Annotated in this window: 45 protein-coding genes (1 of these 45 cut by a window edge); 19 read left to right on the top strand and 26 right to left on the bottom strand. The window is 59.9% G+C overall.

What is annotated here, in order from left to right:
• Positions 1 to 448 precede the first annotated feature (448 nt).
• Entirely contained in the window at positions 449 to 1,381 is a 933-nt protein-coding gene (gene rsmI / locus PHQ58_RS06865) for a 16S rRNA (cytidine(1402)-2'-O)-methyltransferase (RefSeq protein ID WP_300108862.1), read from the bottom strand.
• Positions 1,382 to 1,383: 2 nt separating this feature from the next.
• Here rsmI and PHQ58_RS06860 point away from each other — a divergent pair, with 2 nt between their 5' ends.
• From PHQ58_RS06860 to PHQ58_RS06850, 3 genes are all read left to right on the top strand, one after another.
• Positions 1,384 to 1,776, top strand: a complete 393-nt coding sequence (locus PHQ58_RS06860; protein WP_300108860.1) for a YraN family protein — start codon at positions 1,384 to 1,386, stop codon at positions 1,774 to 1,776.
• Between the two features lie 97 nt (positions 1,777 to 1,873).
• Positions 1,874 to 2,473 carry a phosphoheptose isomerase gene (locus PHQ58_RS06855; RefSeq protein ID WP_300108857.1) on the top strand — a complete coding sequence of 200 codons (600 nt, stop codon included), beginning with the start codon at positions 1,874 to 1,876 and terminating at the stop codon, positions 2,471 to 2,473.
• The gene (locus tag PHQ58_RS06850; RefSeq protein WP_300108854.1) at positions 2,470 to 3,126 is read left to right on the top strand and encodes a BON domain-containing protein; all 657 of its coding nucleotides are present in this window, start codon (positions 2,470 to 2,472) and stop codon (positions 3,124 to 3,126) included. Before PHQ58_RS06855 ends, PHQ58_RS06850 begins: the two co-directional genes overlap by 4 nt.
• An 18-nt stretch (positions 3,127 to 3,144) precedes the next feature.
• Here the strand turns inward: PHQ58_RS06850 and PHQ58_RS06845 are convergent, their stop codons facing one another.
• From PHQ58_RS06845 to PHQ58_RS06835, 3 genes are all read right to left on the bottom strand, one after another.
• On the bottom strand, positions 3,145 to 4,062 hold the full coding sequence (locus PHQ58_RS06845; protein WP_300108851.1) for an NAD(P)-dependent oxidoreductase: 918 nt from the start codon (positions 4,060 to 4,062) through the stop codon (positions 3,145 to 3,147).
• A 65-nt stretch (positions 4,063 to 4,127) separates the two neighbouring features.
• Positions 4,128 to 5,264, bottom strand: a complete 1,137-nt coding sequence (locus tag PHQ58_RS06840; RefSeq protein ID WP_300108848.1) for a PilT/PilU family type 4a pilus ATPase — start codon at positions 5,262 to 5,264, stop codon at positions 4,128 to 4,130.
• Between the two features lie 120 nt (positions 5,265 to 5,384).
• Positions 5,385 to 6,428: a type IV pilus twitching motility protein PilT gene (locus PHQ58_RS06835; protein WP_300108845.1), complete on the bottom strand. Its 1,044-nt coding sequence runs from the start codon at positions 6,426 to 6,428 to the stop codon at positions 5,385 to 5,387.
• 46 nt (positions 6,429 to 6,474) lie between these two features.
• Here PHQ58_RS06835 and PHQ58_RS06830 point away from each other — a divergent pair, with 46 nt between their 5' ends.
• Entirely contained in the window at positions 6,475 to 7,206 is a 732-nt protein-coding gene (locus PHQ58_RS06830) for a YggS family pyridoxal phosphate-dependent enzyme (protein WP_300108842.1), read from the top strand.
• A gap of 146 nt (positions 7,207 to 7,352) precedes the next feature.
• Here the strand turns inward: PHQ58_RS06830 and PHQ58_RS06825 are convergent, their stop codons facing one another.
• Together PHQ58_RS06825 and PHQ58_RS06820 are read right to left on the bottom strand one after the other, a co-directional pair.
• On the bottom strand, positions 7,353 to 7,820 hold the full coding sequence (locus tag PHQ58_RS06825; protein ID WP_300108840.1) for an Lrp/AsnC ligand binding domain-containing protein: 468 nt from the start codon (positions 7,818 to 7,820) through the stop codon (positions 7,353 to 7,355).
• A gap of 3 nt (positions 7,821 to 7,823) precedes the next feature.
• Positions 7,824 to 10,421 (bottom strand): EAL domain-containing protein, encoded by a 2,598-nt coding sequence (locus tag PHQ58_RS06820; RefSeq protein ID WP_300108837.1) that lies wholly within the window; start codon positions 10,419 to 10,421, stop codon positions 7,824 to 7,826.
• 150 nt (positions 10,422 to 10,571) lie between these two features.
• On the opposite strand from PHQ58_RS06820, the gene PHQ58_RS06815 reads away from it, so the two are divergent.
• A complete protein-coding gene (locus tag PHQ58_RS06815; RefSeq protein WP_300108834.1) occupies positions 10,572 to 13,670 on the top strand; it encodes an L-glutamate gamma-semialdehyde dehydrogenase in 3,099 nt (1,032 codons plus the stop codon).
• A gap of 107 nt (positions 13,671 to 13,777) precedes the next feature.
• Positions 13,778 to 15,430 carry a methyl-accepting chemotaxis protein gene (locus PHQ58_RS06810; protein WP_300108831.1) on the top strand — a complete coding sequence of 551 codons (1,653 nt, stop codon included), beginning with the start codon at positions 13,778 to 13,780 and terminating at the stop codon, positions 15,428 to 15,430.
• 38 nt (positions 15,431 to 15,468) lie between these two features.
• Here the strand turns inward: PHQ58_RS06810 and rocF are convergent, their stop codons facing one another.
• From rocF to PHQ58_RS06755, 11 genes are all read right to left on the bottom strand, one after another.
• On the bottom strand, positions 15,469 to 16,389 hold the full coding sequence (gene rocF / locus PHQ58_RS06805; RefSeq protein WP_300108828.1) for an arginase: 921 nt from the start codon (positions 16,387 to 16,389) through the stop codon (positions 15,469 to 15,471).
• A gap of 55 nt (positions 16,390 to 16,444) precedes the next feature.
• Positions 16,445 to 18,967, bottom strand: a complete 2,523-nt coding sequence (locus tag PHQ58_RS06800) for an EAL domain-containing protein (RefSeq protein ID WP_300108825.1) — start codon at positions 18,965 to 18,967, stop codon at positions 16,445 to 16,447.
• Between the two features lie 27 nt (positions 18,968 to 18,994).
• The gene (locus tag PHQ58_RS06795; RefSeq protein ID WP_300108823.1) at positions 18,995 to 19,189 is read right to left on the bottom strand and encodes a hypothetical protein; all 195 of its coding nucleotides are present in this window, start codon (positions 19,187 to 19,189) and stop codon (positions 18,995 to 18,997) included.
• Between the two features lie 33 nt (positions 19,190 to 19,222).
• A complete protein-coding gene (locus PHQ58_RS06790) occupies positions 19,223 to 20,770 on the bottom strand; it encodes a PAS domain-containing methyl-accepting chemotaxis protein (RefSeq protein ID WP_300108820.1) in 1,548 nt (515 codons plus the stop codon).
• Between the two features lie 99 nt (positions 20,771 to 20,869).
• The gene (locus PHQ58_RS06785) at positions 20,870 to 22,627 is read right to left on the bottom strand and encodes a methyl-accepting chemotaxis protein (RefSeq protein ID WP_300108817.1); all 1,758 of its coding nucleotides are present in this window, start codon (positions 22,625 to 22,627) and stop codon (positions 20,870 to 20,872) included.
• A 31-nt stretch (positions 22,628 to 22,658) separates the two neighbouring features.
• Positions 22,659 to 23,111, bottom strand: coding sequence for a rhodanese-like domain-containing protein (locus PHQ58_RS06780; RefSeq protein ID WP_300108814.1), 453 nt, complete (start codon positions 23,109 to 23,111; stop codon positions 22,659 to 22,661).
• A 57-nt stretch (positions 23,112 to 23,168) separates the two neighbouring features.
• Complete coding sequence (locus PHQ58_RS06775) at positions 23,169 to 24,965, bottom strand: methyl-accepting chemotaxis protein (RefSeq protein ID WP_300108812.1); 1,797 nt, start codon at positions 24,963 to 24,965, stop codon at positions 23,169 to 23,171.
• A 79-nt stretch (positions 24,966 to 25,044) separates the two neighbouring features.
• A complete protein-coding gene (locus PHQ58_RS06770; RefSeq protein ID WP_300108809.1) occupies positions 25,045 to 25,908 on the bottom strand; it encodes an HDOD domain-containing protein in 864 nt (287 codons plus the stop codon).
• Between the two features lie 167 nt (positions 25,909 to 26,075).
• On the bottom strand, positions 26,076 to 26,702 hold the full coding sequence (locus PHQ58_RS06765) for a response regulator transcription factor (RefSeq protein WP_300108807.1): 627 nt from the start codon (positions 26,700 to 26,702) through the stop codon (positions 26,076 to 26,078).
• Entirely contained in the window at positions 26,699 to 28,402 is a 1,704-nt protein-coding gene (locus tag PHQ58_RS06760; protein WP_300108804.1) for a PAS domain S-box protein, read from the bottom strand. Before PHQ58_RS06760 ends, PHQ58_RS06765 begins: the two co-directional genes overlap by 4 nt.
• A gap of 72 nt (positions 28,403 to 28,474) precedes the next feature.
• Positions 28,475 to 28,939, bottom strand: a complete 465-nt coding sequence (locus PHQ58_RS06755; RefSeq protein WP_300108801.1) for an Lrp/AsnC family transcriptional regulator — start codon at positions 28,937 to 28,939, stop codon at positions 28,475 to 28,477.
• A 142-nt stretch (positions 28,940 to 29,081) separates the two neighbouring features.
• Between PHQ58_RS06755 and PHQ58_RS06750 the strand changes: the two genes are divergently transcribed.
• Positions 29,082 to 30,176 (top strand): saccharopine dehydrogenase C-terminal domain-containing protein, encoded by a 1,095-nt coding sequence (locus PHQ58_RS06750; protein ID WP_300108798.1) that lies wholly within the window; start codon positions 29,082 to 29,084, stop codon positions 30,174 to 30,176.
• A 12-nt stretch (positions 30,177 to 30,188) separates the two neighbouring features.
• Here PHQ58_RS06750 and PHQ58_RS06745 read toward each other — a convergent pair whose 3' ends face one another.
• A complete protein-coding gene (locus PHQ58_RS06745; protein WP_300108795.1) occupies positions 30,189 to 30,416 on the bottom strand; it encodes a HypC/HybG/HupF family hydrogenase formation chaperone in 228 nt (75 codons plus the stop codon).
• A gap of 140 nt (positions 30,417 to 30,556) precedes the next feature.
• On the opposite strand from PHQ58_RS06745, the gene PHQ58_RS06740 reads away from it, so the two are divergent.
• From PHQ58_RS06740 to PHQ58_RS06700, 9 genes are all read left to right on the top strand, one after another.
• A complete protein-coding gene (locus tag PHQ58_RS06740; RefSeq protein WP_300108792.1) occupies positions 30,557 to 31,027 on the top strand; it encodes a HyaD/HybD family hydrogenase maturation endopeptidase in 471 nt (156 codons plus the stop codon).
• Positions 31,024 to 31,443, top strand: a complete 420-nt coding sequence (locus PHQ58_RS06735) for a hydrogenase expression/formation C-terminal domain-containing protein (protein WP_300108789.1) — start codon at positions 31,024 to 31,026, stop codon at positions 31,441 to 31,443. The genes PHQ58_RS06740 and PHQ58_RS06735 overlap by 4 nt, the downstream gene beginning before the upstream one ends.
• A 45-nt stretch (positions 31,444 to 31,488) precedes the next feature.
• Positions 31,489 to 32,586: a hydrogenase small subunit gene (locus PHQ58_RS06730; RefSeq protein WP_300108787.1), complete on the top strand. Its 1,098-nt coding sequence runs from the start codon at positions 31,489 to 31,491 to the stop codon at positions 32,584 to 32,586.
• Positions 32,583 to 33,242 (top strand): nitrate reductase, encoded by a 660-nt coding sequence (locus tag PHQ58_RS06725; RefSeq protein ID WP_300108784.1) that lies wholly within the window; start codon positions 32,583 to 32,585, stop codon positions 33,240 to 33,242. The genes PHQ58_RS06730 and PHQ58_RS06725 overlap by 4 nt, the downstream gene beginning before the upstream one ends.
• Positions 33,239 to 34,510 (top strand): (Fe-S)-binding protein, encoded by a 1,272-nt coding sequence (locus tag PHQ58_RS06720; protein ID WP_300108780.1) that lies wholly within the window; start codon positions 33,239 to 33,241, stop codon positions 34,508 to 34,510. The genes PHQ58_RS06725 and PHQ58_RS06720 overlap by 4 nt, the downstream gene beginning before the upstream one ends.
• Positions 34,507 to 34,953 (top strand): hypothetical protein, encoded by a 447-nt coding sequence (locus tag PHQ58_RS06715; protein WP_300108778.1) that lies wholly within the window; start codon positions 34,507 to 34,509, stop codon positions 34,951 to 34,953. The genes PHQ58_RS06720 and PHQ58_RS06715 overlap by 4 nt, the downstream gene beginning before the upstream one ends.
• Before the next feature lie 12 nt (positions 34,954 to 34,965).
• Positions 34,966 to 36,747, top strand: a complete 1,782-nt coding sequence (locus PHQ58_RS06710; protein ID WP_300108776.1) for a nickel-dependent hydrogenase large subunit — start codon at positions 34,966 to 34,968, stop codon at positions 36,745 to 36,747.
• Between the two features lie 61 nt (positions 36,748 to 36,808).
• Positions 36,809 to 37,255, top strand: a complete 447-nt coding sequence (locus tag PHQ58_RS06705; RefSeq protein WP_300108774.1) for a universal stress protein — start codon at positions 36,809 to 36,811, stop codon at positions 37,253 to 37,255.
• Between the two features lie 173 nt (positions 37,256 to 37,428).
• Positions 37,429 to 38,808: a cation:proton antiporter gene (locus PHQ58_RS06700; RefSeq protein ID WP_300108771.1), complete on the top strand. Its 1,380-nt coding sequence runs from the start codon at positions 37,429 to 37,431 to the stop codon at positions 38,806 to 38,808.
• 8 nt (positions 38,809 to 38,816) lie between these two features.
• Here the strand turns inward: PHQ58_RS06700 and PHQ58_RS06695 are convergent, their stop codons facing one another.
• The 7 genes from PHQ58_RS06695 to PHQ58_RS06665 form a co-directional block, all read right to left on the bottom strand.
• Complete coding sequence (locus PHQ58_RS06695) at positions 38,817 to 40,400, bottom strand: CHASE2 domain-containing protein (protein WP_300108769.1); 1,584 nt, start codon at positions 40,398 to 40,400, stop codon at positions 38,817 to 38,819.
• 6 nt (positions 40,401 to 40,406) lie between these two features.
• Complete coding sequence (locus PHQ58_RS06690; protein ID WP_300108766.1) at positions 40,407 to 42,152, bottom strand: M48 family metalloprotease; 1,746 nt, start codon at positions 42,150 to 42,152, stop codon at positions 40,407 to 40,409.
• A gap of 51 nt (positions 42,153 to 42,203) precedes the next feature.
• A complete protein-coding gene (locus PHQ58_RS06685) occupies positions 42,204 to 42,530 on the bottom strand; it encodes a hypothetical protein (protein WP_300108764.1) in 327 nt (108 codons plus the stop codon).
• Positions 42,531 to 42,718: 188 nt separating this feature from the next.
• Positions 42,719 to 43,360: an ABC-type transport auxiliary lipoprotein family protein gene (locus PHQ58_RS06680; RefSeq protein ID WP_300108761.1), complete on the bottom strand. Its 642-nt coding sequence runs from the start codon at positions 43,358 to 43,360 to the stop codon at positions 42,719 to 42,721.
• Positions 43,361 to 43,509: 149 nt separating this feature from the next.
• Entirely contained in the window at positions 43,510 to 44,481 is a 972-nt protein-coding gene (locus tag PHQ58_RS06675; RefSeq protein ID WP_300108758.1) for an MlaD family protein, read from the bottom strand.
• 9 nt (positions 44,482 to 44,490) lie between these two features.
• Positions 44,491 to 45,279: an ABC transporter ATP-binding protein gene (locus PHQ58_RS06670; protein WP_300108755.1), complete on the bottom strand. Its 789-nt coding sequence runs from the start codon at positions 45,277 to 45,279 to the stop codon at positions 44,491 to 44,493.
• Position 45,280: 1 nt separating this feature from the next.
• Positions 45,281 to 46,465 (bottom strand): ABC transporter permease, encoded by a 1,185-nt coding sequence (locus tag PHQ58_RS06665; protein WP_300108752.1) that lies wholly within the window; start codon positions 46,463 to 46,465, stop codon positions 45,281 to 45,283.
• Between the two features lie 96 nt (positions 46,466 to 46,561).
• Here PHQ58_RS06665 and PHQ58_RS06660 point away from each other — a divergent pair, with 96 nt between their 5' ends.
• From PHQ58_RS06660 to PHQ58_RS06650, 3 genes are all read left to right on the top strand, one after another.
• Positions 46,562 to 48,250: a GMC family oxidoreductase gene (locus tag PHQ58_RS06660; protein ID WP_300108749.1), complete on the top strand. Its 1,689-nt coding sequence runs from the start codon at positions 46,562 to 46,564 to the stop codon at positions 48,248 to 48,250.
• 326 nt (positions 48,251 to 48,576) lie between these two features.
• Positions 48,577 to 49,335 (top strand): TSUP family transporter, encoded by a 759-nt coding sequence (locus PHQ58_RS06655; RefSeq protein WP_300108747.1) that lies wholly within the window; start codon positions 48,577 to 48,579, stop codon positions 49,333 to 49,335.
• A 52-nt stretch (positions 49,336 to 49,387) separates the two neighbouring features.
• Entirely contained in the window at positions 49,388 to 50,416 is a 1,029-nt protein-coding gene (locus PHQ58_RS06650; protein WP_300108745.1) for a diguanylate cyclase, read from the top strand.
• 15 nt (positions 50,417 to 50,431) lie between these two features.
• Here PHQ58_RS06650 and mrdA read toward each other — a convergent pair whose 3' ends face one another.
• Positions 50,432 to 52,187: the 3' portion of a penicillin-binding protein 2 gene (gene mrdA, locus PHQ58_RS06645; RefSeq protein WP_300108742.1), read on the bottom strand. The gene runs 275 nt beyond the window's last position; only the last 1,756 of its 2,031 coding nucleotides appear in the window; its start codon lies off the right edge, out of view; its stop codon occupies positions 50,432 to 50,434.

Here is a 52,187-nt window from a genome sequence, read left to right as displayed (position 1 = left end):
CTGCTTTAGAACCGAGCACGGTGCCGATACGTTCTTTACCATCCGCTCCTACTTGGCAACCATGACCAAGCAGAAAAACAATCTGTTTGACTGTTTGGTCAGCGTGTTTAACCGCCAGATAATTCAGTCCAGCTTTGCTCGTTAAGCTGAGTAGTTACGATATTTTTTAATAAATAGCCTGTAGACCTTATGGATGTTGCGCAAGTAGCTATTTATTTTGAGTAGACTGGTGCTCGACCCCGATGGTTTGTGGCCTTTCTGTTGATGAGCAAGAGGCCCAAGATAAGGGGCAAAAATCAAACTGGCGGCGATTCGTAGAGTTCGAGCGGCAGGCCGTCTGGGTCTGTGAAAAAGGAAAACGCTGGCCGGTGTGCTCATCAACGCGAACGGGAAGGAGACCCACCCAATTTGCCCGCCACGTGCTTTGACACCTGGGCAGACCACGGCCTCAGCCATTTTTAAGCGCCAGCGCCAATTCATACAATGCGTTGCGCGGTTCACCCGTGATGTCAGCGGCTAATTTGACCGCGGTTTTGAGGGGCAACTCAGCCAGCAGCAGTTGCAGCACCCGTGTGTCGGGCCCGCTTGACACGGCCAATGGGGCGGGATGCACGACCAGTGCAAATTCACCACGCAGGCGGTTGGCGTCCTGCGCCAGCCAGGCGGGCAGGTCGGCGGCCGCCAGCGTGGCAATTTCTTCAAACTGCTTGGTCAGTTCGCGCCCCACCGTGAGCGTGCGCGTGCCCAGTGTGGCCAGCGCTGTGGCGAGCGCCTCCATGCGGTGTGGCGCCTCCAGCAGCACCACGGCACGTTGCTCTTTGCCAAGAGCGTCGACCGCGGTCTGGCGCTCGGTGGTCTTGTTGGGTAAAAAACCGGCAAATACAAATTGACCGTGTTGCTGGGCATCGGGCGCAATGCCAGCCACGCACAAGGCCGTGGTCACGCTGCTGGCGCCAGGCAATGGCACCACTGGGAGGGTGGCTGCACGCACCGCAGCGACCAATCGGGCGCCGGGGTCGCTGATGGCGGGCGTACCTGCATCACTCACGTAGGCCACGCGCGCACCCTGAAGCAGCCGCTCAATCACCATTTGCGCGGCTTGCGCTTCGTTGTGCTGGTGCACTGCCAGCAGTTGCCCGGCAGCTTTGTCAATGCCATAGGCGCGCAGCAGGGCCTGGGTGTGGCGCGTGTCCTCGCAGGCCACAAAGTCAGTCAGTTGCAGCACGTGCAGGGCGCGCAAGGTGATGTCGGCCAGGTTGCCAATCGGCGTGGCCACTACGTAAAGGGTGCCGGGCCGATAATTCTGGTTGCCCGCTGCCTCAGAGGCGGCGCGCAAGGCAGTGGCATAACTGGCGGCAAGAGACAAGGCAGAGTGAGTCATCAATGATTTTTCCTAAAGCAAAAGTGCCGGCAAACCAGGCCACCACCAAGCAGGTGGGTGATGCCGCAGAAGATGCGGCGCTGGCTCACCTGCAGCAAGCGGGCTTGCGCTTGCTGGCACGCAATTATCGAACCCCCGGGCGCGGCGGCGGCGAGATTGACCTGATCATGCGCGCCGCTGACGGCACCTGCGTGTTTGTCGAGGTGCGCCAGCGCAAAAGCGCCAGCCACGGTGGCGCTGCGGCCAGTGTCAGCCCCCTCAAGCAGCGGCGCATTGTGTTTGCCGCGCGCCACTACCTGATGCGTCTGAACACCTTGCCACCTTGCCGTTTTGATGTGGTGGCCGTTGAGTTCGGCGCCATCACTTGGTTGCAAGGCGCGTTTGACGCCGCTTGAGGCGTTGACGGCCGGCGTCAGCCACGGTTGAGGTTCTGCGGTGTGGGCTTTCCTGGTTTGAGCTTTGGCAAAGCCTGGCCCGGGTATCATCACCGCCATGCTGGAACAACGAATTCAACAACATTTTATTGACAGTGCCGACCTCAAATACCATGCGGCGCCACTGCTGAGCAAACCCATCGCCGATGCCGTGCAAGCGCTGCTGGCCTGTGTCACCAGCGGGGGCAAGGTGCTGAGCTGTGGCAACGGCGGCTCGGCTGCTGATGCGCAGCATTTTTCGGCCGAATTTGTCGGCCGCTTTGAGCGTGAGCGCCCCGAACTGGCAGCTATTGCGCTGACCACCGACACCTCGGCGCTTACCGCTATTGCCAACGACTATGGCTTTAATTTCATCTTTTCGCGACAAGTGCGCGCCTTGGGCCAACCCGGTGATGTGCTGCTGGCCATTTCCACCAGCGGCAATTCGGCCAACATTCTGGCCGCCATTGAGGCCGCGCATGAGCGTGAAATGGTGGTGATTGGGTTAAGCGGGCGTGGCGGCGGCAAGATGGTGCAAGCGCTGCGCGACACCGACGTGCATATTTGTGTGCCACATGAACGCACCGCACGCATTCAGGAAGTACATCTGCTCACACTGCACTGTTTGTGCGATGCGGTAGATGCTTTGTTACTCGGCGACCAGGAACCCAACCCATGACACCCATTTCATCCAAATCCGGCGTGCGACGCCTCTTGTCCACCTTGGCGCTCTTCGTGCTGCTGGGCAGCACCTTGACCGCCTGTTTTCCCGTGATTGTGGGCGGCGCCGTGGTGGGCTCGCTGGTGGCCACCGACCGGCGCACCTCGGGCACACAACTGGAAGATGAAGGCATTGAGTTGCGCGCTGCCAGCCGCATCCGCGACAACCTTGGCGACCGCGTGCACGTGAACGTGAACAGCTACAACCGCCGCGTGTTGATCACCGGCGAAGTGCCCAGTGCCCAAGACCTGCAATTGGTAGAGCAAGTGGTGTCACGCGTCGAGAACGTGCAGTCGGTGGTGAATGAACTGGCGGTATTGGGTAATGCCACCTTGACCCAGCGTTCATCTGATTCATTGGTCACGGGCAAGGTCAAGGCGGGCCTGGTGGACTCCAAAGACTTGTTCGCCAACGCTTTCAAGGTGGTCACCGAGCGCGGCACCACCTATTTGATGGGTCGCGTCACCCAGCGCGAGGCTGACCGAGCCACCGATGTGGCCCGCCGTACTGGCGGCGTGCAAAAAGTGGTGCGGGTGCTTGAGATCATCAGTGAAGACGAGCTGCGCGGCATGTTGCCCAAACCCGCAGCGGTTGAAACCAAAAAACTCTGATGTGAGCGCGGGGGGCTATTACTTCAGCCGTTTGATCAAACTTGAGGTGTCCCAGCGCTGGCCACCCATGTGCTGCACATCGCCATAAAACTGGTCAATCAGCGCAGTGGCAGGCAGGCGGGCGCCGTTGCGTTTGGCTTCGTCGAGCACCAGGCCCAGGTCTTTGCGCATCCAGTCCACGGCAAACCCAAAGTCAAATTTGTCAGCCACCATGGTTTTGCCGCGGTTGTCCATTTGCCAGCTTTGCGCCGCGCCTTTGCCAATCACGTCCAGCACCAGGTTCATGTCGAGCCCGGCTTTCTGGCCAAAGGCAATGGCCTCTGCCAGCCCTTGTACCAGGCCGGCAATGCAAATCTGGTTGACCATTTTGGCCAGTTGCCCGGAGCCGCTGTCACCCAGGTAAGTGAAGGCTTTGGAAAACGCCATGGCTACAGGTTGCGCGGCATCAAATGCGGCCTGATCGCCACCACACATCACCGTGAGCGCGCCGTTTTGTGCGCCAGCCTGGCCACCAGACACCGGGGCATCAACAAGATTCAGACCGCGTGACTTGGCCTGCGCGTGGAGCTCGCGCGCCACATTGGCCGATGCGGTGGTGTGGTCCACAAACACGGCCCCGCTGGCCATGCCAGCAAACGCGCCGTCGTCGCCCAGCACCACACTGCGCAAGTCGTCGTCATTGCCAACACAGCAAAACACCAACTCGGCATCTGCTGCGGCCTGGCGCGGTGTGGTGGCATGATTTACAGTGCCATTTTGGCCTGTAGCCGTCGTGTATTCAGCGCACCAAGCTATTGATTTAGTAGTTGTTCGGTTGTAGACGGTGACGTGGTGACCGGCGCGTGCCAAATGGCCAGCCATGGGGTAGCCCATCACGCCCAAGCCCAAAAAGGCAACGCGGCGGGCGGGGGTGGGTTCGTAAGTGCGGGTGCTCATGCTGAAAGTGCTTTCAAAGGTGGTGAAACGAATTCGGTCAAGTCTGGAAATTAATGCGGAAAAAGTTACACCAGCGTCATGTGCTCGGTGCCTGCTGCCAGGTCCTGTTTCTTGATGCGCTGGCTGTTGAGCTTGATTTGCAGCCGCAGGTCGTTGACCGAATCGGCGTTGCGCAGGGCATCTTCATAAGTGATGATGTTGGCCTCAAAGGCGTCAAACAGGGCCTGGTCAAAGGTCTGCATGCCCATCTCACGGCTCTTCTTCATGATCTCCTTGATCTCGGCCACTTCACCTTTGAAGATCAGGTCAGAGATCAGCGGCGAATTCATCATGATTTCTACCACGGCATAACGCCCCTTGCCGTCCTGTTTGGGAATCAGCCGTTGCGACACCATGGCCTTGAGGTTAAGCGACAAGTCCATCAGCAGCTGAGCGCGCCGCTCTTCGGGAAAGAAGTTGATGATGCGGTCCAGCGCCTGGTTGGCGCTATTGGCGTGCAACGTGGCCAGGCACAGGTGGCCGGTTTCAGAAAACGCCACGGCGTGCTCCATGGTTTCGCGGTCGCGTATTTCACCCATCAGAATCACGTCTGGCGCCTGGCGCAAGGTGTTTTTCAGGGCCGCGCCCCAACTGTCGGTGTCAATGCCAACCTCGCGCTGCGTCACCACGCAGTTTTTGTGGGCGTGCACAAACTCGATTGGGTCTTCTACCGTGATGATGTGGCCAAAGCTGTGCTCGTTGCGCCAGTCCACCGCCGCCGCCAGGGTGGTGGTTTTGCCGGAGCCGGTGGCGCCCACAATGATGCACAGGCCACGTTTGGCACTGACGATGTCTTTCAGCACGGGCGGCAGTTTCAGGCCGTCAATGGTCGGGATGATGTTGGGAATGGTCCGCAGCACCATGCCCACTTTGCCCTGCTGCATGAAGGCGCTGACCCGAAAACGCCCGAGCATAGGCGGGGCAATGGCAAAGTTGCACTCTTTGGTGCGCTCAAATTCGGCCACCTGTTTGTCGCTCATGATGGCGCGCGCCAGCGCCACAGTGTGACCGCCGTTCAAGGGCTGTGGCGAGACTTTGGTGACCATGCCATCGACCTTGATGGCCGGCGGAAAGTCAGCGGTGACGAACAGGTCACTGCCGCCGCGGCTCACCATGAGTTTGAGCAGGTCAGTGATGAACGATGTGGCTTGATCGCGTTCCATGAGAACCTCTTAATATGCAGTGAGACAAATTACCTTTTGGCGTCGTGCCGCCCCAAGCCGAAACCGCCCCTCGGGGGGGGGGGCAGCGGAGTACACAAAGTGACAAGCGTGGGGGCATCGTTAGCCCGGAAAGTTTTCCGGGATTTTGGCTTTGGAGCGCGCCTCTGAGGGGGCAATGATGTTGCGTCGCACCAGGTCGGTCAGGTTTTGATCGAGCGTTTGCATGCCCACGCTGTTGCCGGTCTGGATGCTGGAATACATTTGCGCCACCTTGGCCTCGCGGATCAGGTTGCGAATGGCGCTGGTGCCTAGCATGATCTCGTGCGCGGCCACGCGGCCTTGGCCGTCCTTGGTCTTGCACAGCGTTTGTGAAATCACGGCCTGCAGCGACTCGCTCAGCATGGCGCGCACCATTTCTTTTTCTTCAGCCGGAAACACGTCAATGATCCGGTCGATGGTCTTGGCGGCACTGCTGGTGTGCAGCGTGCCAAACACCAGGTGGCCGGTTTCGGCCGCCGTCATGGCTAGGCGGATGGTCTCCAGGTCGCGCATTTCACCCACCAGAATACAGTCGGGGTCTTCGCGCAGGGCTGAGCGCAGGGCGGCGGCAAAACTCATCGTGTGCGGGCCGACCTCGCGCTGGTTCACCAGGCATTTTTTCGACTCATGCACGAACTCAATCGGGTCTTCTACCGTGAGGATGTGGCCAAACTCGTTTTCGTTAAGGTAGTTAACCATGGCGGCCAGCGTGGTGGATTTGCCCGAGCCAGTGGGGCCGGTGACCAGCACCAGGCCGCGCGGCTTCATCGCCAGATCAGCAAAAATCTTGGGGGCGCCCAGCTGCTCCAGCGTCAGGATCTTGCTCGGAATGGTCCGAAACACCGCGCCCGCGCCGCGTTGCTGGTTGAAGGCGTTGACCCGAAAGCGCGCCAGCCCGTCAATCTCAAACGAGAAGTCAATCTCCAGAAACTCTTCGAAATGTTTGCGCTGCGAGTCGGTCATGATGTCGTACACCATGGCATGCACCTGCTTGTGGTCGAGTGGCTCCACGTTGAGGCGCCGCACGTCGCCGTGCACCCGGATCATGGGCGGCAGCCCGGCTGACAGATGCAGGTCAGATGCCTTGTTTTTCACGCTGAAGGCCAGCAACTGTGTAATGTCCAAAAAAGCCCCTTGGGTTGGTTGCCATATTTGTTACGCTCGTGCAATTATGACCACGATTCAGACCCAACTTGATGCCGTTCGCCATCGCATTCGTGTGGCTTGTCACGACGCTGGCCGCGCGTCCGATGCCGTTACTTTGCTAGCGGTTTCCAAGACCTTCTGCGCCGATGCCGTGCAAGCCGCCTATGCCGCCGGGCAAACCGCATTCGGTGAAAACTACATCCAGGAAGCGGTAGAAAAAATCACCGCGCTCAAGCACCTGCCGCTGCAATGGCACTGCATTGGCCCGATTCAAAGCAACAAGACCCGGCTGGTGGCCGAGCATTTTGATTGGGTGCACACGGTGGACCGGCTCAAAATTGCCCAACGCCTGAGTGAGCAGCGCCCGGAAGGTTTGCCACCGTTGCAGGTGTGCATTCAGGTCAATGTGGATGGCGGCCCAACCAAATCGGGGGTGACACCAGACGACGCACTGAGCTTGGCACGAGAGGTCGCACAACTGCCCCGCTTGCACTTGCGTGGGCTCATGTGCATTCCTGAGCCTGCTAGTGATTTTGTAGCTGCTTGCGCAATATTCAAAAGGGCTAGAGGCTTGTTTGACCTGTTAAATGTTGAAGGCTTGAAACTGGACACCTTGTCAATGGGCATGAGCGCCGATATGGAAGCCGCCATTGCCTCGGGCAGCACCATGGTGCGGGTCGGGTCGGCTGTTTTTGGTGATCGGCACTCGTCCAGTGTCGTTGGCCGTTCCGGCGGTTTGCAACCCAAAATCGTGTGAAAGATCAGGCTGCTGGGGCATTTGGCGCAGCGGCATCAAGGAGGAGCCCGCGTCAGCGGGCGGGGGACAGCCGCGGAGCCAAATGCACCTGCGGCCTGATCCACGCCACAGCTTGTCCAAGCGGCCCCCAATCCAGCCACCAAACCCTAACACCCCGGCAAGGGCAAATGCGTGGTGTTCTTGACTTCTTCCATCACCGCATAAGTTCGCGTCTCCCGCACCCCCGGCAGCTGCCACAGCACCGTCCCAGCAAAGGTCCGGTAAGCGTTCATGTCAAGCATGCGGGTCTTCAGCAGGTAGTCAAAACCGCCGGCCACCATGTGGCACTCCATGATCTCGGGGCGCACCTGCACGGCGGCCTTGAAGGCGTCAAACACATTGGGCGTGGTTTTGTCCAACAGCACCTCGACAAACACCATCAGCCCGGCGCCCAGCTTGTTGGGGTTCAGCCGCGCTTCAAAGCCCTCTATCACGCCTTCCTTGGTCAGGCGTTGCACCCGTGCCAGCACCGCAGTGGGCGACAGCGCCACGGTTTCCGCCAGCTTGAGGTTGCTGATGCGGCCGTCTTGCTGCAGCGCATGCAAAATTTTCAGGTCAATACGGTCCAGTTCCATCGCTTAGCCTTGGTGCTCAGTTGGCACCAGTGGCGCGGGCCGGCCAAACAGGTAGCCCTGGAAATGGTGGCAGCCCAGTGCCAGCAAGGCATCGCGTTGCGCGACAAGTTCAACGCCTTCGGCAATCACGTCCAGCGACAGGCTTTCGCCCATGGTGACGATGGCGCGGATGATGGCGGCGTCCTGGGGGTCAGCCAGCATGTCGCGCACAAACGCCCGGTCAATCTTGAGCTGGTTCAGGGGCAAGCGCTTGAGCATGGCCAGTGACGAGTAGCCGGTGCCAAAGTCATCCAGCGACAGGCGCACACCCAAGGCGCGCAGGGCGTCCATTTTGGCGATCACGCTGGGCACATCGTCGAGCAGCTGGCTCTCGGTCAGCTCCAGTTCAAGTCGCGTGGCGTTGGCACCGGTCTGCGCCAGCACGGCCTGCAGTTGCGCCACAAAGTCGGCCTGGCGGAATTGCCTGGCGCTCACATTGACGGCAATCGTCCATTGGCCTTGCAACGCCTGGCCAGCCCAAACCACCAATTGCTCGCAAGCCGTGTTCAAGATCCAGCGGCCCAGCGGCAGAATGACGCCGCAGGACTCCGCTGCGGCAATGAAGTCGCCGGGCAGCACCAAGCCGCGCATCGGGTGTTGCCAACGCACCAGCGCCTCGTGGCCCAAGGTCTGACCCTGGGCGTCGACTTGTGGCTGGTAAAACAGCACAAATTCTTCATGTTGCAAGGCCCAATGCAAGTCGGCCTCCAAAGAGGTTCGCGCCATCACCTGAGCCTGCATGGCGGGGTTAAAAAAGCGCAGCGTGTTGCGGCCGGCGGCCTTGGCCTGGTACATGGCCAGGTCGGCTTGCTTGAAGAGTTCCTCGCGCGAAGGGGCCTTGGCATCGACCAGCGCTACGCCAATGCTCACGCTGCCTTGGTACTGCCTGTTGCCCAGGGTGTAAGGCTCATTCAGGCAGATGAGAATTTTTTGCGCCACGCGTTGGGCCTCGTTGGCGGCCTCTTCGGGCTGTTCGGCCAGGTCAATCAGCATCACCACAAATTCATCGCCGCCCTGGCGCGCCAGCGTGTCTTGGGCACGAATGCACTCGCTCATGCGTTGCGCCATCTGGCACAACAGGGTGTCACCCATGTCATGACCCAAGGTGTCGTTGATGTCCTTGAAGTTATCGACATCAATGAACATCAGCGCCGCGCCGTGCGGTGTGCGTGCCAGTGTGCCCAGCAATTGTTGCACCCGGTCTTGTAGCAGGCGGCGGTTGGGCAGGCCGGTGAGTGGGTCGTAAAACGCCAGCTGGTGAATGGCGTCCTCGGCCTGCTTGCGTTTGCTGATGTCGGTCGAGATGCCGCACAGCGCGTAAATGCGGCCGTCGGCATCGCGCAGCGGCAGCTTCACAGACACGTAACTGTGCTCGATGTGGCCATCGGCGCTGCGGTTGATTTCCTCTTCCTCCACGCGCTCGCCATGCTCGATCACGCGCAAGTCGTTCGTGCGCAGTTTTTTGACGGTGTCGGCATTAAAGAAGGTGCTGTCGGTCAGTCCAATCACCTGGTCCAGCGGGCGGCCGAATAACTCGCAAACCTTGCTGTTGGCATATTGGTAGCGCAGTTGCGGGTCTTTGATGTAGATGTAGGCGTCCACACTGTTGAGGATGGTGCTCAGACGCTCCTCGCTGTCGCGCAGGTGGGCGGTCTTTTGCGCCACTTGTCGGCGCAACCAGAAGGCGGCCATGAGCGCCAGCGCCAGCACACCAAGCAGCCCAGCCAGCCACCACCACACGTAGTTGGGCATGATGAATTGTGTTGGTGCCTGCATCCAGCGCTGCAGTGCCGCCCGGTAGGGTGAGTCGCTTTGGGCTTGCCAAAGCTTCAGGTACTGGTCAATGGTGGCCAGAAGCTCGGGGTGGCGACCTTTGGCCGTGGCGTAGAACAACTGTGCCGGCTGGAACACAATGGCCGTGGGCTCCAGCCGGTAGGTGGGGGCCTGCAGGTCACCAAAAAAGCGGTTGGCGGCGACCGCGTCCAGGCTGCCATTGGCCACCCGCTCAAAACCCTGCTCAAACGAATCCACCTGCACCACTTGGGCTTTGACGGCAAAACTTGTCAGCAGGGTTTGCAAAAACTCCGCCTGCACCGACCCCGTCACCACGGCAATGCGTTTGCCATTGAGGTCTGGGATGGTGCTGATGGCAGCGCCCCTGTTTTTGTAAACCTGTGACCAACTCAGCAGCGCGGGCGTCTGATGAAAGTCAAAAATTTTGGCCCGTTCGTCGGTCTGGGCAACGTCGGGCATGAGGTCGATCTGGCCATTCTGTAAGGCGTGCAGGCAGGCTTGCCATTCGCACGGCACGGGCAATATCTGCCAGCGTTCGCGCTCGGCCATGGCCATCAGCAGGTCGCCAAAAATGCCACTGAGCCGCCCGTCATTGCTGAGGAAAATCTTGGGCGCGTTGGCGTATACCCCCACGCGCACCTGTTTGGGCGCGCTTTCCGCTGGAATGACCATCGTGGCGTGCAGCGCGGATGTGGCCAGCCACAGGGGTACGCAGCGCAGCAACGCGCGCCAGCGGATGTGCTTGAACAAAAAGGAAAGCGGCAGCATGGTGTTGGGATCGACTTCGATTCGCCATTGTGATGCAGCTTGATGAAGGTGTCTATTGCCGATTAATTAGCTATAAAGTAATAAAAATATGGTGAAAAATACGCGCGTTATTCTATGAACATAGCGCATTCGTTTGTTAAGGAGATTTTCATGCTGCCAACCTCGCGCCTGCCCAACCCCTATCGCACTGAAGGGCCCACCGTGTCACACAGCCTCACCTCGCTGCAAGGCGCGCTTGACTGGGTGGCAGTGATGCAGGCCGCCACGCCCTGGGTGCAAGCCGTGCGCGACAACCCGCCGCCGTTCTGGGCCATGGAAAGCCTGCTCAAGGAATACCCGATCTCTAGTGCCGAGGGCCTGGCCTTGATGCGCCTGGCCGAAGCCCTGCTGCGGGTGCCCGATGCCGAAACGGCTGTGGCCCTGACCGCAGACCAATTGGGCCGGGCTGACTTTGAGGCGGCGGGCGACAAGGTGATGTCGCGCCTGTCCAGCACGGCCATTGCCATGAGCAAGCACTTCTTGCCAAGCAACCCGAACGAAGGCCAAAACGCCAACGAACCGGGTTTGATGGTCAAGCTGGGCGCCAAAACCGTGGTGGCCGCGACCTTGCGCGCGGTGCAGCTGCTGGGCCGGCAGTTTGTGCTGGGCCAAACCATTGCCGAGGGGCTGAAGGAAGCCGCCGCCGCCCAGCGCAAACAACCCAACCTGCGCTACAGCTACGACATGCTAGGCGAAGGCGCGCGCACCGATGCCGACGCCTTGCAGCATTTGGTCAGCTACCAGAACGCTATTGAGTCAATAGCTGCTAGCGCAATTCAAGCAAGGGCGTGTGAGCAAAATGATGGCATATCCATCAAGCTCAGTGCGCTGCACCCGCGTTATGAAGACGCGCAACACCAGCGTGTCATGGCCGAGTTGGTGCCGCGCGTGTGGGGCCTGTGTGAGCAAGCCGCACTGGCCAACATCAACCTGACCATTGACGCCGAAGAGGTCGACCGGCTGGAGCTCTCGCTGGCGGTGTTTGAGGCCCTGCTGGCTAAAGTGGCTCAGCACTACCCGAACTGGCGCGGCTTTGGCCTGGCCATGCAGTCCTACCAACTGGGCGCGCTCGACCTGATTGCACATGTGACCGCGTTGGCGCGCCGCTACAAGCTGCGCCTGATGTGCCGGCTGGTCAAGGGCGCGTATTGGGACGCCGAGATCAAGCGTGCGCAAGAGCTGGGGCTGCCGCACTACCCGGTGTTCACCCACAAGCACCACACCGACGTGTCGTACCTGGCCTGTGCGCGTGCCCTGCTGGCCGTGCCCGAGGCGATTTACCCGCAATTTGCCACTCACAACGCCGCCACGGTGGCGGCCATTTTGCAGATGGCCGAGCTCAGCGCCCCCACGCTGGCGGTGTCGCCTGTTGCGCGGCCCCCGTCTGGCACGCGGTTCGAGCTGCAGCGCTTGCACGGCATGGGCGAAGGCATTTACCGCGAGGTGCTGAAGAATCCGCAGGTGGCTTGCCGCGTCTACGCCCCGGTCGGTGCGCACAAAGACTTGCTGGCTTACCTGGTGCGCCGCCTGCTGGAAAACGGCGCCAACTCGTCTTTTGTGCACCAGCTGGCGGATGCATCGGTGCCCATCCCCGAGCTGCTGACCTCACCATTGCATCAAGAGCCGCAAGCCGCCTTGCCCTTGCCGCCCGACGTGTTTGGCTGGCAACGTGCCAACAGCTGCGGGCTGGACCTGAGCGTGCCAGACATGCGTGCCCCCTTGCTGGCGGCCTACCACAGCGTGCAAGTGCCTCATGTGCCTGTTTTTGATGAAAAATTGACCTCTAGCGCTTTAAAAATAAGCGCAGATAGCTATAAAAAATGGAGCAAAATACCAGTTTCAGAACGCGCTGCCATGCTGCGCCGTGCTGCCGACGCGCTGCAAGCCGAGTTGCCCCGCTTCAGCGCCCTGCTGGTCAAGGAGGCCTTCAAAACCTGGAATGACGCGGTAGGCGAGGTGCGCGAAGCCATCGACTTCTTGCGCTACTACGCGCAGCAGGCGCAAGCCATCATGGCCCCGCAAACCATGCCGGGTATGGAAGGCAACACCGTGCTGGGCGTCACCGGCGAGAGCAATGAGCTGCGCCTGGTGGCACGCGGTCCCTGGGTCTGCATCAGCCCGTGGAACTTTCCGCTGGCCATCTTCATGGGGCAAGTGGCCGCCGCCCTGGCCACCGGCAACACCGTGCTGGCCAAGCCCGCTGAGCAAACGCCCGGCGTGGCGCTGGAAGCCGTCAAACTGTTGATTGAGGCCGGTGTGCCTGAGGGCGCACTGCAACTGCTGCACGGCCCCGGCGACACCGTGGGCGCAGCGCTGGTGGCGGCACCCGGTGTGGCCGGTGTGGTGTTTACCGGCTCCACGGCCGTTGCAAAAATCATCAACCGCGCGTTGGCCGCTAAAGACGGGCCGATCGTGCCCTTGATTGCCGAGACCGGCGGCATCAACGCCATGCTGGTCGACAGCACGGCGCTGCCCGAGCAGGTGAGCGATGCGGTGATGCAAAGCGCCTTCAGAAGCGCTGGCCAGCGCTGCTCGGCCTTGCGCTTGCTGTGCATCCATGAAGACATTGCCGACAAGGCGATTGCCATGATTGTTGGCGCGGCGCAGGAGCTTGTGGTGGGTGACCCCAGTGATTTGGCGACCGATGTCGGGCCGGTGATTGATGCAGAGGCTTTTGCCGGCATCGAACAGCATCTGGCGCGCCTGCATCGTGACGCCAAGCCCTTGCTGGCCCGCGCTGCACCTGAAAAATTTATAAAAAATCAGCCCGTAGGTCATATAAAACAAGCGCAAGTAGCTATTAAATCAATAGTAAATCTGATTCCCCCGCAAGCCTTTGAAGTGGCCCACATTGCCGACCTGCAGCAGGAAATCTTTGGCCCGGTGCTGCACATCGTGCGCTGGCGCGGTGACCCATTGGCCGTTATTGAGCAAATCAACGCGCTGGGTTATGGCCTCACCCTTGGCATCCAGACCCGCATTGACAGCCGCGCCCAGCAACTGGCCAAGGCTGCCCACATTGGCAATGTCTACATCAACCGCAACCAGATTGGCGCGGTGGTGGGGGTGCAGCCGTTTGGTGGCGAGGGCCTGAGCGGCACCGGCCCCAAGGCGGGCGGGCCGCATTACCTGTACCGTTTTTGCGCCGAGCAAACCATCACCATCAATACCACGGCAGCAGGCGGCAATGTGCAGTTGATGGCTCAGTAAGCGCTTCCTTATATTTTTTTGGGCGCGTGGCGAGGGCGCCTTGCCGTGGTTTCATAATGGCGGAAACTTGTAAAAAATATCGATCCAACCTACATCAGGAGACTCCCATGGACATGACCGAAACGCCATCAACTGCGCAGTCAGCGGCACTTTTTGGGGACCGCATTCTCTTGCTGGCCATTGCCATCAGTGCGGTCGCTGCCCTCGTGCTGGGGTTTCAGTTCATTGATACCAGTTTGGCGGTGGGCGGCACGGTGTTGTTCAGTTTGGTGGCTGGTGTCGTTTATGCCAGCGCCAAAGGCACCACGCTCAGCAAATATCTGCTGACCTTTGTGCTCATTGGCTTCGTGGTGTTGCACATCCAGCTCAGCCAGGGCACAGTTGAATTTCACTTTGGCGTGTTCGTCAGCCTGGCACTGTTGCTGGTGTACCGAGATTGGCGCGTGATTGTGTTTGGGGCGCTCGTGTATGCCGTGCACCACGTGGGGTTTGACCGGCTGCAGGCGGCCGGCTTTGGGCTGTATTGTTTGTCGGCCCCTAATTTTGCTGTGATCATGTTGCACGCCGCCTATGTGGTGGTGCAGTCGGGGGTCGAGATTGTGCTGGTGCTGGGCATGGCGCGGGCCGCGCAGGCGGGCGAAGAGCTGGCGGTGTTGGTGGCCCGGGTGAATCAGCCCGACGGTATTGCGCTGGACGTGGCGGCCGTACCGGTGACCACGCCATCTGGCGAGGCGCTTAAAACCACGCTGGCCCGCATGAATACCGCGGTGGCGGCGGTGCGCTCTGGTGCCAATGGCATCGAGACCGCGTGCGCTGAAATTGCCAGCGGCAACCAGGACTTGAGCAACCGCACCGAACAAACCGCCAGCAACCTGCAGCGCACCTCCAGCAGCATGGCGCACTTGACGCAAACCGTCACGCAGTCGGCAGAAAACGCCCGGCAAGCCAACCAGCTGGCCATGAACGCCAGCAGCGTGGCGGCACAAGGCGGTGCCGTGGTGAGCGAGGTGGTGGAAACCATGCGTGGCATCAACGAGGCCTCACGCAAGATAAGCGACATCATCAGCGTGATTGACGGCATTGCCTTTCAGACCAATATTCTGGCGCTCAACGCCGCCGTGGAAGCGGCCCGTGCCGGTGAGCAGGGCCGTGGTTTTGCCGTGGTGGCCAGCGAGGTGCGCAGCCTGGCCGGGCGCAGTGCGGAAGCGGCCAAAGAAATCAAGACCCTGATCAACACCAGTGTGGAGCGGGTTGAGCAAGGTTCGCAGCTGGTGGACCAGGCGGGCGCCACCATGGCCGAGGTGGTGGGTTCGATCCGTCGGGTGACCGACATCATGGGTGAAATCAGTGCCGCCAGCACCGAGCAGGCCAGCGGCGTGGCCAGCGTGGGCGAGGCCGTGATGCAAATGGACCAGGCCACCCAGCAAAACGCCGCGCTGGTTGAGCAAATGGCAGCCGCTGCCGCCAGCCTGAATGCGCAGGCGCAAGAGCTGGTACAGACCGTGGCGGTGTTCAAGGGGGCTGATGGCAGCCGCCGCCAGCGCATGGCTCCCGCCCCCGCGCGCCGGCCAATGCCAGTACCCATGTCGGCCGCCCGGCAGGCCTTGCCTGCCAAACCGCGCGCCAGCAGTGGCGCCAGCGCGCTGCAACTGGGCCACGCCAAGCCAGCGTTCAAGGCGCAGGTCAGCGCTGCACCGCAAGCCAAGGCGGCGCCAGTCGCACCCGCGAAGGCTGCGGACGACGAGTGGGAAACTTTCTGAAAGCACAGCGCCCGCTGTGGGTGACAGCGGGCGGCTTTTCAGCTGCTCTTGCGCATCAGCGTGCTTTTGCCAAACAGCGACTCAATCAGGTCAACCGCCACTTCCGCCGTGCGGTTGCGCACATCAAACGCCGGGTTGAGCTCCATCACATCAAGTGAGGCCAGCCGGCCGGTGTCGGCAATCATTTCCATACACAGCTGCGCCTCACGGTAAGTGGGGCCGCCGCGCACCGTGGTGCCCACGCCAGGCGCAATGTCGGGGTCGAGAAAATCCACGTCAAAGCTAACATGCAAATGGGTGTTGGCGTCTACCAGCGCCAGCGCCAGCTCCATAGCGGCGCGCATGCCCATTTCGTCGATGTAACGCATGTCAAACACTTCCAGCCCGGCTTGGTGCACCAGCCGTTTTTCGCCTTCGTCGACGCTGCGAATACCGATCTGGCGAACCCATTTGGCATCAATGGCGGGCACCTGGCCACCAATGCACGTGAGCACTTCTGGCCCATAACCACACAGGCAGGCCACCGGCATGCCGTGGATGTTGCCGCTGGGGGTGAGCGCGCTGGTATTGAAATCTGCATGGGCATCAAGCCACAAGATGCGCAGTTTTTTGCCCATGTTGCGGCAGTGGCGCGCCACCGCGCTGATCGACCCCAGCCCCAGGCAATGGTCGCCGCCCAGCAAGATGGGCAGGCGGTTTTGCTGCAGTTCGGCGTACACCGCGTCATGCACGGTCTGGTTCCAGGCGGCCACTTCGGCCAGGTGCCGGTAGCCGTCTACCGGCGCCAGCCATGGGTTGCGTGGGCCGCTCAGGTTGCCAAGGTCTTGCACGTCAAGGCCAAGGCGCTCAAGCACCGGCAAGATGTTGGCCACACGCAGGGCTTCCGGGCCCATGCTGGCACCGCGGCTACCCGCGCCAATGTCAGTGGGGGCGCCGATCAGGGAAATGTTGGGGTTCATGGTGGCTGCCTTAAAAGCCTCGGAGTTTATGGCCGATGGCAGGGCACCCGCTTGCTTAACTTGTCAGCAAGTTTTGTTCAGCATCCAGCATGGCGCTTAAATCCGCCGCTGGCATGGCCTTGGCAAACAGCCAGCCCTGGTAGGTGTCGCAGTCGTATAGACGCAAAAAGGCCAGTTGTGCATCGGTTTCCACCCCTTCGGCAATCAGCGTCATGCCCAGGCTTTTGGCCAGCCCAATGATGGCGCGCGAAATGGCCACGTCACTGGCGTCGTCCGGAATGCCGTCCATGAAACTCTTGTCGATTTTGAGGTTGTGAATCGGTAGCGCCTTGAGGTAGGCCAGAGACGAATAACCGGTGCCAAAGTCGTCCAGCGCCACGCGGCAGCCCATGGCCACCAATGCTTCAAGCTGTTTGCGAGCCTCTTCAGGGTGTGTCATGGCGATGGATTCGGTGATTTCGATGGTCAGCCACTGCGCCCGTGCTCCGGTGCGTGCCAGCACCTGGCGCACTTGTTCGGGTAAATCGCGCTGGCGAAACTGCTGCGCCGAAAAATTCACCGCCACCCGCAAAGGGGTGCCCGCTTGTGTCCATGCAGCAATCTGCTGGCAAGCCGTTTCAAGCACCCATTCAGACAGCGGCAAGATCAGGCCAGTCGCTTCTGCCACCGGAATAAAGCGCGCGGGTGAAACGTGGCCCAACACCGGGTCAAACCAGCGCAACAAGGCCTCTGCCCCCACAATGGCGCCGGTTTCAACATCCACTTGTGGCTGGTAATGCAGCGCCAGACCGTTGCACGCCATGGCCTCCTTCAGGTGGGTATGCAGTTGCAGGTTGTCACGCGCCAAACGGTCCATGCCCTTGGAGTAAAAGGCGAAGGTGCCGCGGCCATTGTCCTTGGCCTGGTACATGGCCATGTCGGCGTAGCGCAGCAGGGTTTCACTGGTTTTTGCATCAATCGGGTAAAACGCCAGCCCCACACTGGCACCTGAATACACGTCTTGGCCTTTTAGAAAATAGGCCGTCTGCAGGGCGGTCAGCAATTTGTTGACGACACCAATGGCCTCCTCAGGTGTGGCCAGGTCGGCCAGCAGCACGGCAAACTCATCGCCGCCCATGCGCGCCAGCGTGTCGTGTTCGCGCAGCACGCTGCGCATGCGCACACTGGCTTGCACCAGCAACATGTCGCCCGTGCTGTGGCCAAAACTGTCGTTGATGGTCTTGAAATAGTCCAGGTCAATGAACAACACCGCCACATGCAGGCCTGAGCGTGCAGCGCGTGCCAGCGCCTGGTCCAGTTGCAGGCGAAACAGCCAGCGGTTGGGCAGGCCGGTGAGCTCGTCGTGGGTGGCCTGGTGTTTCAGCGAGTCTTCAAACTGCTTGCGTTCAGTGAGGTCGCGAATATAGGCGATGGCATAGGGCGTGCCTTCGTCTTCCCAGTGCCCGAGAGAAATATCCACCGGCAGCATTTGGCCATTGCGGCGCATCAGCTTCAAATCCATCAAGCCCATGGCCCTGGGGTGTGGTGCCGTGAAATGCGCCCGCATCGCCTGTCCGTGGCGTGCGCGCAGATGTTCGGGCAAAAAGATGTCAACACTTTCACCCACCAGTTCTTGCGGGGTGTAGCCTGACAGGGTTTCCATGGCCGGGTTGGCCAGCAGGATTTTGCCGTGGCTGTCCACCCACAAAACGCCATCTGGCGCCGCACTCAAAATCAGCTTTTCGCGCAAATGCTGCACTTCCAGGCGCAGCAAAGGGCGTTGCAGGGCCTCGTTGAAGGTGGCGTGCAACAAATACAGATAGGCCGCCACCTTGTAGATGTGCCCGATGGCATTGGCTGCGTCTTTGTCATTGATGCCGAGCATGGTGAAAAACAACTCTGACACGGCCGACAAGCCGGCGGCAAACACCAGTGCCATGACACACTCACGCTGCAGGACTTGGTGGCGCTGCCACAGCACTCCAATGGTGACCAAATGGATGGTAATGATCAGCCATTCCAGGCCAATTTTGAGCGGCGTCAGGCCCACCCCCGCCACAAACAGTGCCGGCACTTGCTGCGGCCACCGCAGCCCAATGGCAGCCAGCAAGCCAACCACCCCCAGCATCAATGCCAGCGCAAAGCGCTTGCGCCAGGTGCTGACCTCTGAGACCACACCCAGCCAGACGTACAGCAGCAGTGCACCCGCACCCAGCAGGCGCGCCGCCAGCCAGAAAAAGATGGATTTATGCGGACTGTTGGGGCTGATGGCATCGGGCATGCCCGCGTAACTCATCAGGTGCAAAAAATCCAGCACGCCGACACCTAAAAACAAAATGCCAAGCAGCACCACGGCATTCTTTCGGATCGACAAAATAGCGCGGTAACCGGTAAAAAAGATCAGCATGGCCACGACAATGGCAAAGACTTCAACCGCCGTGTGGAAAAACAAAAAGCCATTGCTGTTCAGCTCCGCCGGTTGTACTGAATGGGACACCCACCACAGCAGGGGCACGGCCAGACCCAGCAACCCCAAACCGAAAGCGCTTTGGTAAGGGTGCGTGTGCATTTCAGCAGCGTTGAATTGATCCGGTTTCATTGGCGTTGTGTTGTGGGGCTGAATGCTTCAGCGAGGCTTGACCTTGTTCATCAACTCATTGGCGTGCGCAATGGCTTCCCTGCGTTGTGCGGTGTCCAGGCCAAACTGGATGTCTCTCAGGTCCAGGGCGGCCCGCGTCCATGCGTCGCGCATGTGGTTAAGTGCGGTAATCAATTGCTCAACCGTCCATTCCGGCTGCGGCTGGGGTGTTTGGCTGTTCATGGCAGTTTGTCGTTTGTGGTTTTGGCGCACGGGTCAGACGGAAAACACCTGCACCGCGTCCACCAGACGCTGCGCCTGGTCGCCCATGCTGGTGGCGGCTGCGCTGCTTTGCTCCACCATGGCGGCGTTTTGCTGCGTCATCTGGTCGAGCTGCGCCACCGCCATGCCCACTTGTGAAATACCCAGAGATTGCTCTTGCGAGGCCACGGTGATCTCGTTCATCAGGTCATTGACGCGCTTGACTTGGGCTACCACCTCGTTCATGGTCTGGCCAGCATCGGCCACCAGGCGCGAGCCGCTTTCCACCTTGCTCACCGAGTCATCGATCAGCAGCTTGATTTCTTTGGCAGCCGAGGCCGAACGCCCGGCAAGCGAGCGCACTTCGGTTGCCACCACAGCAAACCCTCGGCCTTGTTCGCCGGCGCGTGCGGCCTCCACGGCCGCGTTGAGCGCCAGAATGTTGGTTTGAAAGGCAATGCCGTCAATGACTTGAATGATGTCGGCAATCTTGCGGCTCGACGCCGTGATCAAACCCATGGTGGCTGCCACGTTGGCCATGGCATGGCCACCCTTTTCGGCCACCTGTGTGGCACCCAGGGTGAGTCGGCTGGCCTGCTGCGCGGTGTCTGAATTTTGTTTCACCGAGGCGGTTTGCTGCTCCATGGCGGCGGCCGTCTGCTCCAGGTTGGAGGCCGCCTGCTCGGTGCGGCTGGACAAATCATTGGTAGCGGCCGCAATTTGCTGGCTGGCCACTTGCACACCAGCCGCTTGTTCGTACACGTCGGCCACCAGTGAGTGCAGGTTCAGCCCGGCCTGGGTGATGGATCGGGCAATCAGGCCAATGTCGTCACAGCGGTTCATATTCAGGTCTGGCGCAGCTTCACCCGTGGCCACTTGTTGGGCGGCGCCCAGAATTTGACGAATGGGCTGGGTGATGTGTGCTTCAATGGCCCAGTCGGCCAGCAGCAAACTGGTTGCCAAGGCTGCACCAACGCCCGCCAACGTACCACCGCTCAAACCTGACAAGGCCAACGCCACCCCGGCTGCCACACCCACGCCCACCAGGGGCAGGCGCACGCGCCAGGCCGTGGGCAGCAGTTGCGTGGCACTGGTCCAGCGCAACAGGCCGGTGCGCACCACCAGCCCCCGGTCAAAGGCCAAGCCGTTGGCAAGGCCTTGCTTGAAGCGTGCATAGAGTTTCTCGGTGGCATCCACCTCGGCACGCGCTGGTTTGGTGCGCACCGACAAATAGCCGGTCACCTGACCGTTGCGGCGCATTGGCGCGGCATTGGCCACCACCCAGTAATGGTCGCCGTCTTGGCGCCGGTTTTTGACCAATGCGCGCCACGACTGGCCGGCCTTCAGGCTGCGCCACATGTCGGTAAAGGCTTCCGTTGGCATGTCAGGGTGGCGCACCATGTTGTGCGGCTGGCCCATCAATTGCTCAGACGCGAAGCCGCTGGTGCGGATGAACGCGGCATTGGCGTACATGATGCTGCTGTCCAGGTCGGTGGTGGACAGCAGTGTCTCGGCGCCCGGAAACTGGTACTCGTTTTGGGTAACGGGCGAGTTGGTTCGCATGGGTAAACTCCGGTGGATGCATTAGATGGCGCAGATGGCCAGTGGATGAAATGCTATTTATTTAATAGCTGCTTGCGCAAGTAATAAAAGGGCTAGAGGTCAAAAAGACTCAAAATTTCCGTCCTGACCTGAAGCTGCGGCGACTTGAGGCGCCAATTTGAGAGCCTCCGGGCGTGCCACTTGTCTTAGCGGCGACGCCAATGAACGTCGCTCCGCGCTTGTGTAAGGGGCTGGCGCTGCGTTGCTGGCGCGAACCGCCACCGGATTGCGGGCAAACTCGGGGCGCGCCGCGCTGCGTTGCTTGTCATTGCCGCCGAGCTTGAACACCGCCACGGTTTGCACCAGGTCTTGCGCTTGGGCTTTCAGGCTGCTGGCGGCCGCCGCCATTTCTTCCACCAAGGCAGCGTTTTGCTGCGTGACCTGGTCCATTTGTGTGACCGCATCCCCCACCTGGCTGACACCCTGGCTTTGCTCGTTGCTGGCAGCACTGATCTCGCCCATGAGGTCGGTCACGCGGCGGATGCTGCTGACCACCTCCTGCATGGTGGTGCCGGCCTGGTCGACCAGCGCGGTGCCTTTTTCAACGCGTTCAACGCTGGCGTTGATCAGGGTCTTGATTTCTTTGGCTGCATCAGCGCTGCGCCCGGCCAGTGACCGAACTTCCGAGGCCACCACGGCAAAACCACGGCCCTGCTCACCGGCACGGGCGGCTTCTACTGCGGCGTTCAGCGCCAGAATGTTGGTCTGGAACGCAATGCCGTCAATCACACTGATGATGTCGCTGATCTTGCGGCTGGCATCAACGATGCCCTTCATGGTGTCGACCACCTGGGCCACCACTTCGCCACCCTGAATGGCCACCGTGCTGGCGCTCATGGCCAACTGGTTGGCTTGGCGGGCGTTGTCGGCGTTTTGTTTGACGGTGCTTGAGAGTTCTTCCATGCTGGCAGCGGTTTGCTCCAGCGCGCTTGCCTGGGATTCGGTGCGGTTGCTAAGGTCCTGATTGCCTTGGGCGATTTCGGCGCTGGCGGTGGCAACGCTTTCGGAGCCCTGGCGCACGTGGCTGACGACCTTCACCAGGCTCACGCGCAAGGCTTCCAGGTCGCGCATCAGCACACCCATCTCGTCAGGCGGGCCAGGGTCAATCGGGTCGCCGAGTTCCCCCGCAGCCATTTTTACCAATGCGGTCTGGGCCAGGGCGATGGGACGGATGACGGCTCGGGCGGTCAGGAAAGCAACCAGCAGCACAAGCAACAAGCCCAACACCCCCAAAACCTGGCCGGCCAGCGACCAGTTGTGAATGTGTTGGCTGTTCTTGACATAGGCCTTTTCAGCCATGTCCCTGGATGCAGGCACCAGCACCTGCAGATGCTTGATGACATTTTTGTGCAACACAGGCCAGTCGTCTTCAAGTACGGTTGCCAGCGCCGCGTTGTCTTTGTTGGTGTAGGCCTTGTCCAGCTTGCCCAGCAACTCATCAACCTGAGGCCAGTTTGATTGCAAAGCCTGGACAGAAGCAGCGCTGTCGGCATTGACAAAAACTTTAGCGAACACTGGCATGGCTGTTTTTGATTCTGTTGCCAGCGTTGCACGTGCTTCTTTGAGGTGGTTCAGCGACCCTTGAACCGGCAATTGCTCAAGTAACACGCCTGCAACCCGAAAACGCACATCCAGAAGTGTGCTTTCTATTTTCTGGATACGGACAATTGACAGGGTGTTGTCTTCGTAGAGGTTTTGCAGTGCGTTTGCACTGATGCGATTCGCCATGAAAATGACGGCCGCCAGTGTGGCCACTCCTAGCATGGCGAACGCTGAGAGCATCCACAAGCGGTTTTTTATTGTTAGTTGAATGCCCACAACAATGCCTCCCTGGCAGTTGATTGAATGATTATTGGGTGGGTAAACCCGCTTTCAACCATTCAGGAACACCGCCACGGAACCAGTTGACCTTGGTATAGCCAGCTTTCATGGCAACCACTGATGCCTTGTAGCTCTTCCAGCATTCGCCTGAGTTGCAAAAGAAAACGATGGGTGCTGCTTTGTCTGCGGGGAGTTTGCTCAGGTCAAATTGGTCTTGAGATGCATCAAAGTTGGCGTCTTTGGCGCTCTTTTCCTTGTAGGGAACGCTCTTGCCACCCTTGATGGTTTTTTCAGCGTATTCGGCAGCCACGCGGGTATCAATGACTGGCACGCCGCTGCCCAACAGCTTGTTGACTTCGGCAGCACTGACTAACGTGGCGCCTTTGAGTGTGGCCGGTGTTTCTGACGCCAGCACGGGCGCCGCGAGTCCAATGCTCAAGGCAAGGACCGAGAAATATTTGAGGTAACTGCGTTTGTTCATAAAGGACTCCTGGTGGTTAAAAATGGGGCAAGCCGATGGTTGACTATGTTTTGGTGTTTAAAACGTTTCCCAGTCACCATCATTGCTGCCACTGGCTGCTGCTGCAGGTTGGGGGGCAGGTAACGGGGCGGGTTTGGTGGCCTTTGCAGGTGCTGGCCGGCTCGGCGTAGGGGTGTGTTCGCGCGCAGCCGCTCCCTTGGGTGTGCCCACAGCGCGCCGGTCAGTCCCCTTGAAATTGCTGACCTTGGGTGGGTGCACCCGCACCGCCGCCGTGGTGGGCAGCGCCAGGCTGTGCTGTCCATCGCCGGCACGGAGCTTGAACACCGCCACGGTTTGCACCAGGTCTTGCGCCTGGGCTTTCAAGCTGCTGGCGGCGGCCGCCATTTCTTCCACCAGCGCGGCATTTTGCTGCGTGACCTGGTCCATTTGTGTCACCGCATCTCCCACTTGGCTGACACCCTGGCTTTGTTCGCGGCTGGCCGAACTGATCTCGCCCATGATGTCGGTCACGCGCCGAATGCTGGTCACCACCTCGTCCATGGTCAGGCCGGCCCGGTCAACCAATGCGGTGCCTTGTTCTACCCGCTCGACACTGGCACCAATCAGTGTCTTGATTTCCTTGGCGGCATCGGCTGAGCGCCCGGCCAGGCTACGCACCTCGGTGGCCACCACGGCAAACCCGCGCCCTTGTTCACCTGCACGGGCGGCTTCCACGGCGGCATTCAGGGCCAAAATGTTGGTCTGGAAGGCAATGCCGTCGATCACGCTGATGATGTCAAAAATGCGCTTGGACGAGTCGTTGATGTGTTTCATGGTGTTCACCACCTCAGCCACCGCTTCGCCGCCTTGCATCGCTGTGCTGCTGGCGGCTTGCGCCAGTTGGTTCGCTTGCTGCGCGTTTTCGGCGTTTTGCTTGACGGTGGCATTGAGCTGCTCCATGGACGCCGCGGTTTCTTCCAGTGCGCTGGCCTGTTGCTCGGTGCGGGCGCTCAGGTCGTGGTTACCCGAGGCAATTTGCGCGCTGGCTGTGGCCACGCCCTGGGAGCCGCTGCGCACATTCGAGACCACTCGGGCCAAGTTGCCCTGCATCTCTGACAAGGCGATGAGCACCTGGGCGACTTCATCGCGACCATCAGGCGTGATGGTTTGATTGAGGTCACCCTGCGCGATGCCATGGGAGATGTCCACGGCGTGCTGCAGGGCGCGCGAGGTGCTGCGAATCAGTGCCGCGCCAAACAGCGCGGCCAGCAGTACACCGCCCAGAATGGAACTGATGGCCAGCCAGCGAATGTTGCTGTAGCGCACGGCGGCAGTGTCAAACTCTTGCTTGGCCTCGCTAAGCTGCAGTGCCATCAGGGATTCAATGCCGGCTGCCACCAGGATGTAGAGCGGGCGAATTTTTTCTATCACCATCCGGTGGGCTTCAGTTGTGTTGTTGGCCCGCAGTGCGGCCACGGCAGGAAGCAGCCCTTCCTGTACAAACTGGGTGCGGTCGGCTGTGAATTTTTTGGCCAGAATGGCTTCTTGCGCAGTCAGGCTAGTGGCCATGTAGGCTCCCCAGGCTCGTTCAATGGCAGCGTTGTTGCCATCAATTTGGGCCATGTCTTGCTTGATTACCTCCGGACTGGGGTCAAGCAAGGAATTGGCAATTGCCAGGCGGTTGCGCAGCAGCAGGCGCTGTACTTGGGTAATTTGTCCCATGGGCACCATGCGGTCGTCGAACACCCGTTTGAGTGCATCGTTGCTCTGGCTGATGCCATACAGGCCAATGCCGCCAATGCTGATTAACATCACCGACATAACGCTGATCAGTATGACCAAGCGGGTGGAGATTTTCAGGTGATTGAGCTTCATGCGGCATCTCTCTTTTTGGTTGGGTGTAAGAGGCGGTGATGGTCATGCGGACTCGGGGTTGTGCCATGTCGGGCAGACATCAGGCCAGCCCTGCGGCAAAGTCATGAAACAGGCGGTCGATCCAGTCCTCGGTGTCTTGCACATTGAGCACCAGGGCACCGGCGGCATGGTCGCCGCCCTTGTCCCATTCGGCGCTGCCCGTGCACCCAGCAAAACGCTGGATGGCGGCCTCAGTCACCAGGCCCATCGCCATCAGGCGCGACACCGTCTCTGGCACCTTCGGGTCTGAGAAGGCGGAGTAGTCGTGGTGCCGTTGAATCGCCAAGCACAGCGTGGGCGACAGGCCCCAACTGCGGGCCATCATGGCGCCAATCAGGGCGTGGTCGGTGTGGTGTCGGTCTTGTTCTGGCGCGGTAAAACAACGCTGGCGTTCGTTGTGGCAGTCGGCCAGGGTTTGCTTGTAGTCTGTAAAACGCTGCATCAGCAGGGGAATACCGACATCGCAAAACAGGCCAAACGACTGCGCCACCGGCACATCGACCAGCCGCAAAGTTCGGGCCAGTTGCGACATGGCGTAGGCCCGTTTGCCAGACACGTCCCAAAACTGCGCCAGTTGCTGTGCGTCTCCGCGAAGTACGTTGCGCAGCACTAGGCCGGTGACGATCACGTTCAACTGCTGCAAACCCAGCATGGCAATGGCCTTGTCCACCGTCTCACATGACCGTGAGAGGGCAAAAACTGGCGAGTTGACAACCCGCAAGGTGGCTACCGTCAGGGCCACGTCACTGGCCACCAGGTTGGCAATCAATCCAATGTCGGAGTCGTCACTGGCGATTTCGGTCTGCAGCTGAACCAACGTGCCGGGGCGCGAGGGAATGCCGATGCTCTTGATGAGCGTATCGGTGGCTGCGGCTGCATCTTTTGCAATGTGTTCCCTGTACATCAGTCAATGATGTTCAAGGTGGCCTGCCCGCGCCATCAGGCCAGGCTGATTTGGTTGTGTGAAATGCCTGATGCGGGGTAGGGCGCGGCCTACAGTGTTGTCAGGGCCGGGTGCGGCAGCGCCATGACAACCAGTGGGCCACTGGTGTCCGGGGCAATGGCCGGATGCTAAGCCTGCAGCTCGTGCGCGATGGCGTAGCGCATCAGCTCTGCCATGTTGCTGGTGTTGAGTTTTTCCATCAGGCGGGCTTTGTGCGTGCTGACGGTTTTGCCGCTGATGGCCAGTTGGTCGCCAATTTCTTTCACGCCTAGGCCTTTGGTCAGCAGGCGCAGCACGCTGAGTTCCCGCTCAGACAGGCGGCTGTGCGCTGAACGGCGCTCGGTGGTTGCAAAAGCCATTTGGCTGGCAATGGCTGGGTCGATGTAGTTGCCACGCCCCGCCACTTTGCGAATGGCTGCCAGCAGCACGTCGGGCTCGCAGTCTTTGCTGATGTAGCCGTTGGCCCCGGCCTTGAGCGCCCGGGCGGCCACCTGCGGTTCGTCGTGCATGCTGAGCACCAAAATTGGCAGGTCTGGCTGATGCGCCTTGATTCGCGCAATCAAATCCGGCCCGCTGATGCCCGGCATGTTGAGGTCGAGCAGCAGCAAGTCAAAATGTTTGAGCCGCAACAATTCCATTGCCTCGGTGCCGTCAGCGGCTTCACCCGCCACCACCACATCGGGTGACAGTGCAAAAATTTGGGCCAAACCACTGCGCACAATGGCGTGGTCGTCTGCAAGGAGTAAATTGATCATGGGTTGGGCTGGTTCATGTTCAAGTCAAGCGGAATGGTAACTGCCACCACGGTGCCTTGGCCGGGCGCACTGATCACCTCCAGATGCCCCGCCAAAGCCAGGGCACGCTCACGCATGCCGAGCAAGCCAAGCGTTTTTCGGGCTGCCACGGCTGCCATGTCAAAGCCTTGGCCGTTGTCACGAATTTCGAGGCCAAGTTGCGTACCGTCACAACCTAGGTCAACGATGACCTGCGTGGCCTGGGCATAACGTGCCACGTTGGTCAGCGATTCTTGCACGATGCGGAAAATAACCACGGTATGGGCGTCATCCACGGCAATGTACGGCACAGACAGTTTCAGCTGGCAGGCGGCGCCGTTGTGCCGGTTGAATTCCTTGCACAAAAATTCGAGCGCTGTCACCAAGCCCAAGTCGAGTTCGGGTGGGCGCAAATTGGCAGCCACCCGGCGTACTGACCGAATGGCGCGATCAACCAGCGCTTTGCTGGCGTCAACCTGCGTGACCAAGGCCGTATCAAGTGCGCCAAAACGCATGGTCATCAAAGACAAGTCCATGCGCAGTGCAGTCAGGAATTGACCCAGTTCGTCATGCACTTCTCGGGCGATGTGTTTTCTTTCTTCTTCCCGCTCAGCTTCATTGAGGGCCACCAATTCACGCAATTGCTGGCGCGACGTGGCCAGCCCGCCTTCAACCGCGTGCGTGAGTTCTGCTGCTTGCAGCCGTTTCTGTTCGGTGATGTCGGTGTGTGTCACGACCACGCCATGACCCTCCAGGTTCATGGGCGTCACGGACAAGTTGAACCAGCGCTGTGTTGTTGGCGAATGGCAATGGTAGTCAAGATGAAAGTTGGGCAGGCTGCCTGCGATCACTTGCAGAATGCCATTGCGCACCTGTGCTGCGTCTTGCTGTGCGTCACCCTCCTGTATCGCCAGGCACAGGTCAAGGTAATTGACGCCAATGTACGTGCCGCTGTCGGGTTCTGCAGGCTCGGTACGGTTGTCCCGCGCAAACTCTCGCCAAGTTTGGTTGACCGCCAGAATGATGCCGTCGCTGTCCAGTACCGCAATTTGAGCGGAAACCGAGTCCAAAATGGCATCGCGGAACTTGCTGTTGGCCAGCTGTGAGGCTTCCAGCCGCTTGCGCTCAGAAATGTCAATCACCACCAGGCGCAGGACCGGTGTGTCGTCATCCTCCACGGCTGCTATGGCGTCCACCCGAACCCAAATTGGCTTGGTTTTGGGTTTGATCAAACGCAGTTCACACGACTGGGACTCGTTGCTGGTGCTGGCTTTTTTGCGCATCAGGTAGAAGCTGTCCTGGTCTTCGTGGTGAATGAAGGCATCAAGCTTGTGCTTGTGCAGCTTGGACCGCGCCACGCCCAGCTGGCTGGCGCTGGTCAGGTTGGCTTGCAAAATCAGCCCCTGCAGGTCGAGGGTGAAATAGCCTACGGGAGCCAAATCATAAAAGTCGAAATAGCGCGCTTGCGCCATGTCGCGCTCGGCCTGGGTGCGGCGCAGTTCGTCGTTTTGCAGTTCCAGCTCAATCTGGTGCACACGCAGTTCGTGAATGAGCTTGCGCATGGCAATGGGTGACAAGTCTTGCGTGTGTTCTGCAGCGCTTGCAGTAGTGTCCCGGGCGGCCACTTCAGCCTGTAGGCGCAGTGTGGGCTTGGCGGGCGAGGTTTTGTGAGTGGCAGTCATGCAGTTGAAGCCTGGGGTTAGGCCTGCAGATCAGTATACCGATGGCAAGTGCGGACTAACTGACTGGGCGCCTCAGGTGCGCTCTATCTTCCAGGCCAGCGCCACCGAGGTGGTGGTTTTTACCACGCCTTCCAGGTTGCGAATATCGTCCAGCAGGGTGTTGAGACGCACCGCAGATTCGGCGTGCAACAGCAGCACGTAATCAAATTCGCCACTGACCGCGCAGAGCTGGCGCACCTCGAACATGCGCGCCAGTCGGGCCTCTACCTCACGGCCGGCTTTGGGCTGCACCGTTAAGCCAACGAATGCTTGCAGGCCCTGGTTCAGCACGTCTTGCGCCAGCCGCACGGTGTAGCCGGCAATGATGCCTTCGCGCTCAAGTCGGCTGATTCTGGCCAGCACGGTGGTGCGCGCCGTGCCCAGTTTGCGCGCCAGATTGGCGGCGGATTCACGCGCGTTGGTTTGCAGCAAGGCGATTAACTCGCGGTCAAGCGTGTCACGCAAGGCGGGCGGTGTGGGGGTAATGGGTGGGGGCATGGAAAATTTGGTCCGGTTTAGTCATTTTGACTTTTGTCGCGTCATTTTGACATTTAAGCCATATTTATCGTCATATTGTTCGATGCATCTGACAATACTAGCCCCTAAACTGACCACATTCACAGAACTGAAGGAGTGCATGATGCGTGTTGTTTTAATGGGTGCGGGCCACATTGGCCAAGTGATTGCCAAGCTGTTGTCGCAAAGCGGCGACTACCAGCTCAAGGTGGTGGACTGCAGTGTGGTGGCGCTGAAAAGCCTGAGCCATCTGGATCTGCAAACCGAGTTGGTCGACACATCGAATGCCGCAGAATTGTTGAAATGTCTGCAAGGCTTTGATGCCGTCATCAACGCGTTGCCCTACCACTTGGCGCTCACCGTGGCCACGCAAGCCAAGGCTGCTGGTTGCCACTATTTTGATTTGACAGAAGACGTGGCCGCCACCCGCGGCATCATGAAATTGGCCGATGGCGCCAAGACAGCGTTCATGCCGCAGTGCGGGCTGGCGCCTGGCTTCATTGGCATTGTGGCGCACCACCTGAGCCAGAAGTTCAGCAGCTTGCGTGAGGTCAAGATGCGTGTCGGGGCGCTGCCGGCCTTTCCGACCAACGCCCTTAAATACAACCTGACCTGGAGCGTGGACGGCCTCATCAACGAGTATTGCCACCCCTGCGAAGCCATCCACAACGGCGCCTTGATTGAAGCCCTGCCACTGGAAGGCCTGGAGCACTTTTCACTGGATGGCACCGAGTACGAGGCCTTCAACACCTCGGGTGGTCTAGGCACGCTGTGCGACACGCTGAAGGGCCGGGTCGAGACACTAGATTACAAAACCGTGCGCTACCCTGGCCATCGCGACCTGATGAAAATGCTGCTGCAAGAGCTTGGCATGCAGCACGACCAGGAAACCCTCAAAGCCATTTTTAGGCGCTCCATTCCGCTGACCATGCAAGACGTGGTGCTGGTGTTTGTGACCGTTAGCGGCGAGCGTGACGGCCAGTTTGTGCAAGAGGTGTTTGCCCGCAAGATTTTTGCCGACCGCTCAGAAGATCAGCCCATGAGCGCCATCCAGATCACCACGGCGGCGGGCATTTGTGCGGCAGTGGATTTGTTCCGTCAGGGCAAACTACCGCAGCAAGGTTTCATCCGGCAAGAGCAAGTGGCCCTGCCTGACCTGCTGGCCAACCGCTTTGGCAGTGCTTACGACCAGTCGCGCCAGGTGGAATCAATCGGGTGAGTTGACGAAAGTTTACCCAGGGTCCGCCAGGATCTGGTCATAAAGTTCCCAGGACAGACGGGCATCTTCGGCGCTGACTATTCTGACCGCCTGACCCATGCTGACCATCACAAAATCGTCGATCTGCGGCGGGTCGTCGCGCAGCATAAAGATAGAAATATCCCGGTATACGCCGCGTGCCTCGCAATGGGCCGACAAGCCATTGATGGCGGTGATTTGCATGGGAACAGCGAGACACATGACGTTTGTAAGTATGAAATTAAGGTAAATACCAGCGCATGACTATCGCGATAAGGAACAATCAACAGTTGATTTATATCAACGAGGTGCCAGTTTGACAAACCTACATTTGTAGTCACTTAAGCTCAAATAACACCGTCATGAACTTGCTTGTGCTCGGCATAGGAAACACGCTCCTCAGCGATGAGGGGGTGGGTATCCATGTGCTGCACGCGTTGAGTCAGGGTGCGCCGCTGCCCGATGGCGTTGAGTTGCTAGACGGCGGCACCTTGTCTTTCACGCTGGCCGGGCCAATTCAGGATGCCGACGCCTTGATCGTTGTGGACGCCGCCAACATCAATGCAGCGCCGGGCAGCTGGAAGCTGTTTGATGGCGACGCCATGGATGCTTTTTTGTTGGGCAACCGCAAGTCCACGGTGCATGAGGTGGGTTTGACGGACCTGCGCGCCATTGCCTTGTTGTCAGGCCACTGGCCGCAAAAGCGAGCCCTGCTGGCGATCCAGCCGCAAGTGGTGGATTGGGGCGAGTTGCCCACGCCAGTGGTGGCTGCCAGCATTCCGGCTGTGGCTGCGGCCATTCGGCAACTCATTGAAGACTGGCAAACCACATGAAGCTTGATGACATTGCCATCGTCACAGTCAGTGCTGTTGCCCCCGCAGCCGCGCTGTCGGGCAACGCTGCCGTGTTGTTGCGCGAGATTGCAGACCGGGTGCGCCGCTTGATTGACAGTGGCGAGAGCGCAGCCATCGACCTGCTGGCCATGCCCCTGAGTGCTGCTGATCTGGACTGGCTGCGCGAGCGCCTGGGCGCTGGCGAAATCCGCATCGCGCTGGACGCCGATGGCGAATCTACGTTGAACGAAACCAACTGCCCAGGTGTCTGGTGGGTTGAGCACCACAACCCGGCAGGCGGTGTGATGTCTGCCTTCATTGAGGTGACCCACGTCCCCAAACTGGTCAAGGCGCATGTGGATGACATACGCAGCGGGCTGGAGCGGCTTGAGTTGCTGGTTGCCAATATGAGTTGAGGTGGTGGTTTGACGTAAAACTTCTATGACGAGGGGACGCGCATCATGCATGAACCATTGATTGAGTCGCTTGCCAGGGCTGGCATCAGTCGACGAAATTTTTCCAAGTACTGCGCCACATTGGCCTCCATGATGGCGTTGCCGCCCATGGCGGGCCAAGCGATGGCGCAAGCACTGGCAGCCACCCCGGCGCCAGCCAAACGCCCCTCGGTGATCTGGTTGCCGTTTCAGGAATGCACGGGCTGCACCGAGTCCATCACCCGGTCTCATTCGCCCACGCTGGAGCAACTGATCTTTAATTCGGTGTCGCTTGACTATCAGGAAACCCTGATGGCGGCTGCTGGTCACCAGGCCGAAGAAGCCCTGCACGCGGCCATGAAAGCCAACGAGGGCAAGTACCTGTTGATCGTGGATGGCTCGATTCCGCTGGGGCTGGACGGGGCCTACTCGTGCATCGGTGGGCGCTCCAATCTGGACACCCTGAAAGAAGTTGCTAAGGGTGCGGCGGCCATCATTGCCATGGGCTCGTGCGCCAGTTACGGCGGCTTGCCTAGAGCCCACCCGAATCCGACCGGTGCGGTGTCGGTGTCAGACATCATCAAGGACAAGCCCATCGTCAACATTCCGGGTTGCCCGCCGATTCCGGTGGTGATGACGGGTGTGCTGGCGCACTTCCTGACCTTCGGCACGCTGCCCGAGTTGGACAAGAAGGGCCGGCCCAAATCGTTTTACGGCGAAACCATTCACGACCGCTGTTACCGCCGGCCGTTTTACGACCAGGGCAAGTTTGCCAAGACTTTTGACGACGAAGGCGCGCGCAATGGCTGGTGCCTGTTTGAGCTGGGCTGCAAAGGCCCGGTAACTTACAACTCGTGCGCCACCACCAAGTGGAACGCGGGCACCTCATGGCCAGTGGAGTCCGGGCATGGTTGCCTGGGTTGTTCCGAGCCTGACTTTTGGGATGGCGGTGGTTTCTACCAGGCGCTGTCCATGCCAGCCAGCCCGGTCAAGACGGTGGCAGTTGCGGCCAGTGTGGGCATTGCCGTGGGTGTGGGCGTGAGCCTGATGAACCGCGCCAAGAAGAGCGCGGCCAAGTTGGGGCATGAAACCACCACCCTGGCTGATCTGGAGAAACAAAAATGAACGACATGCAATTGCTGACCTGGGTCAGGGGCACGGGCCTTAATATTTCCATTGCTATTTTTGTGGCGGGCGTTCTCTGGCGGCTGTTTGAGGTTTACAGCCTGGGCCGCAAAAAAGACCTGTCGGCACCGCGCAGCCTCGCTGGCGCATCGGGCTGGCACACCATCTTCAGGCGCACCTTGCCTGCGGAGGGTTTGCTGAAAAAAGCGCCTGTGACCTACATTGCCGGCGGCATTTTTCATGTGGGGTTGGCGGTGGTGGTGTTTTTGTTTGCGCCCCACATCAAGCTGATTGAAAGCCTGCTGGGGGTGTCGTGGCCTGCGCTGCCGTCGCAGTTTGTCGATATGGTGACGATCATCACTCTGGCTGCCATGCTGGTGTTGCTGGTGGACCGCATCAAAAACCCGGTCAAACGGTTTTTGTCGACGTTTGAAGACTGGTTCACCTGGGGGCTGACCTTCATGCCCTTGCTGACTGGTTGGCTGGCAGTACGGCATTTGCTGTTGCCCTACACCAGCATGCTGACCCTGCACATTTTCTGCGTCGAGCTGCTGCTGGTGTTTTTGCCGTTCACCAAGCTGTTTCACGCCTTCACCGTGTTTGGCTCGCGCTGGTTCAACGGCACGGTTAATGGCCATAAAGGAGTCGCAGTATGAGTGCCACACTTGAAAAAGGCGTGCGTGTGCTCAAGGAAATCATTGACGCGCCGATTGCCAGCTACTTCAGCAGTTGTGTGCATTGCGGTCTGTGTGCCGAAGCTTGTCTGTTTTATACAGAAACTGGCGACCCTAAATACACACCCATCCACAAACTGGAGCCCATGCGCCGCCTCTACGAGCAGGAATACACGGTGTTGGGGCGCATCAAAAAGCTGGTGGGTTTGAGCAAACCTGTCACAGATGCCGAACTGGGCGAGTGGCAGGAGTTGGTCTACAACTCTTGCACCTTGTGTGGCCGCTGCTCGGCTGTTTGCCCGGCGGGCAATGACATCGTCTACATGGTGCGCAAAATGCGCGAGGGCATGTCTGCCTCGGGCAATTCTCCGGATGGCATCAAAGGTGCAGCGACCCGCACGGTGACCATTGGCAGCCCGATGGGCGTGAAGCTGCCGGCGGTCAAGGCGCAGATGAAACATGTGGAAAAAGACTTTGGCCTGCCGATTCCGCTGGATGTGGAAGGGGCTGAGTACATGGTCATGCTCTCCAGCATGGAGATCATGAATTTCCCGGAATACCTGGGCGCCATTGCCAAGATCATGGCCCATGTGGGCAAAACCTGGACACTGTGCTCCACCGCGTTTGAGGCCACTAACGCCGGCATTCAGATGGGTAACAGTGACATTGCCAGGGTCATCGTCTCGCGGATTGTGGAAGGGGCTGAAACCCTCAAGGTTAAGACCGTGATCAGCCCTGAATGCGGCCACGCGTACACCGCGCTGCGCTGGGAAGGTTCCAACCTGATGGGACGCCCGTTTACCTTCAAGGTGCAGCACATCGTTGAGGTGCTGGGCGAGTTCCAGGCGCAGGGGTTGCTCAAAACCGAAGGCTTCGAGAAAGACCGCCTGACCTTCCATGACCCGTGCCAGCTGGCGCGCCGCGGCGGGGTGATTCAGCCGCAACGCGATTTGATGGCCATGGTGTCAAAGAACTTTGTTGAGATGCCAGACGCTGGTTACATGAACTGGTGTTGCGGTGGCGGCGGCGGCGCCTCGGCCATTGAAGAAGGCGAGCCTTTGCGCATGCAGGCCTTCAAGGTGAAAAAGACCCAGTTTGAAGCCGTCAAGCCTGACCGCATCGTCACGGCCTGTGCCAACTGCCGCATAGTTCTGGAGGAAGGCCTGGAGCATTACCAAATGGATTTGCCGGTGGTTGGCCTGACCGAAATGGTGGCCGACCACTTGGTCGAGAAAGGGGCGATGCCATGAGCATTCAAAACGACAAGGACTTCCGCGCGGCTCTGGCGGCGCTGCCCATCACCGGCCAACGCCAGGTGGCCGCCCGGTTTGTCAGGCAGGTGCTGGATTTGTGTGGCGACGTGCGTGTGAGGGCGGCTTTGGCAGCGGCTGAGCGCGCCGACATCAGCGCTGCAGAACTGGTGTTGGTGGCCCAATCAGTGCACAGTGCGCGGGTAGAAAGTTATACCCAATGTGGCCGCGACACCGGCTGGGCGCCGCAAGCCGGTCACTTTGTGGCCAAGGCTGCCGAGGCCTGCGTGCGGGCCGCAGCAACAGGCGACAACCTTGCTTGGGACGCCGCCATGCAGGCCCGTTTGGCGCGCACCTGCCAGACGGTGGCCGAGGGCATAGGCACTGAAAACAACGAAGCCCAGGCGCAATACCAGCTTCTTGACACCTTCCTTAAAGATTGAGGAAAGCAGACCATGAGCACTTCACAACGTATCGTCGTTGACCCCGTCACCCGCATCGAGGGCCATTTGCGTATTGAGGCGCAAACCGATGCCAACGGCAAGATCACCCAGGCCTATTCTGCTGGCACCATGGTGCGCGGCATTGAAATCATCCTGCGTGGCCGCGACCCGCGTGACGCCTGGGCGTTTGCGCAGCGCATTTGCGGTGTCTGCACGCTGGTGCACGGTGTGGCGTCTGTCAGGTCGGTGGAAGACGCGCTTCACCGTGCCATACCCAGCTACAGCATTCCGCGCAATGCCGAGCTGATCCGCAACCTGATGATTGCCACCCAGTACATCCATGACCACGTGATGCACTTTTATCACCTGCATGCGTTTGACTGGGTCGATGTCGTGTCTGCCCTGAAGGCCGACCCGAAGGCTACCTCTGAGCTGGCGCAGAGTATTTCCAGCTATTCCAAGTCGTCGCCAGGCTACTTTGCCGATGTGCAAAAGAAGATCAAGAATTTTGTCGAGCAGGGTCAGTTGGGTATTTTTTCCAACGCCTATTGGGGCCACCCGGCCTACAAACTGCCACCTGAGGCCAACCTGATGGCGGTGGCGCACTACCTTGAAGCGCTTACCTGGCAGCGTGATGTTGTCAAGTTACACACCATTTTTGGCGGCAAGAATCCGCATCCCAATTTTGTGGTGGGTGGTGTGCCCTCGGCCATTTCGGTGCAAACCATGGCTGGGCCACAGAATGTGGGTGGCGGTCAGGCGGCCACGGCAGTCAACATGGTCGGCTTGCAAACGGTGCAAAACGTCATCACCCAGATGCGCGAGTTTGTCGACCAGGTCTATGTGCCTGACCTGCTGGCGATTGCCTCGTTTTACAAAGAGTGGGGCGGCATTGGTGACACCGGCGGCAACTTTTTATCGTTTGGCGAATTCCCTGGCAAGTCCATTTGGGACACCGAATCGCTGCTGGTGCCGCGCGGCGCCATTCTGGGCGGTGACTTGTCCAAAATTCACCCCATTGACCTGGACCGGGGCGATGAAATCCAGGAGTTCGTCAGCCACTCCTGGTACAAATACGGCGCCGGCGACGCCCAGGGTCTGCACCCTTTTAAGGGCGAAACCGAGCTGAATTACACCGGTCCGAAGCCACCGTATGAGCAGCTGGAGGTTGCGCAGAAATACTCATGGATCAAGTCGCCGCGCTGGAAAGGCAAGGTCATGGAGGTTGGCCCACTGGCGCGGGTGCTGCTGATGTACGCCAACGGCCACAAGTCCACCAAAGAGCTGGTGGACTTCACCCTGAAAAAACTGGGCGTGCCAGTGACGGCGTTGTTCTCCACATTGGGTCGCACGGCGGCGCGCGGGCTGGAGTCCAAGCTCATTGCCGACGAGATGCAGGGCTGGTATGACGCGCTCATTGCCAACATCAAGGCGGGTGATGTGCGCACTTTCAATGACCAGTATTGGGAACCCGCCACCTGGCCCAAGCACATGCAGGGCGTGGGCCTGATGGAAGCCCCGCGTGGTGGCTTGTCACACTGGATCGTGGTCGATGACGCCAAAATCAGCAACTACCAAGCGGTGGTGCCCAGCACCTGGAACGCCGGCCCGCGCGATGCGCAAGGCCAGCCAGGGCCGTATGAAGCGGCCTTGCAACACAACCATGTGCTGGCAGACCCCAAGCAGCCCCTGGAAATTCTTCGCACCGTTCACAGTTTTGACCCCTGCATTGCCTGTGCGGTGCATGTGACTGACCCGAATGGCGAGGAGCTGGTTCAAGTCAAGGTCACGTGAAGCGCTCTCCCATTGCAGCCGCCCTTGTTTGATCTGATCTCATACCACCTGGAGCACACCCATGAAAATTCTCATCCCTGTTGACGGCTCCGAGCTGGCCCTGGACGCTGTGCGCCATGCGCTGCACATGCGGCGTAACGGCTTGCAAGCCAGCTTTGTACTGGCCACCGTGCAGCCGCCCACCTTCATGTACGAAATGATTCTGGCACCCGACGCCGACGTGCTGGAGCGGGTGACAGGCGCTGTGGGGGCGCGGGTGCTGGAAGGTGCGCAAGCGCTGTTCCAGCAGGCCGGGGTGCCTTTTGAACGCGAGATTGGCTCGGGCGAGCCGGCGCCCACGCTGATCGAGATTGCACAGCGACACGGTTGCAACGCCATCATCATGGGCGCGCGCGGCCTGGGTGGCCTGCGGGCTGCGCTGCTGGGTTCGGTGTCTCAGGCGGTGCTGCACACGTCACCCGTGCCGGTGACCATCGTCAAACATGCCCCAGAGGCTGCGACCGACTGAGTAAGTTTGTGCTGGCTGCCACTGGATTCTGGCGGCGCTTTCGGTCAGCATGGGGCAGTTTTGGGCGGCGGCGGGTAGCGTCTGTTCGCTTGCGCACAGCCCATGTTCTGGCGCGGGTTTAAGCTTAGGCCCTCTTTGTTCCGATTTCGCCCCATTCAAAACCCGTCCGATTCATGACCAACGCCCAATGGTTTCTGCTTGTGGGCGGCTTGCTGCTTGCCCGGGGCATGATGGCCTCGCTGCTCAAACATTTGCCCATCACCCCTGCCATCGTCTACCTGCTGGTGGGCTTGCTGGTGGGGCCTACCGTGCTCAATGTGTTTCACTTCAATCCGCTCAAGGAATCTGCGTTGCTGGAGACCTTGACCGAAGTGGTGGTGCTGATTTCACTGTTTTCAGCCGGCGTCAAAATGCCCGCCCCAGTCAACTTTGCCCGCTGGCGCGCGCCCGTTTTGCTGGCCACGGTGTCGATGGCGGTCAGCGTGGGGTTGATCGCCGCGTTTGCTTATTACCTGCTGGATTTGCCGCTGGGCGCTGGCATTTTGCTGGGCGCCATCTTGGCGCCGACCGACCCCGTGCTGGCCACCGACGTGCAAACCCGCCACCCCGATGACCGCGACCAACTTCGCTTTACCCTGACCTGCGAGGCCGGCATGAATGACGGCAGTGCGTTTCCCTTTGTGATGCTGGGCCTGGGGTTGCTGGGGCTGCATGACCTGGGCGAATGGGGTCAGCGCTGGGCGCTGGTGGAGGTGCTGTGGGCCACCGGGGCTGGCATTGCCATTGGCGTGGCGTGTGGCGTGGCATTGGCCCATGTGGGGCGCCAACTGCGTGGCAACCCGCCGCAGCATGACTTGATGGACGATTTTCTTGGCCTGGGCCTCATTGGTGTGGTGTACGGTCTGAGTGTGATGCTGGATGCCTGGGGTTTCTTGGCGGTGTTTTTTGCGGCGGTGGCGCTGCGCCAGACCGAGCTGAAGCTGATTAATGATGAGATGGCGTTACCCCGCGCTACGGCAGGCACCGGGCCAGATGCAGCGTGCATGGCGACACCTGTGGAGGTGTCGAGCGCAGTGGCAATGGCAGGCATGGCCAGCGTGGCAGTGGGTTCGCCGCCGCCTGATTCCACCGCCACCATCAGCGAGCGAGCACTGGTGTTCAAAGAGCATCTGGAGCGGCTGTCTGAACTGCTGCTGGTGCTGTTGATTGGCGGCACGCTGTTTGCCAGCTCGTGGAGTTGGCGGGCGGTGGCGTTGGCGCTGTTTTTATTTGTGGTGGTGCGCCCGGCAAGCGTTTTTCTGGGCCTGGCAGGCACGCACACCAGCTGGCGCATCCGCGGCCTGGTGGGCTGGTTTGGCGTGCGCGGCATTGGCTCGTTGTATTACCTGATGTTTGCCATTCAGCACGGTCTACCAGAGCCGCTGGCGCTGGAGTTCATCGAACTGACGCTGATTGTGGTCACGCTGTCGATCTTTGTGCATGGTGTCAGCGTGAAGCCGCTACTGGAACGCTTCTGGAAAAACCGCAAGCCGATGGCGCGGCTGGGGCCGTAGGCGCTGGTTCAGCCCTTGTGATCGTCGTTAAGCTTGGCCCAATGCGCCCACGGATCGTCATCGTGCATGGCTTCCCATATTTGCTTGGACCGATTGGCAAAGGTTTCGCCTATGTGTAAAAAGTGCGCCATGAGGGGGAACAGCACATATTCAATAATGGACAAAGGCCCCTGCAAAAAACCGTAGTAGCCCATCAGCAACACGACAAGGCCTAGAACGACATAAATCACCACGTGGATGATGGGTAGCAGCAACCACTGAGACCGCGTTTGGCCGCGTTTGCCAAGCCCAGGCGTGCCCAAGAACACCATCACAGGGCTGAGGAAAAACATTGTGACCTTGCTCGGCCACAGGGGTATTGGTTTGTCAGGTATTGCGTTGCCTGACTCGTCTGCCAGCACCCGCTTTTTGTAAATGTTCCACGGCACCATCACAGCAGCAGTCAGCAACAGGCTCAAAAAAATGAACCTGTTGGCCGATGAGTGCCACAGCTCATGCCACTCAAAGTCGCCGTTTTCCCTGTATTGACCGTCAAATGAAATCAGGTTGTCCAGCGCCATGGCATGCACGTGCACGCCGGGCAGTCTGCCATGCAGCGGTGAAAAAAGATTGTCTCCAATCGATTTCAAATCAACCCCAATCAACACTACCTTGCCCCGCAATTCTTCGTCGAGTTGCGCTGGCGTGAAGCCATAGTTTTTGAATGCCCTGACAGGAATCACCTGGTTGTAGGGGCAAAGCGGCAACATGGACATGTGGGTCACCTGGCGAAAAAGCGATGCGCCAGGAATCACTTCCCACCAGTTCCAGACATCGCGGCACACCGGGGCCAGCCCGCCCTGTTGGTCACGCACCACCATGGTTTGCGCGTTCGTGGGCGCGGCTTTGCTGGCCCAGATCAGTGCCAGCGGCACCTCTGTTTTGACAGGGCAGGTGTATCGGTAAAGCCTGCAATACATGCTTAGCGCCACCGAGTCTGGCAGGTCAGCACTGTGATGGCCTTCGTCGGCATTGCGCGGGCGTAGCGGGTAAGCCCACTGCGACTGGTCCAGCGAGTCCGGGGTGATGGTTGGGCGCACAGGAATCACGCACGGTGCGCCAGATTTGGTGCGTGCTGCAAACAGCTCTCGCTCGGTATCTGAGCTCAAGGATTCAAGCGCATAGGTAGCCAAAAAAAATGGGATGCCTGCATCCGTGGCGCGGCAAGCGGCACCGATCAGTGCCTCGACTTCTCTTTTTGGCTTGTTATCCAAAAAGAGCACATCGAGAAATACGGCTTTGGGAGCTCTCTTGACGATGCCATCGAGCAAGCGCTGGTAGTAGTCCAGGGGTACCGGCCAGCTCAAGCCATACTCTTTGAGGTCGGTGTCATCGATGGTCACGACAGCAATCGACTGTTGACCAGCTTTGGAATAGTTCAGCGACAGCAGCGGCGCGTAAATGCGGGTGGTGGCCCTTTTGATGACCTCTTCAATCAGCAGTTTGTTTGACAGCCAGGCCATGAACAGCCCCACCGACAGGGTCATGATCACCACGTAAAGTTGCCACCTCCATCCGGAGGTATTTACCGGTTTGTGTACAGGGGATGTCATGCTGGCTTATCGCGTGGCGGCCATGCATTGGTCGCGTTTGTCGGCTTGCCGCAAGGCACATTCCGACATCACATCGTTCATGTTTTTAGTTAGGCCATTGCGCTTGTATAGCGCAACGAGCCGCGGGTACGCTGATGGCGCGCCGGAAAAGCGCACGAATGCGTTTTTCCCAACCTGGATGACGGCATCGTCATTGCCCTGGTCTTTGAAGTAAGTGGCCGCTGAGTCGTACGCCGACCATACCGAGTTGTCTGACTGCAGGCTCTTGCTCAGATACGCCTCAGCCTCCTTGCGCCGCCCCAAGCCGCGCAGCGCTTCAAACATCAGCTGGTTGGGCAGTGCATGCCCGGCTATTTGCGATCTGGGGCCGAGCACGGGTTTCAATAAGCCTTGGGCCTCGGCAAATTTTATATCAGCGATCAGGTTGCGCGCCTGAAACACGGTGCTGTAGTCGGCCAGTACGGGTTTGACATCGGGCTTGTTTCTGGCCTGCTCAAACGGCGCGATGGTTGGCTTGACCTTGGGCACGGTCTCGTTGTAGGCCTTGATGAAATAGGCATCGAGGTCGTTGATGCGCTTGTCGCCCCCCTCATGGCTGGCGGAAAGCTGGCCTTTGATGTCGTTGAGCGCAAAGCCCAGACCCTGTTTGACAGAATCTTCAAACTTGCCGCCGACCATCAACGCCTGCATGGAATCTTGCTGCTTCTTCAACAACTCTGCCTTTTTGGCATCTTGAATGGCATCCCACTTGGCGACAGTCTCAAGCCAGGGAATCATGCCGTCTGTGTAGCTGTAGCCGGCCTTGATCATTAAGTCCATGCCCAGCCGGTCGGCCTCTGCCTCCTGGCGGCGGCCCCAGGCCGGATGTAGCGCAATGTCGCTCACGCTGATGAGAAGTTCCATGTGTTGCAGCACTTCTTTTTGCCCGGGAGTTAACACGTTACTGGCTGCACCCCCGGTTGATTTGTCAACGGCATTGCGAATGTTCATGCCCACGTTGGCGTAAGTGGAGATTTGTTTTTGCACTCGCAGGAACGCGCTGGAGTCGTTGTGCAGCAAAAGCACATGTGACAACTCATGCCCCAGCAAGGCCGCCAGCTGGTCTTCGTTTTTCAGCTCCCTGATGTACCCGCTGGAGATAAAGATGTTGCCATCAGGCGTGGCACCGGCATCCATCTGGTCGTTGGCCACCACAATGACTTGGCCGGGCACTTGCTCGACCAAGCTTGCGTGCTTGAGTTTTCCCAGCACAGTGTTGGCATAGTTGGTAAACCCCGGCACCGACAACACGCCACGCGTGATGCGGCTCTCATCGATGTCCTTTTGTTCGCCAATGGCCTCGCTGGATGCCTTGTACGCGCCCGCCACCAAGTCCAGAAATTGCGGCTTGTCGCGGCTGCCCGTGATGGTTTGGTTGATTTTGTCACCCAAGCCACTGAAGAAGCCTCCAATGCCACCGCCTGGGTTACCAGTTGGCGCAGAAGCCCCAGGCGTAGCATCTGACGCTTTCGTTGAGTCGGCAGTTGTGTTTTCAGCGCTGGTTGCTGACTTGATGGAGGTCCCCAGGCTGCTGAAAAAGCCGCCAATGCCCCCGCCTGAGCCTGCAGCAGGTGCCGTCTCTGTGGCCTGCGGGGCGCTCTCGGGTTGAGTTTGGGCGCGCGCCGTTGAAGCCAATAGTGGCAACATAAGACACATCACCACTTGGGTGGCGCGGCGTGCATGAGAGGAAGAAGAGAGCGATGTGACAGACATGTGTTTACCCCAAACGTCCGGTCTTGCGGACGCGTTCCCTGAAAAATGACGTTATTTACAAGCTGAATTCGCGCCGCGGATGCCCGCCGTCGTCAAATTGGCGCTGCTTTGGTCAACCGTGGTGCACGTCACTGTCAGCGACTCGGGCGGAATGCGGATTTGGCCGCGGTCAAGCCAGACGTCCTTGCTCTGCACCTTTACATGGACAAATCCCGCCTCGGAGATTTCAAATACTTTCAGGGGGAAGGTGATGTCTTTCACAGCAAGGGCCGTCGTTTCGCTTTTGCCCTCTGCGTCCGTATAAGCCTTCAGCACAGTGCGTGTGCCCATGGCGGCGGTCACCATGCCTTGTGCCTGGGCACTGACGGCGGCAGCCATTAACAGACCGAGTGTAATTTTTTTGAAATTCGGCATTTTTTCCCTTAGGTATATTTAACTCGTTGCTTTTCGTTACAAATTATGCAGCAGCTTTTTTTTGCCCGTTCTTTGGGCTTCCCTCGGTGGAGTTTGCTTGCTTAAGTCTCCTGCGCGCGACATTCAGGGTCATCGGGTTTTTGGAAATTGGGTCATTGGGCTTTGTCCGCCCGCTCCACCTGCGCCAGCCATGCCTCAATGTCGTTGATGACTTGATCGGTGGCGGCTGTCAGTGCCTTGACGCCACCGCTGGCGTCGGCCGTGGGCGCGGCTTGCTGCGTGATGAAGCTGCGTTGGGCCAGCAGGATTTCACCGGCGGTGCCGCGCTGTGTCAAGGTGGCGCGCAGGCGCAGCACGCCGCTGCTTTTGTCGGGGGCGTCAAACAGCTGGCTGAATTCCTCAAGCTCCAGGTGCAGGTTCAGCAGGGGTTCGGGAGACGAGCGTGGCGTGGTGGCAGTTGACACGGGCTTGGCTGCATTGGCGGCCAGAGCGATGTCACCTGGTGCCACGATGGCGCGGCGAGCCCCGAGCTGCGCGCGCAGGCGCTGGCCAATGAGTTGTGCCGGCGGCATGCTCCAGCGCGCCAGGGTGTAGGGCTTGAGTTGTTGCGCATCGGCATAACCCAGGCGGTACAGCACGGTGGTGCTGTTGAGGGCGGTGCTGGTTTGCGGCGTGCTGAACTCCAGCGGGGGCAGGTTGGCAATGCGCGTGGTTGGCGCGGTTTGCAGCGTGCCAGGGCCAAAGTCGTACACCGCCGGGGTGCTGGCTGCGCGCGGCAAGGTGCAGCCAGTCAAGGCAAGTAAATATACAAGAAATAGGCCTCTAACCCTTGTTAAATAAGCGCAAGTAGCTATATTATTCATAGTAAATGATGCAATGGGTAAGTCGGTGGTGTGGGTGGTGGGCGCTAGGTCGGGGCGGGTTCAATGCCGTGTGGCACTCGCTAGCGTTCGCCCATGGTCGGTGAAGCAAAGCCAGGTTCGCCTGGGCCGGGTGGTGTGGTGGGTTTGCCCAGCAGCAGGGCTTGCGGGTTGTCCACCAGGGTTTGCGTTAACTCGCCGAGCTGTCGCGTGGTGCGGGCGGCGTCCTGCACGGCCTGGTCGACGCGTGGCAAGGTGTTGATGCGCAGGGTCTGGCCGGTGGCCACCAGAATGTTGGCACCCTGGTCCAGTTGGTCGAGCGTGCCACCGGGGGCAGACATGCGCTCGGTCACCCGCCTGAAGGCGCGTGCCGAGGCCCTGGCCTCGTCGGCGCTGTCGCCAACGCGGTTGGATGTGAGCTTGACCACATCAAGCGCGCCTTGGCTTGAGATCAGCAAGGCGGGCAGTGTGGCGCGGGTTTGGGCTGTGAGCTGTTGCAGCTCGTTGGCCGCCTGCCCCATCTGAGTCACGGCCGTCATCAGCGTTTGCTGGTTGTTATCGGACAGCAGCTGGTTAAGCTGCTTGCTCGATTGCGCCAGTTGGTCCAGCAGCTGCTCGCCGCGGTCGCTCAGCTTGGCCAGCAGGCTGGGTTTCAGTAGCATGCGGCTGCGCGGCGGCAGGGGTGCGGCAGCCGGTGCGCCCGCTGTGGGCACGGCGTCGTCAAGCTGGATGAAAGCCAGGCCGGTCACGCCCTGATAGCCCAGGGTGGCGAAGGTGCTGGTGCTGATGGGGGCGTTGTCGTCCACCGCAATACTCACCAGCACCTGGCCGCGGGTTTTGGGGTCCAGGCCGATGGCGGTCACCTTGCCAATGGGCACGCCCTGAAAACGCACGCTGGCTTGCGGCTGCAAACCGCTGACGTTGACCGCGCCCGACAGTTCGTACACGTTGAGCGCACGGGTGTCGCGTGTCAGCCAGACGGCCAGGCTGGCCAGGACGGCGGTGAGCAGCAGCACAAAGCTGCCGGCGGCCAACGCGTGAGATTTGTTTTCCATGGGGCGTTTTTAACTGGTTTGGGGCTCGGGCTGCAACAGGGCGCTGGCGCGGCGGCCGCGCTCACCCAGAAAATAGTCTTTGATGAACGGATGTGGCTGCGCCATCACGTGTGCTGCGGTGCCCTCAGCCACGATGTGTTTGTCGGCCACCACGGCAATGCGGGTGGACAGCTCCAGCAGGGTGTCGAGGTCATGGGTGACCATCACCACCGTCAGGCCGAGTTCTTGGTGCAAGGATTTGATCAGCGCGCAAAACTCGTCGGCGCTGCCGGGGTCCAGGCCGGCGGTGGGTTCGTCCAGCAGCAGCAGCGGGGGGTCCATGATCAAGGCGCGGGCCAGCGCCGCGCGTTTGGTCATGCCGCCCGACAAATCGGCCGGCATCTTGTGCGCGGCCGAGGCATCCAGCCCGACCATGCGCAGCTTGACCATGGCCGCGTCATGAATCAGGTTGGCGGGCAGAGTGTGGAGTTCGCGCAGGGCAAAAGCAATGTTGTCAAGCACGCTGAAGGCCGAAAACAGCGCGCCGTGCTGAAACAGCATGCCCACCCGGCTGGCAGCGCCTTCGCGGCCCAGGCTGGCAGCCGGCTCACCGAGCACCGTGACGCTGCCGCGCGCCGGCGTTGCCAGCCCCAATATCTGGCGCAGCAACACGGTTTTGCCGCTGCCTGAGCCGCCCACAATCGACAGCAGTTCGCCCGACTCAATGTGCAGGCTTAAGTTCTGGTGCACCACCGCGTCCACCCCGGCGCTGTGAAACACCGACCAGAGCTTGTTGATCTCAACCACGGGTGCGTTCATGTCAGATGCCCACATTCTTGAACAGGATGGCGCAAGCGGCATCCACCAGCAGCACCACGGTGATGCTGGTCACCACCGATGCTGTGGTGCCTTGGCCCAGGCTCTCGGTGTTGGGTTTTACGCGCAAGCCGTAGTGGCAGCCAATCAGCGCAATCAGCAGGCCAAATACCACCGACTTGCCCACGGCCAGCCAGAGGTTGCCGATTTCCACCGCGTCAGGCAGGGCGGCAAAAAAATAAGCTGGCGTGACGCCCAGCACTGCGTCGGCCGCCAGCATGCCGCCGAGCAAGGCCGCCAGCGTGGTCCAGACACTGATCAGCGGCATGGCAATGGCCAAAGCGATGGCGCGTGGCATCACCAGCCGGTAGCCTCTGGCAATGCCCATGACACGCATGGCGTCGAGCTCTTCGGTGACCCGCATCACGCCAATTTGCGCGGTGATGGCTGAGCCGGAGCGCCCGGCAATCAGAATGGCGGCCAGCATTGGCCCCAGCTCGCGGATGATGGCAATGCCCAAAATATCCACAATGAAGCTGTCGGCGCCAAACTGCCGCAGCTGGCGCGACATCAGGTAAGCCAGCACAATGCCAATCATGAAGCCTACCAGCGCCGTCACCGGCAAGGCTGTGGCGCCAATGCGAAACAAGTGGCCCGACACGTCGCGCCACGGGCCGTGCCGAGGGGCACGCGCCAGCTTTGCCAGGTCCAGCAGCAGCTGGCCCGCCAGTGTCAGCAGGCCCACCGCGTGGTCCCACAGTAGCCACAGGTTTTCACCGAGTTTTAAAAACAGTTGCCACAACGACGTGCGCGCCGGCTGGCCATCGGGGGCGGTAAACCGTGCCACCCGCTCCAGCATGACGCGTTGGCCGGCCGTGAGCTGCACATCAGCAGGCCATTGGCGCTGCCAAGTGTTCCACAGCAGCTGTGCGCCGGTGTGGTCCAGCCGGGTCAGGGCGCGCAGGTCCCAGGTGATGGTCGGTGCTGTTTCGCGGGGCGCAGTCTTGTCATCGCGGGAACGCGGGTCGCGGCGATTCACGGCGTTTGTTTGCAGTTCAGCCAGCGCCCGGCTGATGCTTTGCCAGGTGGCGGGCTCGGCCAACCGCGCCGCGCTCCAGCTGCCGCCCAGCGTCGCGCAGCGGCTTTCTGGCGTGGTTTGCAGGGTGAGGGTGGGGGTGGCTTCAGGCATGGCAATCTTCAGGCGTGAATCGTAACGGTAATGTGGGCGACAGAATGGGTTTTGCCGTGCGGCAAAATGACTGCAAAGACATGAAAGAGCCACCCCATGAGCACCAGCTTTGACTACATCATCATCGGCGCCGGCACGGCGGGTTGCCTGTTGGCCAATCGCCTGAGTGCTGACGCCAACAAACGCGTGTTGTTGATTGAGGCCGGCCGCGCAGACAACTACCACTGGATTCACATTCCGGTGGGTTACCTGTATTGCATTGGCAACCCGCGTACCGACTGGCTCTACCAGACCGAGCCCGATGCCGGTCTGAACGGGCGCCGCTTGCGCTACCCGCGGGGCAAGGTGCTGGGTGGCTGCAGCAGCATCAACGGCATGATTTACATGCGCGGTCAGTCGCGCGACTACGACCAATGGGCACAGCTCACGGGAGATGCATCATGGGCCTGGCAGGCCGCGTTGCCCGACTTCATGGCGCATGAGAGTCACTATAAATTAGATAGCTTCTCACGCAATAAAGACAAGGTCCATAGGGTTAAAAAGCTTGAAGAATTCAGTCAATGTCACGGTGCTGCTGGCGAATGGCGGGTAGAAAAGCAACGCCTGCGTTGGGACGTGCTTGATGCGTTTGCCCAAGCCGCACAGCAAGCGGGCATTCCCGCCACCGAGGATTTCAACACGGGATCAAACGAAGGCGTGGGCTACTTTGAAGTGAACCAGAAAAGCGGCTGGCGCTGGAACACCGCCAAAGCCTTTTTGCGCCCGGTGTGTGAAAGCCGCCCCAATTTCACGCTGTGGACTTCCGCCCAGGTGGCCAAGTTGGTGATCGACACCCAGGCCAACGGCCAGTTGCGCTGCACCGGCGTGCAGGTGCGCACGGCCAGCGGCATGGTCACTGTGCAGACCTCGGCAGAGGTCATTTTGAGTGCCGGCAGCATTGGTTCACCACAAATTCTGCAGCTCTCGGGCATTGGGCCAGCCGCCCTGTTGCAGCAGCATGGCGTGCCGGTGTTGCATGACGCGCCCGGCGTCGGGGCCAATTTGCAAGACCATTTGCAGATTCGCTCGGTGTACAAGGTGCAAGGGGTCAAAACGCTCAATGTGCAAGCCAACTCACTTTGGGGCAAGGCCATGATTGGGCTGGAATACGCCTTCAAGCGCAGTGGCCCGATGAGCATGGCGCCCAGCCAACTTGGGGCCTTCACTCGCAGTGACCCAAGCCAGCCATACCCCAACATCGAGTACCACGTGCAGCCGTTGAGTCTGGACGCCTTTGGCGAGCCGTTGCACCCCTTTGCCGCCTTTACTGCCAGTGTCTGTAACCTGAACCCGAGCAGCCGCGGCAGCGTACAGATCAAGTCGCCCGATTTTTCTGTGGCCCCAGCCATTGCCCCCAACTACCTCAGCACCGAAGCCGACCGCAAGGTGGCGGCCGATTCATTGCGCCTGACGCGTGCCATCGTGGCCCAGCCGGCCCTGGCCAATTACCAGCCAGAAGAATTCAAACCCGGCGTGCAGTACCAAAGCGACGATGACCTGGCCCGCCTGGCAGGTGACATTGCCACCACCATTTTCCACCCGGTGGGTACCACCAAAATGGGTCACGACAACGACCCATTGGCGGTGCTGGACAGTCACCTGCGGGTGCACGGCCCAGGTGGCCTGATTGCTGGCCTGCGTGTGGTCGATGCTGGCGCCATGCCCGTCATCACCAGTGGCAACACCAATTCGCCGACCTTGATGATGGCTGAGAAGGCGGCGCGCTGGATCGCTGCGGGCGCGTAGCGCTGGGTGTTCGGGTTTGTTTCAGGGGTGTGTCATGCAGGCGGTTTTGTACTCAGGGAGAACCCGCAAAGGGTAATTCCCGATGGTCACGCAGCTGGTTGGCGGATACAGTCTCTTCATCACTTGCAGAGTTCATCTGTTCAAGCTGAGAGGCCCCAGGAGATCCGACCCGCAGTGGTCAGACAATAAAAACAGATAAGGCACCGCTAACCCCGGTGCCTTTTTCAATTTATAAGCGTTTTAGGCCTGTAGACCTTATAAGTAAAGCGCAAGAAGCTATTGATTGCATAGCAATTTTGCGCCGCAACGAATGCGACAATGCCGCCATGGAATTGCTCATTGTCTCTGTTGCCTCGCTGTTTGCCGGTTTTGTGGACTCAATTGTGGGTGGCGGTGGGCTGATTTTGATCCCCGCGTTGTTTGCTACGTTTCCCAATGCCCACCCGGCCACGCTGTTTGGCACCAACAAGGGCGCCTCGGTGTGGGGCACCGGGTTTGCCACCTGGCAGTACAGCCAGAAGGTTAGGCTGCGTTGGGCTGCCTTGTTGCCGGCCGCAGGCGCTGGGCTGCTGGCCTCTTTTGCCGGGGCTTGGCTGGTGACCATTGTGTCGCCCGAGTTTTTACGCAAGCTGCTGCCGTTTGTGCTCCTGGTGGTGTTGCTTTACACCCTGGCTAAAAAAGAGCTGGGACGCACCCACACGCCGCACTATTCAGGCGGCAAAGAGCAGCTCATTGCCGCTGGCATTGGCGCAGTGATCGGGTTTTACGATGGTTTTTTCGGACCCGGCACGGGCAGCTTTCTGGTGTTTTTGTTTGTGCGCGTACTGGGTTACGACTTTTTGAGCGCGTCTGCTTCGGCCAAGTTGGTGAACACTGCCACCAACCTCTCGGCACTGGCTTTGTTCATTGCCAAGGGGCACATCTGGTGGCATTTTGTGCTGGCCATGGCCATTGCCAATGTGCTGGGCAGCTTGGCCGGCACGCGGCTCGCCATGAAGCACGGCACCGGCTTTGTGCGGGTGGTGTTTCTTTTGGTCGTCAGTGCGCTCATTCTCAAGACCAGTTTTGACGCATTTGTCAGATAACCGACTAACATCGCTCACAAATTGTGTTGGACCAACGTCATTGGAGCGCCTAGTGAAATACCGTGAAAGCAAGGAGCAGAGCGCTGAACTGCTGCGCTTGGTGCTGGCATCCATGGGGCAACATGACGCGGCCTACAACCCGGTCACCTACACCGTCTGGTTTGAGCATGTGGCGGGCATCAACAACCGCTTGTCGCAAGGACTTGCCCAAGCCATGCAGCGCAAGCCCCGGCTCAGCGATGCTGACATGTGGCAACTTTATCTGTCGTTTGTGGCTGATCTTGACGCGCAGTCCATGCAACGCATCAGCGGTGAGTTGCAGCAGATGTTGTCAGGCATGGCAGAGAGCGCGTCGCGCACCGGCAGCCAGGCCGAGGTTTATGGGGAAGAATTGCAGGGCCTGAGCACAGCGCTGAGTTCTGGCGATGGCGAGTTGCTCACGCCTGCCGTGGCCAACATCATTGCGCGCACGGCGCAGATGAAGGCGTCAACCCTGGCGCTGGAGCAGCAGGTGAACGTCAGCCAGCAGGAAATTACCCGTTTGAAAGCGGAGCTGACCCGCACCCGCGACGACTCTTTCAAAGACGCCCTGACCGGGGTGCTGAACCGCAAAGGCTTCGATCAAAAGCTGACCGACATGCTGGCGCAGCCCTTGCCAGGTGGGCAAACGCATGGCCTGATCATGCTCGATATTGACCATTTCAAGGCCGTCAACGACACCCATGGCCATGTGATGGGCGACCGCGTGTTGCAGGCCTTGGGCGAGGTGTTGCGCAGCGTGGTGGCTGGTGACGCAGACCTCAGCGTGGCTCGGTATGGCGGTGAGGAGTTTGCCATCTTGATGCCCGAGCGGTCGCTGGCGCAATGCCAGAAGCTGGCTGAGTTGGTGTGCGCACACACCCGGGCCATGAAGATTCGCGACCGGCGCACCAAGGCCGTGGTGCTCACAGTGACGATCTCGGGCGGTGTTGCCACCATGCGCCAGGGTGATGATGCGCAAGCCCTGATCGCCCGGGCCGACGCCGCGCTTTACCAGTCCAAGCAAGCCGGGCGCGACCGCATCACCTGCGCGCCAGACTGATCCGCGGTCGGCAAGTCACTGTGAGGCGGCTTTCGCTGGCGCCGAGGCTTGTGATGCGGCTGGCGAAGCAGCTGACGCCGCTGACGAAGCAGCTGACAGTGCGCTGCTAGGTGGCCAGGACATTTCCGAGACCAGGCGGGGCTTACCCACGGGTGCCGTCGCCTGACCCTTGCTGACCAGCGCCAGGTCCTCTAGGCTGGGGTATTGGCCCAGCAGCAAATAGTCAAAGGTGCGCCGCGCAATGGGTGCCGCCGAGGCCGAGCCAAAACCGGCGTTTTCCACAATCACCGCCAGCGCAATCTTTGGGTCATCGGCTGGTGCAAAGGCGATGTAGAGCGAGTGGTCGCGTTGCCGTTCTTCCATGCGGGCCGCATTGTATTTTTCATGCTTGCTGAGGGTCACGGCCTGTGCCGTGCCGGTCTTGCCGCCACTGAGGTACTGGGCGCCAGCAAAGACCCGGGTTGAGGTGCCTTGTTGGGTGACGCCCACCATGGCACGGCGAATCACGTCGATGTGTTCCGGCTTTAGCCCCAGGTCCACAGCCGGTGCTGCTGCCACCGGGACGCTCACCAACGAGTTGGTGTCTTGCGTGGCCATCACCAGTTGCGGCTGGTGTTTAACGCCATTGTTGGCGACGATGGCGGTGGCTTGTGCCAGCTGCAGCATGGTGAAGCTGTTGTAACCCTGCCCAATGCCGAGCGAGATGGTTTCCCCAGCGTACCAGCGCTGCTGTTCGGGGCGTTTGTAATATTTTCGCTTCCAGTCGGTGCTGGGCAGCACGCCGCGCACCTCGCCATGGATATCGATGCCGGTGATCTGGCCAAAGCCGAGCGGCTTCATGAAGTCGTGGATGGCATCCACGCCAAGCTCGTTGGCCAGCGAGTAATAGTAGGCATTGCTGGACTCCACGATGGATCGGTGCATGTCCATGATGCCGCCACGCTCGTTTTCCGGGCTGCCAAAGCGGTGTCCGCCAAACATGAAAAAGCCCGGGTCGTTGATCTGGGTGCTGGCGGCGCGCTTGCCGGTGCTCAGTGCCGCCAGCGCCATGAAGGGTTTGTAGGTGGAGCCGGCCGGGTAGGTGCCGCGCAGCGCGCGGTTCAGCAGGGGTTTGTCAATCGATTCGTTGAGGCCTTGCCAGCTTTCCTGGTCAATGCCTTCGACAAATAAATTGGGGTCAAACGTGGGTTTGCTGACAAACGCCAACACCTCGCCGGTTTTGGGGTCAAGCGCCACCAGCGCCCCGCGGCGCTCGCCAAACATGTCTTCAATGAGCTTTTGCAGCTTGATGTCAATCGACAGCTTGACCGTGCTGCCGGGTATGGACGGCTGGCTCGCCAGGCGTCGGGTGGCGCGGCCACCGGCGGAGGTTTCCATGGCGTCCACGCCCGTCACGCCGTGCAACTGCGTCTCGTAACTTTGCTCAACCCCGAGTTTGCCGATGTACTCGGTGCCGCGGTAATTGGCAGCGTCATCCGAGTCGTCGAGCTTTTCTTTTTCTGACACATTGATGCGCCCGATGTAACCAATGACGTGGCTGGCGAGCTCACCATAGGGGTAGCTGCGAAACAGCCGGGCCTTGATGTCCACGCCGGGAAACCGGTAGCGCTGCGCCGCAAAGCGGGCCACTTCTTCGTCCGTCAAGCGGCTTCGCAGGGGCAGCGACTCAAAACTTTTGCCTTCTTCGCGCAGCTTCTTGAAACGCTTGCGGTCCCGCGGGGTGATGTCCAGCACCTGTGCCAACTCATCGATGGTGTGCTCTAGGTTGGCT

The sequence above is a fragment of the Rhodoferax sp. genome (assembly GCF_028688795.1).
Taxonomy (GTDB): Bacteria; Pseudomonadota; Gammaproteobacteria; order Burkholderiales; family Burkholderiaceae_C; genus Rhodoferax.
Note: the sequence above shows the minus strand (reverse complement) of the source record. Positions and strands in the feature narration are given on the sequence as shown.

Excerpts from the sequence above, each read along its gene's own strand:
- PHQ58_RS06730 (WP_300108787.1), top strand. The coding sequence starts at position 31,489 with ATGCATGAACCATTGATTGAGTCGCTTGCCAGGGCTGGCATCAGTCGA.
- PHQ58_RS06780 (WP_300108814.1), bottom strand. The coding sequence starts at position 23,111 with ATGAACAAACGCAGTTACCTCAAATATTTCTCGGTCCTTGCCTTGAGC.
- PHQ58_RS06700 (WP_300108771.1), top strand. The coding sequence starts at position 37,429 with ATGACCAACGCCCAATGGTTTCTGCTTGTGGGCGGCTTGCTGCTTGCC.
- PHQ58_RS06735 (WP_300108789.1), top strand. The coding sequence starts at position 31,024 with ATGAAGCTTGATGACATTGCCATCGTCACAGTCAGTGCTGTTGCCCCC.
- PHQ58_RS06840 (WP_300108848.1), bottom strand. The coding sequence starts at position 5,264 with ATGGAACGCGATCAAGCCACATCGTTCATCACTGACCTGCTCAAACTC.
- PHQ58_RS06755 (WP_300108801.1), bottom strand. The coding sequence starts at position 28,939 with ATGCCCCCACCCATTACCCCCACACCGCCCGCCTTGCGTGACACGCTT.
- PHQ58_RS06690 (WP_300108766.1), bottom strand. The coding sequence starts at position 42,152 with ATGTCTGTCACATCGCTCTCTTCTTCCTCTCATGCACGCCGCGCCACC.
- PHQ58_RS06740 (WP_300108792.1), top strand. The coding sequence starts at position 30,557 with ATGAACTTGCTTGTGCTCGGCATAGGAAACACGCTCCTCAGCGATGAG.
- PHQ58_RS06710 (WP_300108776.1), top strand. The coding sequence starts at position 34,966 with ATGAGCACTTCACAACGTATCGTCGTTGACCCCGTCACCCGCATCGAG.
- PHQ58_RS06860 (WP_300108860.1), top strand. The coding sequence starts at position 1,384 with ATGATTTTTCCTAAAGCAAAAGTGCCGGCAAACCAGGCCACCACCAAG.
- PHQ58_RS06825 (WP_300108840.1), bottom strand. The coding sequence starts at position 7,820 with ATGGAACTGGACCGTATTGACCTGAAAATTTTGCATGCGCTGCAGCAA.
- PHQ58_RS06810 (WP_300108831.1), top strand. The coding sequence starts at position 13,778 with ATGGACATGACCGAAACGCCATCAACTGCGCAGTCAGCGGCACTTTTT.
- PHQ58_RS06800 (WP_300108825.1), bottom strand. The coding sequence starts at position 18,967 with ATGAAACCGGATCAATTCAACGCTGCTGAAATGCACACGCACCCTTAC.
- PHQ58_RS06695 (WP_300108769.1), bottom strand. The coding sequence starts at position 40,400 with ATGACATCCCCTGTACACAAACCGGTAAATACCTCCGGATGGAGGTGG.
- PHQ58_RS06770 (WP_300108809.1), bottom strand. The coding sequence starts at position 25,908 with ATGTACAGGGAACACATTGCAAAAGATGCAGCCGCAGCCACCGATACG.
- PHQ58_RS06660 (WP_300108749.1), top strand. The coding sequence starts at position 46,562 with ATGAGCACCAGCTTTGACTACATCATCATCGGCGCCGGCACGGCGGGT.
- PHQ58_RS06765 (WP_300108807.1), bottom strand. The coding sequence starts at position 26,702 with ATGATCAATTTACTCCTTGCAGACGACCACGCCATTGTGCGCAGTGGT.
- PHQ58_RS06830 (WP_300108842.1), top strand. The coding sequence starts at position 6,475 with ATGACCACGATTCAGACCCAACTTGATGCCGTTCGCCATCGCATTCGT.
- PHQ58_RS06760 (WP_300108804.1), bottom strand. The coding sequence starts at position 28,402 with ATGACTGCCACTCACAAAACCTCGCCCGCCAAGCCCACACTGCGCCTA.
- PHQ58_RS06745 (WP_300108795.1), bottom strand. The coding sequence starts at position 30,416 with ATGTGTCTCGCTGTTCCCATGCAAATCACCGCCATCAATGGCTTGTCG.
- PHQ58_RS06675 (WP_300108758.1), bottom strand. The coding sequence starts at position 44,481 with ATGGAAAACAAATCTCACGCGTTGGCCGCCGGCAGCTTTGTGCTGCTG.
- PHQ58_RS06665 (WP_300108752.1), bottom strand. The coding sequence starts at position 46,465 with ATGCCTGAAGCCACCCCCACCCTCACCCTGCAAACCACGCCAGAAAGC.
- PHQ58_RS06725 (WP_300108784.1), top strand. The coding sequence starts at position 32,583 with ATGAACGACATGCAATTGCTGACCTGGGTCAGGGGCACGGGCCTTAAT.
- PHQ58_RS06795 (WP_300108823.1), bottom strand. The coding sequence starts at position 19,189 with ATGAACAGCCAAACACCCCAGCCGCAGCCGGAATGGACGGTTGAGCAA.
- PHQ58_RS06715 (WP_300108778.1), top strand. The coding sequence starts at position 34,507 with ATGAGCATTCAAAACGACAAGGACTTCCGCGCGGCTCTGGCGGCGCTG.
- PHQ58_RS06655 (WP_300108747.1), top strand. The coding sequence starts at position 48,577 with ATGGAATTGCTCATTGTCTCTGTTGCCTCGCTGTTTGCCGGTTTTGTG.
- PHQ58_RS06685 (WP_300108764.1), bottom strand. The coding sequence starts at position 42,530 with ATGGCTGCCGCCGTCAGTGCCCAGGCACAAGGCATGGTGACCGCCGCC.
- PHQ58_RS06815 (WP_300108834.1), top strand. The coding sequence starts at position 10,572 with ATGCTGCCAACCTCGCGCCTGCCCAACCCCTATCGCACTGAAGGGCCC.
- PHQ58_RS06670 (WP_300108755.1), bottom strand. The coding sequence starts at position 45,279 with ATGAACGCACCCGTGGTTGAGATCAACAAGCTCTGGTCGGTGTTTCAC.
- PHQ58_RS06750 (WP_300108798.1), top strand. The coding sequence starts at position 29,082 with ATGCGTGTTGTTTTAATGGGTGCGGGCCACATTGGCCAAGTGATTGCC.
- rsmI (WP_300108862.1), bottom strand. The coding sequence starts at position 1,381 with ATGACTCACTCTGCCTTGTCTCTTGCCGCCAGTTATGCCACTGCCTTG.
- PHQ58_RS06845 (WP_300108851.1), bottom strand. The coding sequence starts at position 4,062 with ATGAGCACCCGCACTTACGAACCCACCCCCGCCCGCCGCGTTGCCTTT.
- PHQ58_RS06720 (WP_300108780.1), top strand. The coding sequence starts at position 33,239 with ATGAGTGCCACACTTGAAAAAGGCGTGCGTGTGCTCAAGGAAATCATT.
- PHQ58_RS06705 (WP_300108774.1), top strand. The coding sequence starts at position 36,809 with ATGAAAATTCTCATCCCTGTTGACGGCTCCGAGCTGGCCCTGGACGCT.
- PHQ58_RS06775 (WP_300108812.1), bottom strand. The coding sequence starts at position 24,965 with ATGAAGCTCAATCACCTGAAAATCTCCACCCGCTTGGTCATACTGATC.
- PHQ58_RS06820 (WP_300108837.1), bottom strand. The coding sequence starts at position 10,421 with ATGCTGCCGCTTTCCTTTTTGTTCAAGCACATCCGCTGGCGCGCGTTG.
- PHQ58_RS06790 (WP_300108820.1), bottom strand. The coding sequence starts at position 20,770 with ATGCGAACCAACTCGCCCGTTACCCAAAACGAGTACCAGTTTCCGGGC.
- rocF (WP_300108828.1), bottom strand. The coding sequence starts at position 16,389 with ATGAACCCCAACATTTCCCTGATCGGCGCCCCCACTGACATTGGCGCG.
- PHQ58_RS06855 (WP_300108857.1), top strand. The coding sequence starts at position 1,874 with ATGCTGGAACAACGAATTCAACAACATTTTATTGACAGTGCCGACCTC.
- PHQ58_RS06850 (WP_300108854.1), top strand. The coding sequence starts at position 2,470 with ATGACACCCATTTCATCCAAATCCGGCGTGCGACGCCTCTTGTCCACC.